48 protein-coding genes and 2 pseudogenes (1 of these 50 running past the window's edge) are annotated in these 57,671 nt (G+C 67.3%); 22 read left to right on the forward strand and 28 right to left on the reverse strand.

Annotated features, from left to right (window positions below; all coding sequences use genetic code 11):
- The 5 genes and pseudogenes from ACFV2O_RS10315 to ACFV2O_RS10335 all read left to right on the forward strand — a co-directional run.
- Positions 1-897: pseudogene (locus ACFV2O_RS10315) on the forward strand (hypothetical protein); the annotation flags it as partial.
- A 15-nt stretch (positions 898-912) separates the two neighbouring features.
- Positions 913-1,992, forward strand: a complete 1,080-nt coding sequence (locus ACFV2O_RS10320) for a glycosyltransferase (RefSeq protein WP_379251579.1) — start codon at positions 913-915, stop codon at positions 1,990-1,992.
- Positions 1,993-2,039: 47 nt separating this feature from the next.
- Positions 2,040-3,650, forward strand: coding sequence for a hypothetical protein (locus ACFV2O_RS10325; protein ID WP_379251580.1), 1,611 nt, complete (start codon positions 2,040-2,042; stop codon positions 3,648-3,650).
- Positions 3,651-4,044: 394 nt separating this feature from the next.
- The gene (locus ACFV2O_RS10330) at positions 4,045-4,689 is read left to right on the forward strand and encodes a hypothetical protein (RefSeq protein ID WP_379251581.1); all 645 of its coding nucleotides are present in this window, start codon (positions 4,045-4,047) and stop codon (positions 4,687-4,689) included.
- Positions 4,690-4,898: 209 nt separating this feature from the next.
- A complete protein-coding gene (locus tag ACFV2O_RS10335; RefSeq protein WP_379251582.1) occupies positions 4,899-5,399 on the forward strand; it encodes a hypothetical protein in 501 nt (166 codons plus the stop codon).
- Between the two features lie 590 nt (positions 5,400-5,989).
- Here the strand turns inward: ACFV2O_RS10335 and ACFV2O_RS10340 are convergent.
- Positions 5,990-6,477: pseudogene (locus ACFV2O_RS10340) on the reverse strand (hypothetical protein).
- A gap of 532 nt (positions 6,478-7,009) precedes the next feature.
- A complete protein-coding gene (locus ACFV2O_RS10345; RefSeq protein ID WP_379251583.1) occupies positions 7,010-7,942 on the reverse strand; it encodes a TIGR03620 family F420-dependent LLM class oxidoreductase in 933 nt (310 codons plus the stop codon).
- An 89-nt stretch (positions 7,943-8,031) separates the two neighbouring features.
- Between ACFV2O_RS10345 and ACFV2O_RS10350 the strand changes: the two genes are divergently transcribed.
- The 3 genes from ACFV2O_RS10350 (at position 8,032) to ACFV2O_RS10360 (ending at position 9,859) form a co-directional block, all read left to right on the forward strand.
- Positions 8,032-8,568, forward strand: a complete 537-nt coding sequence (locus ACFV2O_RS10350) for a TetR/AcrR family transcriptional regulator (RefSeq protein ID WP_379251584.1) — start codon at positions 8,032-8,034, stop codon at positions 8,566-8,568.
- Positions 8,569-8,731: 163 nt separating this feature from the next.
- A complete protein-coding gene (locus ACFV2O_RS10355; protein ID WP_379251585.1) occupies positions 8,732-8,983 on the forward strand; it encodes an FCD domain-containing protein in 252 nt (83 codons plus the stop codon).
- Positions 8,984-9,238: 255 nt separating this feature from the next.
- Positions 9,239-9,859, forward strand: coding sequence for a zinc-binding dehydrogenase (locus ACFV2O_RS10360; RefSeq protein ID WP_379251586.1), 621 nt, complete (start codon positions 9,239-9,241; stop codon positions 9,857-9,859).
- Between the two features lie 382 nt (positions 9,860-10,241).
- Here ACFV2O_RS10360 and ACFV2O_RS10365 read toward each other — a convergent pair whose 3' ends face one another.
- Both ACFV2O_RS10365 and ACFV2O_RS10370 read right to left on the reverse strand, forming a co-directional pair.
- Positions 10,242-10,901: a transcriptional regulator gene (locus ACFV2O_RS10365; protein WP_379251587.1), complete on the reverse strand. Its 660-nt coding sequence runs from the start codon at positions 10,899-10,901 to the stop codon at positions 10,242-10,244.
- Positions 10,902-11,364: 463 nt separating this feature from the next.
- On the reverse strand, positions 11,365-11,769 hold the full coding sequence (locus ACFV2O_RS10370) for a Zn-ribbon domain-containing OB-fold protein (protein ID WP_379251588.1): 405 nt from the start codon (positions 11,767-11,769) through the stop codon (positions 11,365-11,367).
- 381 nt (positions 11,770-12,150) lie between these two features.
- Here ACFV2O_RS10370 and ACFV2O_RS10375 point away from each other — a divergent pair, with 381 nt between their 5' ends.
- The 4 genes from ACFV2O_RS10375 to ACFV2O_RS10390 all read left to right on the forward strand — a co-directional run bounded on the left by ACFV2O_RS10375 (position 12,151) and on the right by ACFV2O_RS10390 (position 18,877).
- Positions 12,151-12,972 carry an acyl-CoA thioesterase domain-containing protein gene (locus tag ACFV2O_RS10375; RefSeq protein WP_379251589.1) on the forward strand — a complete coding sequence of 274 codons (822 nt, stop codon included), beginning with the start codon at positions 12,151-12,153 and terminating at the stop codon, positions 12,970-12,972.
- A 98-nt stretch (positions 12,973-13,070) separates the two neighbouring features.
- Complete coding sequence (locus ACFV2O_RS10380; RefSeq protein ID WP_379251590.1) at positions 13,071-16,400, forward strand: protein kinase; 3,330 nt, start codon at positions 13,071-13,073, stop codon at positions 16,398-16,400.
- Between the two features lie 180 nt (positions 16,401-16,580).
- Positions 16,581-17,804 (forward strand): PucR family transcriptional regulator, encoded by a 1,224-nt coding sequence (locus ACFV2O_RS10385; RefSeq protein WP_379251591.1) that lies wholly within the window; start codon positions 16,581-16,583, stop codon positions 17,802-17,804.
- Positions 17,805-18,007: 203 nt separating this feature from the next.
- Positions 18,008-18,877 carry an alpha/beta hydrolase family protein gene (locus ACFV2O_RS10390; RefSeq protein ID WP_379251908.1) on the forward strand — a complete coding sequence of 290 codons (870 nt, stop codon included), beginning with the start codon at positions 18,008-18,010 and terminating at the stop codon, positions 18,875-18,877.
- A gap of 46 nt (positions 18,878-18,923) precedes the next feature.
- Here the strand turns inward: ACFV2O_RS10390 and ACFV2O_RS10395 are convergent, their stop codons facing one another.
- Positions 18,924-21,254, reverse strand: coding sequence for an ATP-binding protein (locus tag ACFV2O_RS10395; RefSeq protein ID WP_379251592.1), 2,331 nt, complete (start codon positions 21,252-21,254; stop codon positions 18,924-18,926).
- Positions 21,255-21,508: 254 nt separating this feature from the next.
- Positions 21,509-22,444: an alpha/beta hydrolase gene (locus ACFV2O_RS10400; RefSeq protein WP_379251593.1), complete on the reverse strand. Its 936-nt coding sequence runs from the start codon at positions 22,442-22,444 to the stop codon at positions 21,509-21,511.
- Between the two features lie 341 nt (positions 22,445-22,785).
- Here ACFV2O_RS10400 and ACFV2O_RS10405 point away from each other — a divergent pair, with 341 nt between their 5' ends.
- The gene (locus ACFV2O_RS10405) at positions 22,786-23,478 is read left to right on the forward strand and encodes a hypothetical protein (RefSeq protein WP_379251594.1); all 693 of its coding nucleotides are present in this window, start codon (positions 22,786-22,788) and stop codon (positions 23,476-23,478) included.
- A gap of 668 nt (positions 23,479-24,146) precedes the next feature.
- The gene (locus ACFV2O_RS10410; RefSeq protein ID WP_379251595.1) at positions 24,147-25,268 is read left to right on the forward strand and encodes an NDMA-dependent alcohol dehydrogenase; all 1,122 of its coding nucleotides are present in this window, start codon (positions 24,147-24,149) and stop codon (positions 25,266-25,268) included.
- A gap of 191 nt (positions 25,269-25,459) precedes the next feature.
- On the opposite strand, the gene ACFV2O_RS10415 is transcribed toward ACFV2O_RS10410, so the two are convergent.
- The 10 genes from ACFV2O_RS10415 to ACFV2O_RS10460 form a co-directional block, all read right to left on the reverse strand.
- Positions 25,460-26,374: a mycofactocin-coupled SDR family oxidoreductase gene (locus ACFV2O_RS10415; protein ID WP_379251596.1), complete on the reverse strand. Its 915-nt coding sequence runs from the start codon at positions 26,372-26,374 to the stop codon at positions 25,460-25,462.
- Between the two features lie 317 nt (positions 26,375-26,691).
- A complete protein-coding gene (locus tag ACFV2O_RS10420; RefSeq protein WP_379251597.1) occupies positions 26,692-26,856 on the reverse strand; it encodes a hypothetical protein in 165 nt (54 codons plus the stop codon).
- Positions 26,853-27,491, reverse strand: coding sequence for a helix-turn-helix domain-containing protein (locus tag ACFV2O_RS10425; protein WP_379251598.1), 639 nt, complete (start codon positions 27,489-27,491; stop codon positions 26,853-26,855). Before ACFV2O_RS10425 ends, ACFV2O_RS10420 begins: the two co-directional genes overlap by 4 nt.
- A gap of 986 nt (positions 27,492-28,477) precedes the next feature.
- Positions 28,478-28,933 carry a nuclear transport factor 2 family protein gene (locus ACFV2O_RS10430; protein WP_379251599.1) on the reverse strand — a complete coding sequence of 152 codons (456 nt, stop codon included), beginning with the start codon at positions 28,931-28,933 and terminating at the stop codon, positions 28,478-28,480.
- A 30-nt stretch (positions 28,934-28,963) separates the two neighbouring features.
- Entirely contained in the window at positions 28,964-29,311 is a 348-nt protein-coding gene (locus ACFV2O_RS10435) for a nuclear transport factor 2 family protein (RefSeq protein WP_379251600.1), read from the reverse strand.
- A 31-nt stretch (positions 29,312-29,342) separates the two neighbouring features.
- A complete protein-coding gene (locus ACFV2O_RS10440; RefSeq protein WP_379251601.1) occupies positions 29,343-30,812 on the reverse strand; it encodes an aldehyde dehydrogenase family protein in 1,470 nt (489 codons plus the stop codon).
- Entirely contained in the window at positions 30,809-31,258 is a 450-nt protein-coding gene (locus ACFV2O_RS10445; RefSeq protein WP_379251602.1) for a VOC family protein, read from the reverse strand. The genes ACFV2O_RS10440 and ACFV2O_RS10445 overlap by 4 nt, the downstream gene beginning before the upstream one ends.
- 48 nt (positions 31,259-31,306) lie before the next feature.
- Positions 31,307-32,860, reverse strand: a complete 1,554-nt coding sequence (locus ACFV2O_RS10450) for an aldehyde dehydrogenase family protein (RefSeq protein WP_379251603.1) — start codon at positions 32,858-32,860, stop codon at positions 31,307-31,309.
- Positions 32,861-32,995: 135 nt separating this feature from the next.
- Positions 32,996-33,286, reverse strand: a complete 291-nt coding sequence (locus tag ACFV2O_RS10455; protein WP_379251604.1) for a hypothetical protein — start codon at positions 33,284-33,286, stop codon at positions 32,996-32,998.
- The gene (locus tag ACFV2O_RS10460) at positions 33,283-33,636 is read right to left on the reverse strand and encodes a hypothetical protein (protein ID WP_379251605.1); all 354 of its coding nucleotides are present in this window, start codon (positions 33,634-33,636) and stop codon (positions 33,283-33,285) included. The genes ACFV2O_RS10455 and ACFV2O_RS10460 overlap by 4 nt, the downstream gene beginning before the upstream one ends.
- A gap of 158 nt (positions 33,637-33,794) precedes the next feature.
- Here ACFV2O_RS10460 and ACFV2O_RS10465 point away from each other — a divergent pair, with 158 nt between their 5' ends.
- A complete protein-coding gene (locus ACFV2O_RS10465; RefSeq protein ID WP_379251606.1) occupies positions 33,795-35,009 on the forward strand; it encodes a CaiB/BaiF CoA transferase family protein in 1,215 nt (404 codons plus the stop codon).
- A 335-nt stretch (positions 35,010-35,344) separates the two neighbouring features.
- Here the strand turns inward: ACFV2O_RS10465 and ACFV2O_RS10470 are convergent, their stop codons facing one another.
- The 6 genes from ACFV2O_RS10470 to ACFV2O_RS10495 are packed head-to-tail and all read right to left on the reverse strand — an operon-like array spanning position 35,345 to position 40,947.
- The gene (locus ACFV2O_RS10470) at positions 35,345-36,427 is read right to left on the reverse strand and encodes a CaiB/BaiF CoA transferase family protein (protein WP_379251607.1); all 1,083 of its coding nucleotides are present in this window, start codon (positions 36,425-36,427) and stop codon (positions 35,345-35,347) included.
- Positions 36,424-37,554 carry a CaiB/BaiF CoA transferase family protein gene (locus ACFV2O_RS10475; RefSeq protein ID WP_379251608.1) on the reverse strand — a complete coding sequence of 377 codons (1,131 nt, stop codon included), beginning with the start codon at positions 37,552-37,554 and terminating at the stop codon, positions 36,424-36,426. Before ACFV2O_RS10475 ends, ACFV2O_RS10470 begins: the two co-directional genes overlap by 4 nt.
- Before the next feature lie 40 nt (positions 37,555-37,594).
- Positions 37,595-38,017, reverse strand: a complete 423-nt coding sequence (locus ACFV2O_RS10480) for a Zn-ribbon domain-containing OB-fold protein (protein WP_379251609.1) — start codon at positions 38,015-38,017, stop codon at positions 37,595-37,597.
- A gap of 16 nt (positions 38,018-38,033) precedes the next feature.
- Positions 38,034-39,245, reverse strand: coding sequence for a thiolase family protein (locus tag ACFV2O_RS10485; RefSeq protein ID WP_195042991.1), 1,212 nt, complete (start codon positions 39,243-39,245; stop codon positions 38,034-38,036).
- Positions 39,246-39,249: 4 nt separating this feature from the next.
- Complete coding sequence (locus ACFV2O_RS10490; RefSeq protein WP_067809730.1) at positions 39,250-39,753, reverse strand: MaoC/PaaZ C-terminal domain-containing protein; 504 nt, start codon at positions 39,751-39,753, stop codon at positions 39,250-39,252.
- 36 nt (positions 39,754-39,789) lie between these two features.
- The gene (locus ACFV2O_RS10495; RefSeq protein ID WP_067809732.1) at positions 39,790-40,947 is read right to left on the reverse strand and encodes an acyl-CoA dehydrogenase family protein; all 1,158 of its coding nucleotides are present in this window, start codon (positions 40,945-40,947) and stop codon (positions 39,790-39,792) included.
- A gap of 339 nt (positions 40,948-41,286) precedes the next feature.
- On the opposite strand from ACFV2O_RS10495, the gene ACFV2O_RS10500 reads away from it, so the two are divergent.
- Positions 41,287-42,633 (forward strand): phenylacetate--CoA ligase family protein, encoded by a 1,347-nt coding sequence (locus ACFV2O_RS10500; RefSeq protein ID WP_379251610.1) that lies wholly within the window; start codon positions 41,287-41,289, stop codon positions 42,631-42,633.
- Positions 42,634-42,723: 90 nt separating this feature from the next.
- A complete protein-coding gene (locus ACFV2O_RS10505; RefSeq protein WP_379251611.1) occupies positions 42,724-43,677 on the forward strand; it encodes a LysR family transcriptional regulator in 954 nt (317 codons plus the stop codon).
- Positions 43,678-43,774: 97 nt separating this feature from the next.
- Here the strand turns inward: ACFV2O_RS10505 and ACFV2O_RS10510 are convergent, their stop codons facing one another.
- A complete protein-coding gene (locus ACFV2O_RS10510; RefSeq protein ID WP_379251612.1) occupies positions 43,775-43,909 on the reverse strand; it encodes a hypothetical protein in 135 nt (44 codons plus the stop codon).
- 294 nt (positions 43,910-44,203) lie between these two features.
- Between ACFV2O_RS10510 and ACFV2O_RS10515 the strand changes: the two genes are divergently transcribed.
- Positions 44,204-45,364, forward strand: a complete 1,161-nt coding sequence (locus ACFV2O_RS10515; protein WP_379251613.1) for a lactonase family protein — start codon at positions 44,204-44,206, stop codon at positions 45,362-45,364.
- A gap of 12 nt (positions 45,365-45,376) precedes the next feature.
- Here ACFV2O_RS10515 and ACFV2O_RS10520 read toward each other — a convergent pair whose 3' ends face one another.
- From ACFV2O_RS10520 to ACFV2O_RS10540, 5 genes are read right to left on the reverse strand one after another with little or no spacing between them, the layout of a single operon-like run.
- The gene (locus ACFV2O_RS10520) at positions 45,377-46,858 is read right to left on the reverse strand and encodes an aldehyde dehydrogenase family protein (protein WP_358214375.1); all 1,482 of its coding nucleotides are present in this window, start codon (positions 46,856-46,858) and stop codon (positions 45,377-45,379) included.
- A 31-nt stretch (positions 46,859-46,889) separates the two neighbouring features.
- Positions 46,890-47,906, reverse strand: a complete 1,017-nt coding sequence (locus ACFV2O_RS10525; RefSeq protein ID WP_379251614.1) for an alcohol dehydrogenase catalytic domain-containing protein — start codon at positions 47,904-47,906, stop codon at positions 46,890-46,892.
- Entirely contained in the window at positions 47,906-49,882 is a 1,977-nt protein-coding gene (locus ACFV2O_RS10530) for a hydantoinase B/oxoprolinase family protein (protein WP_379251615.1), read from the reverse strand. The genes ACFV2O_RS10525 and ACFV2O_RS10530 overlap by 1 nt, the downstream gene beginning before the upstream one ends.
- Position 49,883: 1 nt before the next feature.
- Positions 49,884-51,926: a hydantoinase/oxoprolinase family protein gene (locus ACFV2O_RS10535; RefSeq protein ID WP_379251616.1), complete on the reverse strand. Its 2,043-nt coding sequence runs from the start codon at positions 51,924-51,926 to the stop codon at positions 49,884-49,886.
- Positions 51,927-51,951: 25 nt separating this feature from the next.
- Positions 51,952-52,161 (reverse strand): hypothetical protein, encoded by a 210-nt coding sequence (locus ACFV2O_RS10540; protein ID WP_067809743.1) that lies wholly within the window; start codon positions 52,159-52,161, stop codon positions 51,952-51,954.
- A gap of 188 nt (positions 52,162-52,349) precedes the next feature.
- On the opposite strand from ACFV2O_RS10540, the gene ACFV2O_RS10545 reads away from it, so the two are divergent.
- From ACFV2O_RS10545 to ACFV2O_RS10560, 4 genes are all read left to right on the forward strand, one after another.
- Positions 52,350-53,345 (forward strand): AraC family transcriptional regulator, encoded by a 996-nt coding sequence (locus ACFV2O_RS10545; RefSeq protein WP_379251617.1) that lies wholly within the window; start codon positions 52,350-52,352, stop codon positions 53,343-53,345.
- Between the two features lie 116 nt (positions 53,346-53,461).
- The gene (locus ACFV2O_RS10550) at positions 53,462-54,553 is read left to right on the forward strand and encodes a LuxR C-terminal-related transcriptional regulator (protein WP_379251618.1); all 1,092 of its coding nucleotides are present in this window, start codon (positions 53,462-53,464) and stop codon (positions 54,551-54,553) included.
- Between the two features lie 131 nt (positions 54,554-54,684).
- Positions 54,685-56,751, forward strand: coding sequence for a hydantoinase/oxoprolinase family protein (locus ACFV2O_RS10555; protein WP_379251619.1), 2,067 nt, complete (start codon positions 54,685-54,687; stop codon positions 56,749-56,751).
- A 9-nt stretch (positions 56,752-56,760) separates the two neighbouring features.
- A protein-coding gene (locus ACFV2O_RS10560) for a hydantoinase B/oxoprolinase family protein (protein WP_379251620.1) crosses the window boundary here: on the forward strand, positions 56,761-57,671 show its start. It continues 1,009 nt past the right edge of the window; the window shows 911 of its 1,920 coding nt (coding positions 1-911); its start codon is at positions 56,761-56,763; the stop codon falls past the right edge of the window.

Here is a 57,671-nt window from a genome sequence, read left to right on the forward strand (position 1 = left end):
CGGACCGGTGATCAGGCCCAAACCTATGCTCAGCAGTGGTGGGACAAGGGCGATGACACCAGTAACAACAAAGGTTTCGTCGCCGAGATGCGTGCACTCGCCGGCCAGGTCCCCGAATTCGTCGACCCGAATACCGCGGCACCCGCCACCACTGGTGGAACAGGCGGTAGCGGGGGAACCGGAGACAACAACAACGGCAACAACAACGGCAGCGGCAACAACAGCGGCGCAGGCAACAACAGCGGCAAATCCAACGCAAACGGAAGCTCTCCCCAGCCCAGCAGCGACGGCGCCAACCCTCCCACCAGCGGCCTTCCCCCTTCACCCGCCAAAAGCGGCTTGGACTCCACGGGCAACCAACCGACGCCGACCGGGTCGACCGGTCCGACCAACTCGACCAGCCCGCTCGGCAGTTCGGGGCCGTTGTCCAAGCTCGCGGACATGCTGGCTCAGCTGAATTCAGGTCCCATGTTCAGTGGTTCCCCCAGCCCGTTCGGCCCGTCCGGCCCGTGGGGCGCGTCCGGCCCATGGGGCGCGGCGGGTCCGTCCGGGTCGATCACTCCGGCGGGCCTCGGCGGCGGATCGGCCGGCGGCGGAGCCGGGATCGCCAGTCCGGTGGACGACAAACTGTTCCCTCGCGCCGGCGCCCCCGGGACCGGTACCCCCACCGACACCGGCCGCGCTGGACTCCCGGCCACCGCAACCCAAACCAACGCCGCCTATCCGATGGGGATGGGCGGCTACCCACTGGGCGGAGGTATGGGCGGCGGCATGGGCGGACAAGGTCAGCAACAACAGCAGGAGCGCAAACGTGCCGCCTACCTGGACGGTCCCGAGCACCTCGAGGAAGCCGTCGGCGACGATCCACTGTCGGTCCGGCCCATCATCGATCGTTGAGACAGGTGCCCGGCCATGCGCTTTCATATCGTGAACTTTCCCAATACCGAGACCACCCGGCACTATCAGCCGTGCGCGTACACGCAGAAGAATCGGCGCTTCGCCTCGATGATGACCGAGCTCGGTCACGAGGTATTCCTGTACGGCGGCGAGGAGAACGACGCGGCGTGCGCGGAATTCGTCCCGATCGTCACCAGAGCCGAGCAATCCGAGTGGTTCGGCGGTGCCGATCTCTATAAGGACCCCATCAATCTCACATGGAGTCCCCATGATGTGCATTGGCAGATCTCCAACGAGCGCGCGGTCGCCGAGATCGCCCGGCGGAAGGGCAAGCGCGACTTCATCGGAATTCTCGGTGGCACTTGTCAAAAGCCCATCGCGGATACCTTCCCCGAGCTGATGACCGTCGAATTCGGCATCGGCTACAGCGGGGTGTTCGCTAACTACCGGGTGTTCGAGAGCTACGCCTGGATGCATGCTGTCTACGGCTCGTATGCGAGTGTTCCCGGCGTCATGAGCGCCCGCGGCCAGTTCTACGACGCCGTGATCCCGAACTACTATGACGTGGCGGATTTCCCGTTCTCCGAGGACAAGGACGGCTACTTCCTGTTCATCGGCAGGATGGTCGAGGCCAAAGGCATTCAGATCGCGATCGACACCTGCACGCGGCTCGGCGTGAATCTGATCGTCGCCGGCGCGGGGGAAGTCCCCGAGGCCGACTGCGTCGAATACGTCGGTGTAGTCGACTCGACGCGCCGCGGCGAGTTGATGAGCCGGGCTCGTGCGGTTTTCGTGCCGACGCTCTATCTCGAACCTTTCGGTGGCGTCCACGCCGAGGCGATGCTGTGCGGGACTCCGGTGATCACCACCGATTGGGGTGTGTTCACCGAAACCGTGCAGCACGGCGTACAGGGTTTTCGCTGCCGGACGCTGCGCGAGTTCTGCGATGCCGCTGACGCCGTCCACAAACTCGACTATCGCGGAATCCGTGATTACGCGATCTCGAAATTTTCCACCGACGTCGTCGCCCCACAGTACGAGGCGTACTTCGAACGCCTACTCACGCTGTGGGGCGATGGCTGGTACGCGACATAGGAGGTCAGTGTGACGGGACGCTGGCGCGGGCGCACACGAGGCCTACCGTGCTGACGGAATCGGGGCGCCGGAACCTGGTCGTACTGAGGGCGGGCGACGAATCACTGCATGAGCAGTGGCTGGCCGGGTCGCATCCACGTACCTGGGATCTGGTGGTGAGCTATTTCGGTGACGACCCGGACCGCTACCGGGTGGCGGACGTGGCCAGGATCGACCGTAAAGGCCCGAAATGGCCTGCCCTGCATCAAGTCCTGACGACCGATTTGGCTGCGGTGCTCGATCGATACGATTACGTCTGGCTCCCCGACGACGACCTGGCCGCCGACACCTCCAGCATCAACGAGCTGTTCCGCTACGCCGCGCAGCACCGGCTCGCACTGACCCAACCCGCGCTCACCGAGGACAGCTACTACTCCCACGAGATCACGCTCGTCGATCGACGATTCAACCTCCGGCACACGAACTTCGTCGAAATCATGGCACCCTGTTTCAGCCGGGAATTCCTGCGCCGTTGCCTGCCGACCTTCGACGCCACCCAGACCGGCTGGGGTCTGGACTTCCACTGGCCGCGATTCATCACCGACTCCACATCGATCGCCATCGTCGACGCCGTAACGGTCCGGCACACCCGACCGGTCGGCGGGCCGAATTACGCCGCGGCCCGGGCGAGTGGGATCGACACGTGGGCGGAGTATTGCGAATACCTGGTCACGCACGAAATCAGCGACTTGACGCCACGCGTGCACCGCGGCGTCGGAGCACCCAACCGGCCCGCGGAAACCCTCGAACCCACCGCGATCTGCGTGACCATCGACCGGTGGCGCCCCGAGCTGGCCGACTGGTTCGACTTCCACTCCGCGCAAGCGGAATTGACCATCATCTATACGGATGACCCCGATGTCCGGGCCGCGCTGTGCGCAGTGCGCGGTGAGCGGCCCGTCATCCTTCGCGACCACGCGACACCCAACGATGACACGGTTGCTCACGAGGTAGCCAACATCGCCGACGCCGCCGCAACGGCCGAGGCGGCGGGTATGCAATGGCTGCTACCACTCGGCCCAGACGAGGTCTTCTATGACGACGGTCGCCGCCGCTGGCAGATTCCCGGCGTCGGGCAGGTGACATTCATCGGACACGAAGCCGTCCCTTCCCTCGTGCCGGTGACCGATCCCATCCACGAGTGCACCGTGTTCCGGATCAGCGGTCGATCACCCTTTCTCGACACCCCGGCCAACCGCAGCGCGGTCCGTCTCGGCCCCGCTGTCGCGCCGGTGGACGAGTACGGTTTCACCGGATTCGACGGCGTGCACGGCACCGTGACTGCACCGATGATCCTGCACTACCCGTATCCGAGTTTCGAGAGCTGGCTGGCCCGAGCCGAAGAAGTCGCCGAGGTCGGAGGCAGCAAGGCGCGGCACTTCGCCCATCACTCCAGAGACCTGCTCCAGGTGGCCCTCGCCCACGGCGAGCTCTCAGGCGCACGTGCCTGCTTCCAAGCCGGAATCCCGTCCGCCGGCATGGTCGACCGGATGCTCCTGAACGGCGAACTCATGCGCGCCGAGCCGCTACGATTGATGCGCGACCCCCCGGCGCGAGAGCGGCTGCCGTCGGTCGGTGAGGTCGAGGGCAGCGCGCACGAGGTGTCGATGCCGTTGTAGCGGTAGACGTCGTCGAGCGATCCGAATCGGCCGAATATTGCTGACCCTCGATGCGATACCGCGCACCGGGTCGCTCATGGGCAGGAAGGCCAGGGGCGAGGCGGCAACCCGCGGCGCGGTCGCGGCGACAGGCGGCCCGCTCGTCGAGGGCTGGCGCGAGCGGTCCGCCGCCGAACGTGGCGCTGCCGGAACTTGCCGTCCTGAGCGCGGCTGGCCACGGCAATTCTCCGAGATGGAAAGGGATCGGGTCGGCCGGCAAAGTAGTCCGCGCGGCCGCCGTTGACCTTGGAATTCGCCGATCACCGCAGGCAGCGGACCCGCACGCGTTTGCGTGCGTATGTCGGTGCGCAAAGGGTAGGCCGCATATGCACCTACTTCGACGAATGGAGGCGTCATGAGAGACGTCGATGACACTGTTCACGCAGGCCACGGCCGTCGCCTTCGAATTCCCCGTAGCCGAGGAGCCCTCGGCGGGCTCGCGGTGCTACTGCTGGGCTTGTGGGGTGCGCTGATCCCGTTCATCGGACCCTATTTCGGCTTCGCGTTCACTCCGGACGACCCGTGGGTGTGGACGGCGGCGCGCGGGTGGCTCCAGGTATTGCCCGGCGTCGCCGCGATCATCGGTGGATTGCTCATGCTGGCCAGCCGCAACCGGCTCGTGGCGAGCTTCGGCGCGTGGCTGGCAGCGGCGGCGGGCTTGTGGTTCGTCATCGGGCCGATACTGGCGGACACACTGAAAATCGGGGATGTCGGCGAACCCGTCGCCACGTCCGACCTGAAACGGGCCCTGCTGCAACTGGCCTACTTCTATGGTCTCGGAGCGCTGATCCTGTTCTTCGCCGCGACCTCGCTCGGCCGATTGTCCGTACGCAGCGCCCGCGATATCGCCTTCGCGCGACGCGAGGTCGACACCAGAGCCGCCGCCGAGGCCGACAGTCGGCGCCGCGTAGCCGACGCGCCGGGCCCTGCGGAACCCGCCTCCCGTGCCGATGCCACACCGGGGCCGCGACCGAACAAACCCGGGTTGTATCGCAGCTGACCTCACCTCCAACGTTGCCGAGAACGGTGGCCGCCGACGTTCCATCCGGCACGCCGCTACGCAACACTCCTGTCGGCACAATATGGTCGGGTCGCGCGTGTCGCAGGTCCTCCGGTCGAGGAGGTTCCACCTCGACGGTGCAGCGAGCCCTGCGGCGGCGCGGACTGCTGTAGCCACAGGGATTTCGTGCGGATCGTAAGTCGTGGGCGATGCTGCCGCGCAAGGTGTTTTACGATCCACCGACCAGGCGCGACCGGGTCCGGCAGACCGACTTCAGCGAATTCGAAACCACTGGTGGTGGCATCTGGCGGATCTGCGCGGTCATCGACTATGCCACCAAATACTGCCTGGCCATCACCATCACCCCGACCGCCCGCAGCGCGACACCCCTGGCCTGCCTGCAGCTCGCGGTCACCGAGGCCGAGAGTACCCTCGGGCTGCAGGATCTGCGGGCCGATCGTGGACTGGCCGAGGTTATCGGTCCGGCCGGGGAGTTGCTCGGCATGGCACCGATACCGATCGCGGTGGTATCGGACAACGGTCCCTGCTTCCGCGGGGGAGGTGTTCAAGTCCGCGTTCGCCGGGCCGGACCCGCTGCTGCGGCACGTTCGCACCCGGGTCCGATCACCACAGACCAACGGTGTGATCGAGCGGGTCTTCAGCACCTTGAAATACGAGCACCTGTTCCGCGGCGTCATCGCCGACGGTGATGCCTGGAAATGGAGGTCCACCGATTCCGGATCATCTACAACAGGGTCAGGCCGCACCAGGCGCTCGGCGACCGAGTGTCCAGCGCGGCCTTCACCTGCTGCGACCAGTGGAAAAACTCGATAAGCGGCATGTGCGGATGTCTGTGATGCTGCTTTCCTGGACGGAGTGAACGACTTCTCGAAGACTAGAGTCCGATCCATGAAAGACCGACCGGTCCTCGTCGTGGCCCTGATCGGGGGCTTCATCGGCGCAATGCTGTCGAGTCCGTTCGCCGTGTACTTCGGCTTCGGCACTCCTGTACTCGCTACCGTCATTGTCGGCGTGGGAATCTTGCTGGCTGGAGGCATAATGTTCGGCGGCCTCTGCGCTGCACTGGCATGGGCCGTCAGGGCTGATCGGCGTAACGGTGGTTACCGCTGTCGCGGTGAGAGCCGGGCATAGCTTTTAGAAGCTACGGTCTGCCGGCGGTACGCAACAGCCGTAGAGGACGCGGTGATCGGCAATACCGGACGCAGCAGGTGACCTCGACAGCCATGGCATCAACCATGTGACCGGCCAGATCCTGCCAAGACGCCTGGACGGGCCGATCTCACTCGAGGTGCCGGGAGAAGAACCGGTTCCCTTCATCCGCCTCGGACGCCGGGGTGCCGTTGTGCCCGCCCGTATTGGCGTGCAGCGCCTTCTCCTTGGAACCAAAGGCGTCGAACAGGTCCAAAGCCCTCTGCCGGTCGCTTCCTTCGTCGTCCCATTGCAGTAGGACCTGCAACGGGATGGTGATCTGACGGGCCTCGGCGACCATGGTGCGGGGCACGGAAGTCCCGGCGAACAGACGGGCGGCCGCGATGCGCGGCTCGACCGCCGCCAGGCGGATGCCGAAGGCGAACGCCCCTCCCGACAACCCGACCGGTCCGCCGATTTCGGACAGCGCGAGGATGGCGTCCAGGACCGCCCGCCATAGTGGGACCGCCAAGAGGCGGAAGCGGAGGCGGGCGTCCACAGGATGCCTGGGATCTCATCGAGGGCGAATTCGCGCTCGATGACGCCGTCGTCGAGGCGATGTTCGGAAATGAATTGCACGGTAGTGCCTTTCGGGAGCGCTTGAACGGCGCTCCCGGACGACCTATCGCCCGACCGTGACCCCAGAGAGGAGCACCCATGTCGATACTGCGTTCACGGGTACCACCTCCTCGTTCGCTGGCACGGCCTCCGGCAAGTTTGCAATGGTCGCAGAACATCGTCAACGGCTTTTCGTCGTGGCTGCGTGACCGCACACCGAGCTCTATCCGCCGAATCTGGACGCTGGGGGCCTGTCGTGCCTGCGGATCTGCCAGGCCGCCTTGGTCTATGTGAACGTGCTGATGTCCGGGACATCATCGCCGACCCCGACTATCCCGTCGAACTGACCGCAGAGGACGAAACGTGGGCTGGCCCCGCTGTTCTGGTCCCGTGTGCTCGCCTACGGTGAGGTCAAGCTGAACATGAACAGCCGCCTGGCACTTGCCAATCGAGTACTCGTGCGCGCCGGCGCGCGACCTCCATCTCCACGGCGACGTGTGCGTTCGGGCGAAGGCGGAGATCTGGCTGCACTGGGATTCTTCCGGCGAAACCATCACAGTCGGACAGCGGTCCGACGTGCCGATTGGGTCGGCACTATTGCTGAAAGCTCGCGCCATGCCGCCAACGGCAGCGTGGTCGGATCGGTGCCCACAACCTGCAAGCACACGTGGTCAGCCCCTGCCGCCAGGTGCTGACCTATCCGTTCCTCGATCGCGGAAAGATCGCCGTAGGCCATGATCGCATCGACCAGCCGACCGCTGGGTTCGCTGATGTCATCGTCGCCGAAGCCGAGCCTGTGCAGGTTGGCGGCCTGGTGCGGCGCGCCCGACGCATATGCCGCGACATAGGCGCGTGCTACTTCCCGAGCACGGCTGACATCAGTGTCCAGAACCACCGGTTGCTCCACGCCGAGAAATGGCCTGTGCCCCAACACCTCTCTGGCTTTCGCCGTATGCGCTACCGGAACGAAGTACGGGTGCGCACCCCACGTCCGTCGCGCCGCCAGTTCCAGCATCCTCGGCCCGAGGGCACCGATCACCCGCCGTGGCGCCGGATCGGGCACAGGGCCGTGCGCCGGTACCGCGTCCATTGCGTCGAGGTACCCTCCCATCAGCGCCAGGGGTTTACCGCCCGCTGGAATCGTATAGCCGTCAGCCTCGACCGGACGGCCGGCAACACGGTGACCCCCAAGCCCCAGCAGGTAACGGCCCGGGAAGGCCTCGCCGAGCGCACGCTCCGCAGTCGCCATAGCGAGAGGATCTCGCAGCGCGATATTGGCAATACCCGCCGCCACAACGATTCGCTCAGTAGCCGACAGCAGCAGCCACGCCTGTCCGACAGTGTCCCGGCCGAATCCCTCGCCGAACCAGATCGCACCGAAACCCAGTTCTTCGATCTCCGCGGCCGCATCCCGGACCAGCGTTGCCGGCTGCCTGTCGAAGGCCCACGTCCAGAGACCCACAGCGCCCAATTCTCGTTGCGTCATCGCAGCTTCCCATTCGCCCAAAACCGGAGAGCCTCTCCGGTTCGCTCTCAGTAGAATATGGAGAGGCTCTCCGATTCGCAAGGGGTGTGATGAGGTCACACGCACAACGCAACTACAACCGCATACTGGCAGCGGCAGCCGCTGTCTTCGCGGAGTCAGGGCCCGATGCATCGCTCAATGAGGTCGCCCGCCGTGCGGATGTCGGGCCGGGCACTCTGTATCGCCATTTCCCGGATCGGCAATCGTTGCAGCTCGCGGTGTTGCAGGACCGCATCGAAGCTCTCTGCAGATGCGGCGAGGAATTGCTGTCCGCACCGGACGCGCACGCGGCGCTCGGAGAATGGTTGCGGGCACTGCTATTCCACGCTCGCAACGACCGGGGACTCGGTGCGGCCGCACTCACCGGGCCCATCGGTTCGAACTTCGAGTGCCGGGAAGCCATCAGGCGAACAGCGGAGAAGCTGTTGACGCGCGCACAAGGAGCAGGCACCGTGCGAACCGATACCTCCGCGGACGATCTCATCCAACTGGTGGCCGGGATCGGCCTCGCCGCCACGGACAGCCGCGATGCCGGCCAGCCCGATCGGCTACTCGGAATCGCCGTCGACGGACTCATCACCCATTGAACCCGCCTAGTGGATGTGCCCGTCGGCGTGGACTGTACGGGATCGTCAACTGCTCCGCGGCGGAGATGTCGAACAGGGTCAGTTCGCGGAGTTGCCGCGCCGCTGCGGCGCGCTGTTCGGCCCGCTCACGAACCGCGCAGGTCGGCCCGATGCCCTGGGCCACGTGGCGGCGAGCGACGCCGGCGACACCGCGCGCATCGTCGCGCTCGGCCACGAATTCCACCGCGCCGTGAACCTCGTCGCCGACTCGGACCGCTTGGCACGCCTGCTGGCGGGGATCGTGCACCAGCTGCCCAACAGCTTCTACGCCTCGCTGGAATCCGATGCCGCGACCACAGCATCCGGACACGCCGAGCTGGTCGCCGCGCTGGAGCGACGTGATGATCGCAGGGCGCGCGCTCGCCGAAACCCATAGCGCGGATGGCGCCGACTTCGTCGTGGACGCGCTCGATCAACGGGGAATCTGAGCTGAATGACCGTTCTGGTCAATATCATGTTCGGCCACAACGGGATTACAACACAAGGCGAGCCGAATCCGCCTGGACCGAACGCCACTGCTCCGCTCCGCAGGCTGTCCCGAGAGCCACAAGCGATATTCGACCCTTACTGATTCAGTGGTCTGAACCATGCGGCTCGCGAAATCGCGCATTCCGCACTTATCACAACCGAGTTGGGCTACGGTGTGCCGCGCCGAAGGCACGAAGTCACCGGATTCGGTGCCGCGGTGAAGACCGGCGGCGTCCGGGAGGGCGACGCGGTCGCGGTCATCGGCTGCGGCGGCGTCGGACTCAACGCCGTCCAAGGCGCCCGGATCGCCGGCGCCACCACCATCATCGCCATCGACGTCCACAGCGACCGGCTCGCACTGGCCACCGAACTCGGCGCCACCCACACCCTCACCGCAGGACCCGACGTGGTCAAGAAGGTCAAGCAGCTCACCGGACGCCGGGGCGCCGACGTCGTCATCGCAGTAGCGCGCCGACAGGAAACCGTCGATCAAGCCGTCGCCATGGCCCGCCGCGGCGGCACCACAGTCCTCGTCGGCGCGGGACCAGGAGTCGGGGTGGGCGAAGTCTTCAACGACGTCGTCATGTCCGGCAAGACCGTCAAGGGCTGCCTGTGCGGCTCGGCCCACGTCAAACGCGACATCCCCCAGCTCGTCGAGCTCTACCAGCGGGGCGCGCTACTGCTGGACCAGTTGGTCACCGAGACCTTCGATTTCGGCCACATCGGCAAAGCGGTCGAATACTGCGCAGACGAGAACGGCGCCCGAGCGGTCGTCCTATCCTGAGCGCCGACCTGGCTCGGAGCTCCGCGGGCCGAGCTTCGAGTCCAAGGAAAGAATGCCGGGTTCTAGCAGCGGATCCCGGATCACCAAGATTCTTCGTATACGCACTACGCAGATACCCCACCATCCGGCGCAAATCATCGCAATCATGCCGATAGGCATTACAGCTCACACCGACGAGCCAGAAACCTGAAGTCTCAGGCGACCGGGTTACAACCCCGCCGCACTTCTCGAGGCGTCACATTTCCTCTAACCAAGCATGGCGAAAACAAGTCCGAACCCCGTGGGACCGCTCAGTCCCGCCATCTTCAGTCGCGAGCCAGAAACAATCCGGTGCGCCCAACCGCAGCAATCATCGCTCGCCGCACCCAACCAATCATAGCCCTCACCCCGCTGCCGCGTGATACATCTCCCGATGCTCCGCCCACGGACGCGCCCGCTCCTCCGCACTCATCGCCAACAACGCCCGCAACTTCCCCCACGCCACCTCATCGGTCGGCGTATACACCTGCATCCACGCATTCGGCACCGACGGCAACGACATACTCGTCAAAAACATCTCCAACTCCCCCACCGCCAAATTCCGCACCGCCTTCGTCCGACTCACCGGCACCGCCACATCATTCAACGCCCACAACGACGCGAAACTCTCACTCTCCCCACACAACTCCGCAATAAACCCCTCCCACCCCGGATCACCCAGATTCTTCGCATACGCCCCACGCAAATACCCCACCATCCGCCGCAGATCATCCCAATTATGCCGATACGCATTGCAGCACTCCGGAGTCAAAAACACCCGACGCGCCACATTACGCTCCCCCGCCAGAAACCCCGGGCACGACGCCTCATACGAAGAGTTGTGCGCCAACACGTCATACCTGGCACTCAACACCACCCCCGGCAACGGCTCCAAATGATCCGAAATCACCTGCAACTCCTCCGGCAACGCCGACCCCGAATCTACCGAAGGCACCGTCGGCACATCCGCCAACCGATACAAATGCGCCTTCTCCGCCGCATCCAACGACAACGTCCGCGCCATCGCATTTAGAACTTGAACACTGACATTTATTTCGCGACCTTGTTCAAGCCAGGACAACCACGGAAAGAGGTATCAATGAGTTGAGCGGCCGAGACCAACTCGAGCCGATCGAATGTGCAGGTCAGAGCCGATCTCGTTCGATGTCACCCACTCCATCGGGCGTATAGCCCCCTTGGCAGCCTCCTGACCAAGGCGGAGCATATGCGGACACGGACGGTGGCGCCGCACGGGCGCGGCGAGCAATCCGCGTAAAATTCACATTGCTCACAGCCAACCACCGACCCACTCACAAGCGTCCACCCGATTTTCGACAACGGCTAGCTTCTTACCCGACCGACGTGATTCCCTCCAATCGAGAGCCTGTGGCGGCGCTCCACATCGCAGGCTGTTACTCCCTTCGGCCATCTCCGCCCTCACCCTGGGCGATGTAGCCGCTGCCTCCTGCCGCCGCCCCGGCTGTGTTTCACTGATCGGCGCTGACCGCGAAGACCGGAAACCTGTCGTGCCAGGGACGCGGCTGGAACTGCACGCGTACCGGTCGGCGCGGAAGCGAGGGGACTATCCCTTCGATGGATGTGTAGACCCATGGACCTTCATCGAGTTCGACGATGGCGATCGTCAGCGGGACCAGCCCACCCCGTCTATCCGTCGGAGCGCGATCTATCGAGCGCCAAGACACGATCGAACCCACGCCCGACGACGGCATCCACTCGAGATCATCGGATCCGCAGGCTGAACATCCAGCGGTCATCGGCGCGAGCAGCATGTCACAGTCCGCGCAACGGCAAATCATCAACGCGTCACCTACACGACGCGCATCGCGGGCGCTGATGCCGTTCGATGTGTGCCTCGGATTGTGCGCGTGCATACAGGCCTCCGCGGGATGGTGCCGGCTGGTTCCGCTCCAGCGTCTCCGGATCAGGGCGTTGCGGCGACGGTCGATCGACCGGGGGCATACCTATTTCCCGCCCGCGCCGCGAGCTGTCGGGCCGCGATGCGGTGTCCGACAGCGTCGGCGATCCATCTCCTCCACCTGCGCCGTACGATGCACAGCGGCCCTCATATATAATACATAATGCTTCAGGTGCGATACCGAAGAGTCGACTGGGGCTCGCGTCGTGTGCGATCGCCGGGTAGCTCGCTCCCAAGGCTCGGCCTGCCATGCGACGTGCGCTTCCGGTGTTCGACGACCCCTCCCGCGCCGACACGTTGCCCACCTGGCGAAATAGTGTTCCCTGAAAGGAATTCGATGCGACGCTCCGCGTTCTTCGACACCGACTCCGACGACCGGATCCTGTCCCCTCTGCCCACGGCCGGCAGTGGCTGGAACGGCGGTCAGATGCGGGGGGTGGCGGTCAGCGCCGTACTTGCTCGCGGGGTCGAGCGCCGCCTGGCCGACCTCGGTCCAGACCGGCTTCGGCCCGCCCGCTGGACTGTGGACCTCTTCCACCCCGTCGCCATGCGCCCCTGTTCGGTCGAGACCGAGATCGTGCGGGCGGGCAAGCGGCTGCGTCTGGTGGACGCGCACCTCCTCCAGGATGGGCAGCCCGTAGCCGCGGCCAGGGCGCTGTTCCTCGCAGCGGGCTCGAATCCAGCCGGTGACTGCTGGTCGGCGGGCAAGGCACTCCCGCCACCGCCCGCCTCATGGCGACGGAGCGAAGACCGTGCCCGCGTCTATTACAGCGACGACGCCGGCTGGGATGCCGATCCCGCCCAGCACCACAACAGGAGCCGCAACCGCTTGTGGCACGGGCCTATCGACATTGTCACCGGGGAGGAACCGTCACCGTTCCAGTTCGCCTGCGGCGTCGCCGATGTCTCCAACCTCGTCGCCAACCTCGGTACCCATGGGCTCGAGTACATCAACGCCGACGTCACCGTGGCGTTCAGCCGCCTCCCCATCGGCGGCGAAATGGGAATCTCCGCGACGGATCGACAGGAAGACGACGGCATCTCGGTGGGCACTGCCGTGCTCTACGACCGGCTCGGCGCCTTCGGCTCGTCGACCGTCACAGCCATCACCGCGCCCGCCCCCGCCGACCTACAGGTGGCGAGCACCGCGAGCCCCTAGGGCAGGCCACAGCTGCTGCTCGAGGCACGGAGTTATCCTCGGGAAGGACGACCCCACCGCCGGATCGTCCGCGAGTTCGTCCCGAATCGAGGCCGACGATGGGCGATATCCCGCCGACCCAGCGCAGCCCCTCCTCGGGCATCGTCGCGGAGTTGAGCGCCGAAGGCTTCGACGATGCCGAGGAGATCGGCCGCGGGGGCTTCGGCGTGGTGTATCGCTGCACGCAACCCGACCTGGATCGGGTCGTCGCGGTGAAGGTCCTCACCGCGGAACTCGACCCGGACGGACTCCAGCGTTTCGTCCGCGAGCAGCAAGCCATGGGCCGCTTGTCCGGGCACCCCCACATCGTGGCGGTGTTCCAGGTCGGCACCACGCGCGGCGGACACCCCTACCTGGTGATGCCTTACCACGCGCACGGCTCGCTCGAGCAGCGCATCCGGGACGACGGACCGCTCGGGTGGGCCACGGTCCTGCGGCTCGGGGTCAAGATCTCGGGCGCGCTGGAAACCGCGCATCGCGCCGGGATCCTCCATCGCGACGTGAAACCGGGCAACATCTTGCTGACCGAATACGGGGAGCCGGAATTGACGGATTTCGGCATCGCGCGAATACCGGGAGGCTTCCGCACGACCAGCGGAATCATCACCGCCTCCCCGGCGTTCACCGCGCCGGAGGTACTGCGCGGCTCGCCGCCGACGCCGGTCTCGGACGTGTACAGCCTGGGCGCCACTCTGTTCTGCTCCCTCACCGGGCACGTGGCCTACGAACGTCGTGTCGGCGAGCAGGTGATGACGCAGTTCTTCCGGGTCTCCGAGCAGCCCGTCCCGGATTTCGGGGAACGGGATGTGCCAGAAGAGGTGCGTGCGGCCATCGAACACGCGATGGCCACGGAGCCTGCGGACCGGCCCGCGGGCGCGGCGAGCCTCGGCCAGGAACTGCGCCGGGTCCAGGAGCGTACCGGCGGTCCGGTCGATTCCTTGGTTCTGCCGCCCACACACCGGTCGTCGGTCGCGCCCGCTGAGGTGTCGTCCAGTCGGCGGGAAAGAGACGCTGTCCCACCGACTCCCGCGACGAAGTACCGTCCGCCCGGCCTCCCACGGACGCCTCTCCCCAGGAAGTGGCTGCTGGATCAGCTTCGGTCGAACGAACACACCCGGCTCACCTGGATCCACGCGCCGAGCGGATTCGGCAAGACGACGCTGGCCGCGCAATGGCGCGACGAGCTGCTACGTAAGGGCGCGGCGGTAGCCTGGCTCACCGTCGACGAGGACGACAACAATGTCGCCTGGTTCCTCGCACACGTGGTGGAAGCGCTCCGCTCGGCCTATCCTCGGCTCGCCGATGAACTCGCCGATGTTCTCGACGCGCATCCCGACCCCGCCCGCGCGATGCTGACCGCACTCGTTGACGCACTGCACACCCGGCAGGATCGGCTCACCCTGGTGCTCGACGACTGGCAACGGGTGAACGCCCCGGCATCGGTCGCCGCGGTCCGATTCCTCCTCGAACACGGCTGCCATCATCTGCCGATCATGGTGACGAGCACGTCCAGATCCGGATTGCCGTTGAGCAGACTGCGCATGCACGGCGAGCTGGTGGAGATCGACGCGACGGCGTTGCGATTCGATAGCGACGAAGTGCGCGAGTTTCTCACGGAAGCGGGTGGATTGCGGCTGACCCGGGCCGATATCGACACCCTCGCGCGCGTCACCGACGGCTGGATCGCCGCGCTTCAGCTGGCCGTACTGTCGCTGCGCGCAGGCGAGGATCCCGCGCGTCTGCTCGAACGGCTCGCCGAGCACCCCGACATCGGCGAGTTCCTGGCCGAGAACGTGCTCCGCGCGCTCGACCCCGGCACCCTCGAATTCCTCATGCTCACCTCGCTCTGTGAGCGCGTCTGCGGCGACCTCGCCGCCGCGCTCACCGGAAACGATCACGCCCAGGAACTGCTCGAGGACATCGAAGACCGAGGCATGTTCCTGCAGCGGGCCGACCCAGAGAGGCGATGGTTCCGCTATCACCAGCTGTTCGCCGGGTACTTGCGGCGACGGTTGGTCTCCCAGCGTCCGGACGAGATCCCGGCCCTGCGGCTTCGAGCGTCGGCTTGGTTCGCAGAGCACCACCTGCTCAATGAAGCGGTCGATCAGGCGCTCGCGGCCGGGGACGAGGACCGAGCCGCCGACCTCGTCGAGCGAGATGGCCAATACCTGCTGGAGCGATCGCGGATATCGCTGCTGCAGGGCATTCTCGCCAAGCTTCCCGTGCGTGCCAGCCGCGCGCGACCCCGGCTCCAGCTGCTCGCGGCCTGGGTGAACCTCGTCCTGCGCCGACCAGGACCAACCACGGCGGCCCTGGCCCGATTCGATGCCGCCCTCGACGAGGCGGCCCCGCCCCAGAGTGAACGCGCGCAGATGCGGACCGAGGCCGACGTCCTGACGAGCGTCGGCGAGATGTTCGCCGACCGGGTTGCCGACCTGGACCGGCTGATCGGCGACGCGCTGGCGCGGCCGGAGACCTTCTCGCCGTTCGTGGCGGGAGCGGCGGGCAATATCGCCACCTACGCCGCGATCCAGCGCTTCGATTTCGACGCCGCCCGCCGCTGGCAGCAGTGGGCCACCCCGTATCACGAGGCGACCGGTCCGTTTCCCAGGGTCTACGGCTGCTGCTTCGGCGGAATGGCAGCCAGGGAACAGCTCGACCTCCCGGCCGCCGAGGAGATGTTCCGAACAGCGCTCGACACCGCCCGCGCCACCATGGGGAACACCTCGCACGCGGCCCGTCTCGCAAGCGCCCTGCTCGGCGACTTACGTTACGAGACAGGTGATCTCGAGGAAGCCGCCGAGCTGCTCGAAGAGAGCAGGGGGCTGGCGACCGAAGGCGGAGGCGGTGTCGACTTCATGATGGCCACCTACGCGACGGGCGCGCGAGTCCGGGCGCTGCTGGGTGACCAAGACACCGCGCGGGGACTGTTGGACGAGGGCATGGCGCACGCCGAACGCCTGGCACTGCCGCGCCTGGCCGCACGGGTGCGCAATGAGCGGGTCCGACTGGGGTTCGAGCTCGAGCACGGCGAACCGGAGGCGATCCTGCGCCGACGCGCGCCCCAGCGCAGGGACGGGATAGCGACTTTCATCGATGAATGCGACGAAGACTCCGCCATCCGGCTGCTGCTCGCCGACCCGAACGCCGAACGCCGTAGCGAGGCGGTCGAGCGAGCGCGCACCCTCACCTCCGGCATCGACGCGGTGAGCAGACCGCTCGCCGCACTGCGCGCCGGTTTCCTGCTCGGCGTAGCGCTGCGGCTCACCGGCCGGTCCGAGGAAGCGGAGCAGACGCTCGCACCGCTGGCACGGCATTCCGCCCGACTGGGCCTGTCCCGCCTACCCGTCGATTCGGCGGCCGGAACAGCGCCCCGGCCCACCGGCTGAACAGGGCGCCGGCGGTCGTAGTGGCCGGCTATCGCCTCCGCGAGCCGCCACGACCGAGTTCAGAGGGGCGATGTCGACCCACACCGTGTCCAAGTTCTTGCACACTCCCGCCTCGGGACTCCCTTTAGTGTCGAGAGCACTCGTTATTCGGCGAAGCGCCACGAGGACAGGGAGCGAGAGTTGCCGAAGGGCTATCCGGCACAGGCCGGTCTCACCATCGATTATCCGGTGTCCGCGGTGGAGGACACCGCGCAGGCCAGCGGATACTTGCTGGCCGCCGTGCGGGATTGTCTCGAAGTATCGATCTGCCTGCTCGACGGGCCCGCACAGCCCGAGCAGCTCCGCAGGCTCGAAGAGGAGGCTGCGCGGTGGGCATGCGCGGACATCCCGATCGTCACCATCCTGCGCGTCGTCCACGATGGCGTCCGGCTCGGCATCGAACTGGCCGGCGACCGGGCGTCGACCGAGGCCGGCCAGCTCGGCGCCGTCGATACGGACCGGGTGCTGGGGTTGCTCGGCACCGTCACCGCCGCCGTCGCCCGCGGCTACACACGGCAGTTGCACACCGCGGCCCATCAGCACCACACCGCCACGCGCGCCCTTGCCTCCGCACTGCTCGAGGGACAGCCGACCTCGACATTGGCGCGCCACAACGGCATCGAGATCGCCGACGAGTACTGGATCCTGGCCGTCGCCGTCCCCCGTCCCGCCAGCGCCGCAGCCAAGTCACGTGTCCGCACCGAACGTCCACTCCGGCGCATCCGAGCCGAACTCGCCCACCGTTCCCAGGGGGCCGCGCTGTCGATCCTCTCGCCCACCGGCGGCACCATCCTGCTGCCCACCGCACTCGCCGACGACAGCACACTGGACGAGTGGATCGCCGCCATCGCACGCATCGCCGGAGTTCCGGTCACCGCGACGCTCATCCGCGCGGCGACGCCGGATATTCCCTCCTGCGCCGCCCAAGCCCATGAACTGCTCGACTTGGTCCACCGGCTCGGATTGCGAGACGGGCTGCACCGCTTCGCCGATCTGGCACTGGAATACCAGCTCACGCGTCCTGGTCCTGGACTCGAATGGCTCAGCGCCCTGCTCGACCCCCTCGACGAGGAGCCCGAACTGCTCGAGACCCTGCGGTGTCACGTCGCCAACGGTATGAATCGAAGACGAACCGCCCAGATACTGTACCTGCATCCGAACACCGTCGACAACCGGCTCAAACGAATAGCCCAGATCATCGGCTTGGACGCAACCCAGTCATCCGGGCTGTGGTATCTGCGATCGGCTTTGATCGCCCGTAGGCACCGTGCTGCCGCTCCGAAGCGGGTCCGCCGCGAAACGCCCACCGGACCCGAGCTACCGCGACAACTCCGCGAAGTGGCCCTCCGCAAACATTATGCATAATACTTGATACGTAACCTTTCCAATTTTGTGCGCTGAATCCGCTTCAGATGCCCGTCGCCGGGTAGGTCTCATGGGGAGACAGATCCGACTGACAAAGGAGGCGTACCGGCATGACGGACACGACGGCCAAGGCGAAGGACGCACTGACCGATGTCGCCACGAAGGCCATAGGGGCCGTGGCGCCGAAGAAGATCATCGAACCGATGGTCGAACTCTGGGCGCACGGCAAACGGACTCCCGTATATCGGCGTCCTGACGAGGTGGGGTTGGCATACGAGGACGTGTTCTTCCCCGCCATGGACGGCCTGACGTTGGAGGGCTGGTTCATCCCCGCCGACTCCGACCGGTTGATCATCCACAATCACTTCCTGCCGGGCAACCGCTATGGCTACGCGGGCCACCTCGACGGTTTACAGGACTTCGGCGGGTTCGAGGTGAGTTTCTTGCCCGAGTACAAGGCTCTGCACGATGCCGGTTACAACATCCTGTGCTACGACCTCCGTAATCACGGCCTCAGCCCCGACGGCCACGGCCGCACCGTCGGTATCGGCCTGCTCGAATACCGTGATGTGATCGGCTCGATCCGCTACGCGAAGTCCCGGCCCGACACCGCGAACATGACCACCGGATTGCTGAGCGTGTGTCTGGGGGCGGATTCGACCTTCGTGGCGATCGACAAGCATCCCGGCGAATTCACCCACATCAAGGCGATGATCGCGTTGCAACCCATCTCGGCTCGCGCGTTCGTCGAGCGCACTATCGTCGAAGGCGCAGGCATCGACAACGGCGTCGAGCTGTTCGACCAGGCGTTGCACGCCCGTACCGGCTTCCACGTCGACGAGCAATCGCCGATTCCACGCGCCGCGTCGGTGCGTATGCCGACGCTGGTGGCGCAGGTACGGGACGACACGTTGACTTATCCGTCCGATGTGCAGGCGATCTACGACAACATCGCCGCCCGCGACAAGAAACTGCACTGGATCGAAGGGACCGACCAGCGCTTCCGCGGATACAACTATTTCGGCGAGCGCCCCGAAGTGATGCTGGATTGGTTCGACTCGCACATGAAGTAGAAGCACGCCCCCGCAGCACCGGCCGGGTGGTGGCGAACGCTCGCGATCAAGAGCTCTCTTCCTTGGCGTCCTCCACCACCCAGGCAGCGATCTGGGCGCGGGAGGTGAACCCGAGTTTGGTCAGGATGTGCTCGACGTGGCCTTGCGCGGTCCGCTGGGAGATGACCAGTGCGGTGGCGATCTGCCTGTTGGTGAGGCCTCGGGAGACGAGATCGGCGACCTGACGCTCGCGTTTGGTCAATTCCGCGGCTCCCGAGGCGGAGGTCGTGACAGCGGGCTGTTCACCCAGTGCATAAGCCGCTGCGGCGTCCATCTCCATCGCCAACCCCCGCCGACGGGCCGCGTCGAATCGGCGTTCCCCGAGCGCTCGCCGCGTTCGCTGCTCGCATTCGCGGTGGAAGCGCAACATATTCGGGAAGACACTCGTGGCACTGCTTCCGGTCGGCCACACGCTTTCGGCGGCTCCCAGCAGAACGGCCGCGCGCTCCGCGTCGCCCGAATCGACAGTCCACGCCAGTGTCTCGAGGGCGAACGCGGCCACGAAAGGGTTGCCCAGGCGCTGGTTGACGCGCAGCGAGTCCTCCAGCAATGCCCGTGCGCGGTGATGGTCGCCTTCTTGCCAGGCGACGACTGCGAGACCGCGCAATGCGGCCGAGCGATGGAGTAGTTCGCCGGAGGACTCCGTCACGGCGAGGATCTGCCGGTAACAATCTGTTGCCTTGGCGAAGTCGCCGCCCAGCTCGTATGCCCAGCCGAGCAACGCCAGGGCGTGGAGCCGCAGGTTCTCGGTGCTGCCCGGCCCGAGCGACCGCAACGACCGCTCGAAGGCGGACGTCGCGTCGGCGGCGTCGCCCCGGGCGAGTGCGAGTGCCCCCTCGGAATAAGCGATGCGCGCCAGGGTCAACGGGCTCGGCGATCGCTCGGCGAGCACCCGCCCCTCCTCCAACAGAACGGTCGCCGCCTGGAAATCACCTTGTGCAGCGGCCAACTGGCTGTCGGCACGCAGTGCGTTGACGCGATCGGGTACTGATGAGGCGCGTGGGTGGGCCAGGGCTCGGTCCAGCCAGGACCGGCCTTCCCCGTACATGCCGCGGAAGTTCCAGAAATCGAACATCGCCGCGGCCATAGTCATCCCGCCGTCTCCGGCCGCGCCGGTCTCATCGGAGAGAAACGATTCGAGCGCTTCACGCATGTTCGGTTGTTCGCGGTCGAGCCGGGCGACCCAGTCCGGCGCGCGTGCGCCGACCCACTCCGCGTCCCAGTCCAGCGCCAACTGCCGATACCACTGGCGGTGCCTGCGGCGCAGGTTCTCCTCCTCGCCGGACACCTGCAGTTTCTCCCGGCCGTAGTCGCGCAAGGTCTCGAGCATCCGGAAGCGCACGACGGTGTCGAACTCCTCGCGGATCAGGATCGACTTGTCTACCAGGGACGACAGCACGTCCAAGACGGTGTGCGGCGCGAAGTCGAAGCCGCATATCCCCTCGGCGGCGTCGAGTTCACAGGTGCCCGCGAACACCGACAGCCGCGCCCAGAAACGCCGCTCCGCCGCGGTGCACAGCCCGTAGCTCCAGTCGACACACCAGCGCAGCGTCTGCTGCCGGGCCGGTGCGGTGCGGCTGCCCCGGGTGAGAAACGCGTAGCGGTCGTCGAGCCGTTGCAAGATCTGCTGCGGCGACATCGTGCGTATCCGGGCCGCAGCCAACTCGATCGCCAGCGGCAATCCCTCGAGCCGGGCACAGATTGTGGCCACCGCGGTTTTGTTGTCCTCATCGAGTTCGAAGCCGGGCAGCGCCGCGGCGGCGCGATCGGCGAACAACGTCACCGCGTCGAAGCGCGGCAACCCCCGCAGCGACGGTTCCCGGTCCGGATCGGGAACCGTCAGCGGAGACACCCGTAGCACAGCCTCGCCCTCGGCATTCAGCGGCTCGCGGCTGGTCACCAGGATCCGCAGGTCCGGACAGGCGCGCAAGAACGTCTCGGTCAGCTGGGCGACCGCATCCACCAGCTGCTCGCAGTTGTCCAATATCAGGAGCAGCTCCCGCGAACGCAGAGACCCGACAAGCGTCTCGAGCAGCGCCTCCGCCGAATCGTCCCGCACATTCAGGCTCGCCGCCACCACTTCGACCAGCAATCCGGGATCGGAAACGTCGGCTAGTTCGACCGACCACACCCCGTCACGGAAGTCGCGCCGCGCACTCGAGGCGGCGCGCAGGGCCAGCCTCGTCTTTCCGACGCCCCCGCTTCCGGTCAACGTCACCAGCCGCGACGTCGTCAGCAGATTTCGCACCTCGGACACCTCGGTGCGCCGACCGACGAAACTGGTCAACTCCAGCGGCAAGCTGCCTTCGCAGCTTCGCACGCCGGATGTGCTTGCCATGGCGGGTGTACTCACCTCCCGGCGTGTCCGCAGCGGCTTATCGGCCGGAAAACACGACCGCGCGGTCGAACCGATACGTGGAGCGGATACCACCCGCGACCGCGGAACAAACCGTTCGTTCGGTCTACCGGGCCGGCACAAGCACCGCCGCTTCGGCCAGGAAGCACACCGCGCCGCCCGCCCGCTCGCATGGCAGCGATACTCGCGGCGGTGATGAGCGGGCCCGCGGCGCCTCGCTCCGTGTTCCGAGCCGATCAGCTCAGGTGCTTGCGGAAGAACGGCACCAGGTTCTCCAGCGCGACACCGGTCGGGCCCGGCTTGTCGTACAGGTCGTAGTGCGACGCGCCCTCGACCACGACGAGTTGCTTGTCCTTCGACGCGGCGCGACCGTACAGCTCCATGCTGAGCCGCTGCGAACCGAAGGCGCCGACCTTGTCGCCGATCACGACGCACAGCGGCTGGGTCAGGAAGACCTCGACGCGGTCGTACGCATCCCAGTCGGCCAAGGCAGCCTGACGACCGAAGTTGAAGCTGGTCTTACCACCAGGGGCTTGACCGCGATCGGTTTTGTAGTACTCCGTGGCCTCGACGACGTCGACATCCGTGATACCCGCCTGCTTCGCCGCGTCGACCGACGGAGGCAGCAGATCGTTGATCACCTGGGCCTGTCCGCGAGCCTCCGCGGTGCGCTGCGCGGCGATGGCCTCGAGCATGCCCATCGGGTTGTACTCCGAGAAGCCCTCTCGCATCAGCCGGCCGACGTTGCTGCCGACGACGGTGCCCAGTGCCTTGATCCGGCGGTCGATCTTGGTGGCTGCCACGGCGTAACCCGCTCCGCCGCAGATCGCGAGCACACCGATGTTGTCCGCGTCGACGTAGGGCAGGGCGACGAGGTAGTCGATCACAAAGCTGAAGTCGCTGGTCCGGAAACCGGGATCCTCGACCGACCGCGGATCGCCACCGCTTTCACCCTGGAAGCTCGCATCGAAGGCGGCCACCACGAAGCCCGCCTCGGCCAGCGCCTTGCCGTAGACGTTGCCCGAAGTCTGCGCCTTGCAGCTGCCGGTCGGGTGGGCGGAGACGATTGTGGGATACACCTTCGACTCGTCGAAACCCGGTGGGAAGTAGATATCGGTCGCGATGTCCCAGGCCCAGCCCTTGACCGGCACGGTGTTGATGTTTTCTGCCATGATTCCTCTCCTGCTCTCGACGCTACAAAGACGAATCTATGAGCGTTTCCGCAGCTCGGGCAGGGTGGAACGGCGCATAGGAAGAATCCTTCCCAGGTATCGAATGCGCTGATCGCGCCGATCGCCGTGGTGGCGCGGAAACCGCGCCGATGCCCTCACCCGAGCAGCGCCTGCGGGCTGTGACCCAGCCCACCGACTCTGGTTGACAACATAATATATAAAACATAGTGTTCTCGATCACATCGTAGCCAGAAAGGCAGGTCGAACTCGAACAGCAGCAGCGGACCGACATCAGGGGTCCGTTCGCTGAAACATCCACCCGAAAGAACAAGGAAGTTCAGATGAGGATCAGCACCGTCGTCGCCACCACCGTGGCCGCCGCATTCACCGCCGTCGCCGGAAGCGCCGGCGCCACTCCGGACAGCCCGGACGCCGTCGGTTTCACAGCGACCGTCGTGGGCGACCGAAGCGTCATCGAGACCGACGCGGGCTCGCTTGCGGTGGACAACGACATGTTCGAAGTCAAGGCCGCCGACGGAACCGTCCTCGCCGCGACGTCGTTGCGATTCCGGGTCGACGAGTTCGAATTTCCCATCAGCGCGGAGGTCGCCGGTCGCACCGCCACCTTGACACCCCGGTTCGATCTCGAGCACGCGGTGTACGCACCGGTCGCCCTGCCGTACGAGGACAAAGCGCCGTGGAAGAACGAGTACGACCGTGAACAGGCCGCTTGGAGCCGCATGACCAGCACCATCACCATGGGCGCCACGCTCGGCACCCTCATCGGCGGCCTCGGCGGCGGCGCTGTGGGCTGTGTGCTCGGCGGAATCGCCGGCGCGACGATCGCCGCGGCCACGATCGCCGGCCTCTTCGGCCCGTTCATTCCCGCCGCCGCGGTCGGCTGCCTCGGCGGGATCGTCGCCGTCGGCGCGCTGGGCACCATCGCCGGACAATTGTTCGTCACGGCGCCCATCGCCGCCGTCGCCGTCATTCAATATCTGTCTACCGTGAATTCACCGCTGCCGGGGAAGTGATCGGCCCTGCCGAAGCCGGGGGTCGATGCTCCGATCTGGCGGGTGGAGCATCGACCGTCGTGCATTCCTGCCGCCGAACTGCGACAGAGCGTCGAGCACCGACTGCGACGCCGTGCAACGCCCTGCTTCGGCCTGGTGTAGTAGTCGGCGCTGATCACGGAGCGTCGCCATCTTTTCTTCCCGCCACAGTCGGCGCCCAGAAAGCCGCCCGTCTTGAACAGGCATGGGAACGTGGCACCGGCATCAGCTGCTTCGTCAGCGTCGGCAATCAGGCCGCGCTCGGCGGGCCCACCCGAGCACTGCCCACCGAAATCGGTTGCAGGCGAGACCCGATGGATGGCCCGACCCACACTGGCGTCGTCACCGAAGGCCGATCTCGCGACCGGGCCGCTGCGTGTTGTGACGGCGATTCGAGTGCTCGTCCCGGCATGCCGGGCCGGGAACTTCGCCTTCCGGGCCCGCTAACCCGCAGTCGTCAATGAATGTGACACCTTTCACGGCGAATCGGAGACTATCGGCGCGCGCAACCGGGACCAAGTGAATATTTCCGAATTCCGGGTTCGAAAATCGTGAATTGACCGCTGCGGCAGCCGGTGCGAGCATGCGTTTATCAGGTATCACAAGGGGTCACCCGGTTGGCCCGGGCGAATTCTCCGAGGGAGTCATCGATGTTGACACGGGGCGCGGTGCTGCGCGAATCACCGGGAATCTACGAAATCGTCGAAATGGAACTCGACGATCCGCGACGCGGGGAAATCCGGGTCAGGATGGTGGCCAGCGGCCTGTGTCATTCCGACGATCATTTCGCCACCGGCGACCAGACTCCCGGCATACTGCCTATCGCGGGCGGGCACGAGGGCGCCGGCATCGTGGAGGCGGTCGGGCCAGGGACGACCGGCTTCGCCGAGGGCGATCACGTGGTGTTCTCCTTCCTGCCGGTATGCGGCCGCTGCCGGTGGTGCGCGAAAGGGTTACAGAACCTGTGCGACCTCGGCGCGTTCCTGGCCACCGGCGCCCGCTTCGACGACCCGACCTCGTTCCGGCTGTCGCTGGGCGGTGCGCCGGTCGGGCAACTCGCCGGGCTGGGCACGTTCTGCGAGTACGTCACCGTGTCGGTGTCCTCGGCCATCCGCATCGATCCCTCGATCCCCCTGGATGTCGCGGTGCTCGCCGGCTGCGGTGTCGGCACCGGGTGGGGCGCGGCCGTCAACTCCGCGCAGGTGCGCCCGGGAGACGTCACCATCGTGATGGGTGTCGGCGGCATCGGGATCAACGCGGTCCAGGGCGCCGCCCAGGCGGGCGCGAGCGCGGTGATCGCGGTCGACCCCGTCGCTTTCAAGCGCGAGTCGGCGCGGAAACTCGGTGCCACCCATGCTGTCTCCTCCATCGAGGAGGCCGAGGAACTCGCCCGCTCCATGACCAACGGCCAAGGCGCGGACTCGGCGATCGTCAGCGTCGGCGTGACCACCGGCAAGCACATCGGCCAGGCGCTGCAGGCGGTGCGCAAGGCGGGCACCTGCGTCGCCGTCGGCCTTGGCGACACCTTCGTCAAGGACGGCGACATCGACCTGCACCAGCTCATCCTGTTCCAGAAGCGGTTGCAGGGCTCGCTTTTCGGCGCCTGCGCGCCGACCGCCGACATCCCCGCCCAACTGGCGATGTACCAGCAGGGCACCCTGAAACTCGAAGAACTCGTCACCACCCGCTACGCGCTCGAGGACGTCAATCAGGGCTTCGAGGACATGAAGGCGGGCCGTAATCTGCGCGGCATCATCATTCACGAGGGCTGACCGTTACGCACCCTGCGCTCCTCCGGATCGGCCGCCGCATTCGGCTTCGACGCGTTTCATCCGGCCGAGCGACTGCTGACCCAGCGGCTGCTCGTCGTGTGCGGGATCGAGCCGTTCTTCTCCGCACACCCGTGCCCTTGAACGCGATGGCCGGTCCGTTTCGCCGGGTCGGCCATCGCGGCCGCGTGTGGTTACAGATCGTCGGGCGACACAGCCGGTGGGCGGTGGCGCTCGGCCTCGGGGCCGGACGTGATCGGCGCGAAGTTGGCACCCGGCAGGAGCAGGTGGCCCGCGTCGACGGGCAGCGCGACACCGGTGATCTGCTCGGCCAGGTCCGAGAGCAGGAAGACCACCGCGTTGCTCACGGCCTGTGACGGCAGCGCGGTGCGGCCGGCAAGAGGGGCATAGCCGTAGATGGCGTCGAGGGCGATCTTGCGGTCGACCGGTTCACCCGGGGCGACGAACAGCTTGTGGCCCATGGAGTTGTCCCAGATCTTGGTGTCGATCGCGCCCGGGCACACCGTGTTGGCGCGTACGTTGTGCGGGCCGAGCTCCAGGGCGGTGTTCTTGAGCAGGCCGATCACGCCGTGCTTGGCGGCGATGTAGGAGGTGTAGCCGGCCGTCGCCTCGAGGCCACCCACCGACGCGATCGCCACGATGGCTCCGGCCCTGCGCTCGACGAAGTGCGGCGCGACCGCTTTGATCGTGCGGAACACGCCGCCGAGGACGGTGTCGACGACAACCTGGAACTCTTGCTCACCGGTCTGCCAGCCCGCGGGGCCGAGGTCCCAGACACCGGCGTTGGCGACCACACCGTCGATACCGCCGAGGGTGTCCACGGCCTGGGCCACCGCCGAGTCCAGGTCGTCCTGGCTGCGCACGTCCCCGACCACGGTGAGCGCCCGGCGGCCCTGCTCCTCGACGAGTTTCCTGGTCTTGTCCAGATCGTCTTCGGTCGCCAGCGGGTACTTGACACCGGGGACCGGTGCGGCGATGTCGAACAGGACGACGTCGGCGCCCTCACGCGCGGCGGTCACCGCGTGCGAACGGCCCTGTCCGCGTGCGGCTCCGGTGATGAAGACGACTTTGCCGTCGAGTGTTCCCATGACGATTCCTTCGGTTCGATTTCGAGAATTCGCCGCAGGCACGGCGAAAAGATCGGGCAGGCGGTTCCGGACATCGGCGGATTCACGTGAGGCGCGTGCCTGGATTCGACAGTAGAGAGACGTGGGGCACAGCAGTGTCCAACATCTTGGACACTAACGTCGGAGACGGCCGCCACCACTTCATTCGCACCGAAGCGCGTCTTTCCCGATCGCCCATTGGCTTTCGGCGTCGCCGAGGTTACGTTCGTTCTGCCGGGCCACACGATATACCGCAATATGCAGGCGGATCGGGGGCGCGTCGACGACCTCGAGCGTATTCAGGCGATCGCGCCGTCTGCGCGCAGCTCGGCCATGGCCTCGGCACTGAATCCCCAGTCGCCGAGCACCTCGTCGGTCTGCTCGCCCGGCGGCGCGGGTGGGCGCTGGATCGCGCCGGGTGTGCGACTGAATCGGGGGCCCGCGCGGGACGCTCCTGGGTTCACTCGATCCGCAGTGCCCGCATCCGGTTGTAGAGGGTCGACCGGCTGACGCCGATCGCGCGGGCGGCCTGCATCCGGTTCCCGCCCGCCGCCTCGAGCGCGCGGACGATGATCTCGCGCTCGGCGCTGCGCAGCGGGGTCTCCCGCCTGCGGGGAGCCCGGTGTGAGGCGGGCAGGTCGGCGGGGGTGATGTCTCCGGCCGAGCGCCGCTGGGCGACCGCCCGGACGATGCGGTCGAGTTCGGTGAGGTTGCCCGGCCACGGCTGATCCGCCAGCACACGCAAGGTGTCGGGGGCGAGCCGGACCCGGCCCGCTACGGCGGTGGTGTCGAGGATGCGGCGGGCCAGCACCGGGATGTCCTCGCGCCTGCGCCGCAGGGGCAGCAGCTCGCGCCGGCTCGCGCACAGGGCGTCGAGCAGGGTGGGTACCCGCGCGGGCTCCGTGCCGGGCACGCAGGTGAGGACTACCGAGCGTGGTGTCCGGCGCAGCCAGCGTGACAGCAGCGTCGTCACCGGCTCGGACACCAGGTGCGCGTGTTCGACGATGACCGGCGGACCCGCCGATTCGAAAATGCTCGCGGCCTCCGCCGTCCAGGTCCGGGTGCCCTGCACCAGGACATCGGCAGCGTCGAGGATCACAGCGTCCTTCCCGCGCTTCGGTGGTGCGTCCGGACCCGGGCTCACCGATAACGAGGTACGGGAAGGCGACCGTGTCCGTAGCGTTCGCGTGGCCGGAGCGGTCGGCGGGAACGAGGTCGACCAGGACGCCGTCGGCGCCGTCGATGGGCGAACATCGAACCTCGACCGTGCGGCCGGAACTCAGGGTCAACCGGCCGGGTTCGGGGTCGGCGCGGTGCAGTTCGGCGTAGGTGCGCAGGACCGTGTGGTCGGTGGAGTCCAGCAGGCTCAGCGCGGCGGGTGTCGCGAGCACGACCTCTCCGGCCAGGGCGATCACTGCCCGCCCGCGGCGGCGAGACGCGCGCTGGAACGCCTCGAACAACGCCGCCTGCCCGGGCCGGGAGTCGCCGTTCAGCCGCTGTTCGATCTCGCGGACCAGGCGGCGCCCGAGCTGGGGGTAGAGCCGATGGTCGGAATCGGCCGCACCACCCACGTCCAGCACACCTATCACCCGTCCGGTGACCGGGTGCAGAATCGGCTGCCCGTAGCAGGTGAATCCCTGCAGCGCCCGGTTGTAGTGCTCGTCGCCGCGGACGAGCACCGGCACGCGCGCCTCCAGCGGTGTTCCGACCGCGTTGACGCCGACGAGTTCCTCGCTCAGTCGCGCGCCGGGAACGACACCGAGGTCGGTGAGTGGACCCCACAGTCCGGGCTCGGCGCTGCGGACGTCGATCAGCTGGGCCGTGCGGTCCGCAAGCGCCATCACCACGGGCGCCCCGTCCAGATCCGCGATGGCCCGGTCCAGGACCAGGAATGCGGCTCTGGCCAGACTCACCTCCGGATCAGGCGGTGTCCCGACGATGACTGGCACGTCGTCGCGCACGCCGTACAGGCGCGATCGCCGCCACGCAGTCGCGATCGTGTCCGAGAACCGGGAATACTCCGATACACGTGTTGCCACTCGCATACCTCACCGCCTTGTTTCGCGGACCCTGACGGGTGCCGGGTCAGATCGTGGCGTTCTCCGCGAAAACCGGACTGGCCGAGACGAATCCGGTGAATTCCAGTTTCCGGATCTTCCAGGCCCCGTCCTCGACCACGAATTCGAAGTCGTAACCGCCCGAGAGCAATTGGTGACTGCCGTCGGCGGTCAGCCGGAAATAGAAGACATCGGTTTTCGCGGTGGCGCTCCGACCCTGCACCTCGATCACCGGGTTGGTGATGTGATGGTGGCACTGCGGGACCTGCCGCCAGACCTTCTCCACCAGTTCGCGGACACCGTCGATGCCGTGACCTTCGCCCCGGGGCAGCAGATAGTCGGCGTCGGCCGCCCAGATGCTCAGGAAGGTGTCGGGATCCTTCTTGTCGATGCCGTGGCAGTACTTCGCCATCAGCGTCTTGATCTCCTCGATGTCGACCAGCCACTGGGTCCGCGTGGCGAGATCGGGCGCTACGTTCGTCATGCGCTGTCCCTTTCTGGAATCGCCCGTCGCCTAGAAGGTGGCGGTCTCGAAGACCACGAGGCCGTCGCGCACGTGGTCGGTCTCGGTGCCGGAGCGTCCGTTGCCGAGGTCGAAGGCCAAGTAGACGTATTCGCCGACCGCTTCCTTCCGGGTGAAGGTCGGCGTCGCGGCGGTGTCGATGCCCTCCGGGGTGGCCGCCAGGATCGTGGCCAGGAATTCCTTCATCGCGGGCTTGCCGACCAGCGGTGCCGGGGCGAGAGTCGTGATGATCACGGTGTCCTCGGAGTAGTCGGCGGCGATGGTGTCGATGTCCTGGCTGGCCATCGCGGCGATGTGCCGGTCCACGACCGCCATCGATGCTGCGGACACTGCGTCCATGTTTTCGTCCTGTTCTGTTCGATTGTGTGGGTCAGCGGTCGAGCACGGTGACGACCGATTTGGTCTCGAGGTATTCCTCGATGGCGTCGGGCCCGTTCTCCCGACCCCAGCCCGACTGCTTGTAGCCGCCGACGGGCATCTGCACACCGCCCGCGCGGTGGATGTTCACGCCGATCCGGCCGGCCCGCAGCCGCCGGGCCACACGGTGTGCCAGGGCGACGTCGCGAGTCCACACGCTGCCCGCGAGCCCGTATTCGGTGTCGTTGGCGGCGGCGATCGCCGCGTGGAGGTCGGTGAAGGACATCACGGCCAAGACCGGTCCGAAGATCTCCTCACGGACGATCTCCATGTCCGGGGTGACGTCGGCGACGACGGTGGGCGCGTAGTAGAAACCACGCTCGCCCAGCCGTTCTCCGCCGGACACCACCCGAGCCCCGGCGGCGCGCCCCCGCTCGACGAATCCGGCGACGCGTTCGAGCTGCCGGGCCGAGACGAGCGGTCCGAGCACGGCGTCGGGATCGGTGCCGTAACCGACCTTCATGGCCCTGCCCTGTTCGGCGATCGCGGCCACCAGTTCGTCGTGGATCGACTCGTGCGCGAAGAGCCGCGTGCCCGACGTGCAGATCTGTCCGGAGTTCCAGAAGATACCGAGCGCGATACCGGCTGCCGCGGCGGCGATGTCGGCGTCGGGCAGCACGATCACCGGGGACTTGCCCCCGAGTTCGAGCGATACCCGCTTCAGGTTTCCGGTCGCGGCGGCGACGATCTTGCGACCCACCGCGGTCGAACCGGTGAAGCTGATCTTGTCGACCGCGGGGTGCTCGGCCAGCGCCGCCCCCGTGGGACCGAACCCGGTGACGACGTTGACCACTCCGGCGGGCACCCCGGCCTCCAGCAGCAGCGCGGCCAGCGCGAGGGCACTGAGCGGCGCTTCCTCCGACGGCTTGAGCACACAGGTGCAACCCGCCGCCAGCGCGGGCGCGATCTTCATGGACATGGCGATGAGCGGCGCGTTCCACGGCACGATCATCGCCACCACGCCGACCGGTTCCTTGTAGGTGGCGCCGAGCATCCGCCGTTCGGCCGGACCGAGATCGGTGGTGCTGCCGTGGATCTTGTCGGCCCAGCCGGCGTAGTACCGGAACTGGTTGACCGCCTCGGCCACCATGAGCGCCGCCTGCGAGACCGGCATGCCGACATCGCGGCTCTCCAGCCGGGCGAACTCCTCCGCACGGGCGGCCAGCAGATCGGCCGCCCGCCAGAGCACCACGCCCCGCTGGGCGCCCGACAGTCCCAGCCAGCGCTCGTCGTCGAATGCCTGCCGCGCGGCCAGGACCGCGCTGTCGACGTCGGCGGACGAGGCGTCGGCGATCTGTCCGATCACCTCTTCGGTACCCGGATCGAGCACCTTGAACACGCCACCCCCGGCGGCGGGGACCCACTCACCATCGATGAGCAGCCGCCCCACCACCGCCTCCACGGAGGTCACCGCGACACTCACGCGTGCTCGTGGATGTAGGGAACCGGATGCGGGATCTTGGTGCCCGCGGGCGGGCTCTGCACCGCGTCCGGATCACCGGCGACCAGTTCGACCAGGTAGCCGTCCGGGTCGGCGACCATGGCCAGGCTGACCGGCCCGAAGTCGGTCGGTTCCACCTTCATCCGATAGCCCGCGGCCTTGATCTCCGCCGCAGCGGTGTGCACGTCCTCGACGACCAGTACCAGCGGCGCGTAGCCGGGAACCGGTGCGGGAGCGGGCATGATGTCACCGTTGAGCAGCACCAGGGTGCGCACGCCCGCAGAGTCCTCCAGCATCACCTCGGTGATCTCGGGGTCAACGAATTCGAGGACGGCACCGGGCTTCTGATCGAACAGTGCGTAGAACGCCAGGGACCGTTCCAGGTCGCGGACGATCAGCTTGAAGTTGGTGAACTCACCTTTGATCATCGATCTTCTCCGAGTACTTCGTTATGCGAGAGAGGGTGTGCGAGGGCACTATTCGGCCGAGCGCGGGGTGCCGAGGACCAGGCCGTAGGCGCGGCGGCTCACATCACCGGACAGGTCGATGGTGACGCCCTTGTCCTGAGTGAACTCGTCGAGCGCGTCCGGGCCGAGCTCACGACCGGTGCCGGACTGCTTGAAGCCGCCGAACGGCAGGTACTGGGAGATGTTGTGGAAGTCGTTGATCCACACCGAACCCGCCTCGAGCTGCCGGGCGACCTCGAGCGCGCGCTGGTTGTCGCGGCTCCACACGGCCGCGGACAGGCCGTATTCGGTGTCGTTGGCGATCTTGATCGCCTCGTCCTCGGACTCGTATTTCAGCACCGCCAGCACCGGGCCGAAGATCTCCTCGCGCGCGATGGTCATGTCGTTGGTGACGTTGGTGAACACGGTCGGCTCGACCCAGTAGCCACGCTCGAACTCCGGACCGGTCGGCACGCCGCCGCCGATGACGACGGTCGCGCCCTCGGCCTTGCCCTTCTCGATGTAGCCGAGAATGCGCTCCTGCTGGGTCTTGTTCATGACCGCGCCGATGTCGGTGGCCGGGTCGAGCGGATTGCCCTGCTTGAGGGTCTGCAGCCGCTTCACCAGCCGGGCAACGAACTCGTCGTGGATGGACGACGGCAGCAGCAGCCGGGTGCCGGACTCGCAGGCCTGGCCGGCGTGCAGCAGGAAGGCGTAGATCGAACCGTCCACGGCCGCATCCAGATCGGCGTCGTCCAGGACGATGTTCGGGCCCTTGCCGCCGAGCTCGAGCAGTACCTTCTTGACCGTGCCCGCCGCGTCGGCCATCACCTGACGGCCGGTCGCGGTGGAACCGGTGAACGACACCAGCCGCACATCCGGGTGCTTCACCAGGCGGCCGCCGATGTTCGGGCCGTCGCCGACAACGACGTTGAAGGCGCCGTCGGGCAGCCCGGCGTCACGGAGCAGCGCGCCGAGTTCCAGGGCGAAGATGGGGGTCTTCTCGTCGGTCTTGAGGACGACGGTGTTGCCCGCGGCCAGCGCCGGGATCGACTTCCACACCGCGATGACGGCCGGGAAGTTCCACGGGACGATGCCCGCGCACACACCGACCGGCTCCTTGCGGATGAAACTCGCCGAGAGCACCTGGCCGGTCACCGGGCCGGAACGCTCCCATTCGTAGGTGCGGGTCAGTTCGGCGTAGTGGCCCAGGTGCATCAGCGGGAAGCCGACCCCGATCGCGCCGGCCAGCCGCACCGGCATACCGGTCTCCCGGGCGCTCAGGGCAGCGAGCTCCTCCATGCGCACGCTCAGCGCCGCGATCACCCGGTCGATGACCGCCGCGCGCTCGGCGGGCGGGGTGTTGCGCCACACGCCGGACTCGTGCGTCCGCTTGGCGGCCGCGACCGCCGCGTCGACCTGTTCGGGAGCGGCGACAGCCACCGTCACCACGGTCTCCCCGGTCGCCGGATTCACCACCGGAATGCTGGTGTCGGTATCGACCCACGCACCGTCGATGAACAACCGGTAATGCGGCACACCGTCACGGTCGACAGCGGGAGTTTCGGGCAGAACGGCAGTCATTTTTTCACCTCGATATTTCTCGGGAATTCGCCGTGACAACGGCGAGGGCGGGGGAATGGAATGTGGCCAGTCTTCGACAGTAGAGAGACCCAGACCACAGGAGTGTCCAAATTTCGGACACTTCCATCGGACACGTCAGCGGCCCGAGACAAGCAATGACGCGGCCGAGAACAGCAGTCCGGTTCCGAGCGGCGTCGACCCGTCCGGAGTCAGGACACCGTCGGGCGCGATGCGGCAGCTGCGCAGGGTCACCGCCGGGATCGGCTCGGCGCCGAACAGGTCGACGGCGTAGAGCCTGCGCCCGTCGCCGGAGACGAGCACCTGACCGGGCATCGTCCCGGCCGCACCGCCGACATACGGCGAACCGGGCAGGGTTCGCAGCGCGCCGCCGGGCAGGACCTCGAAGCCACTGACATCGTTGGTCATGGCATTGGGTGTGTAGAGGTAGTGGCCGTCGGGGCTGAGTCCGATCCCCCGCCGGACAGCGTGCCTGCCGGCCCGATACCGACGGCCTCACCGCCCGGCGACGGTGCACCGTCGGGTCCGATCGAGTAGGCCCGCAAGTGCGCGCCACCGTCGGTGCTCGGACCCGTCGTCAGCACCAGATGCTTGCCATCGGGTGAGAGGTTCATGCCCAACGGCGCCTCCGGCACCGGTACGGGCGATCCGGGCACCGGGGTCAGGGCACCGTCGCCACCGATCGCGTAGGCGCGGATCGCGGCGACCGGGGTCACCGTGATCACGTACAGGAACCGGTGATCGGCGGAACTCTTCACCGACAGCGTCTGGAACGCCTCCGACCGGGAACAATCACAACTCGCCGGTGACCGCGGTCACTTCAACTCCGGCGAATCGGCGCTTGACGACTCGTCACTGGGTTCCGTTCCGGAAAGGAATTACGCTCGATACAGCATGATTCGAAAAGGATGTATTCATGACCGGACCGCTCGACGGCGTGCGTATTCTCGACCTGACCTCCAATTTCATGGGCCCGTTCGCGACATTATTGCTCGCCGACATGGGTGCCGATGTGGTGAAGGTCGAATCCACCGCGGGCGACACCACCCGGGGAGTGGGTCCGCGGCGCAACCCCGGCATGGGCGCGATCTTCCTGCACCTCAACCGTAACAAGCGCAGTCTGGTGCTCGACCTGAAATCGGAGCAGGGCAATGCGGCACTCCAGCGGATGCTCGGCTCGGCCGATGTCCTGCTCTACAGCCTGCGTCCCAAGAGCATGGCGCGCCTCGGCCTGGCCTACGAGCGGGTCCATGAGCGCAATCCGCGGCTGATCTACTGCGGCGCTTTCGGTTTCGGCCAGAACGGCCCGTATGCCGACCGCCCCGCCTACGACGACCTGATCCAGGCGGCGGTCGGCATGCCCGTCCTGCAGAGCCGCAAATCGGGGCCGCCCACCTATATCGCCACCGCCATCGCCGACCGGGTGGTGGGCATGGCGGCCGCCAACGCCATCACCACCGCGCTGTATCGCCGGGAGCGCACCGGTCACGGGCAGGAGGTGCAGGTGCCGATGTTCGAGACCTTCGCCCAGTTCGCTCTGGGTGACCATCTCTACGGCCACACCTTCATCCCCTCGATCGGCACCTCCGGCTACGCCCGGATGATGAACTCCGATCGCCGCCCCTACCGCACCCGCGACGGCTACCTGGGCGTGAACGTCTACACCGACAAGCACTGGCACCGCTTCTTCGCCCTCGCCGGCCGGCCCGAGATGTCGGAAGATCCCCGCTTCGCCGACATCGGCGGCCGCACCGAGAACATCGGCCTGCTCTACGGTTTCCTCGCCGAGGTGCTCGAGACCAGGACGACGGCGGAATGGGTGCAGCTCCTCAACGAAGCCGACATCCCCGCCATCGAGATGAACACCCCCGAAACGCTGCTCGACGATCCGCACATGAAGGATGTCGGGTTCTTCATCGAGGAAGAGCACCCGACCGAGGGACTGCTGCGATCACTGGGCATACCCCAGCGGTGGAGTGAGGACACGCCCGAATTCCGTTGTCCCGCACCGCGGCTCGGGGAGAACTCGGTGCAGGTGCTGCGCGAGTACGGGTTCGCCGGCGACGAGATCGACCGGCTGGTCGCCGACAGCGCCGCCTACACTCCGGAAACACTCGCCCGGCGGTCGTGACGACAACAGGAGGTCAGCCCGCCGATCGGGCGGCGGCGCGGCGGGCGAGGGACTTCGAGCGATTCGGTCGACGGGGACATGATGTTGAGCAGGTAGTTGCACGAGCAGCTGTCACCGTCGGCGGCTTTCGACGCACCCCACGGACCGTTCTCACGATCAGAAGCAGTACGTGGACCAAGCGTTCGAGAAGATCGAACCGTTCTTCGCCGAGCACCTCTGATCACCGCAGACGGCGGTGGGGCCGGTCCGGTGCGCAGCGCACCGGGCCGGTCGTCATCCGATGGCGCCCGCTTCACGCAGCGCCGACAGATCACTGTCGGTGAAGCCCCAGTCCGTCAGCACTTCGTCGGTGTGCCTGCCGGGTTCGGTCGGCGGTCGCTGAATCGCGCCGGGGTGCGGCTGAACCGCGGCGCGGGGGCGGGCTGGACCACGCCCTCGATCTCGACGAAAGTGCCGCGGTCCCGCAAGTGCGGGTGCGTGGGCGCCTCGGTCAGCGACAGGACCGGGGACAGGCAGGCCTCCCGGCCGTCGGCCATGGCGCACCATTCGTCGCGGGTCCTGGTGCGGAAGACCTCGGCCAGCCGCTCGCGCATCCGCGGCCAGCCGCTCCGGTCGTGCTGATCCGGAAGTTCGGACTCGTCGAGGCCGAGCACATCCAGCAGATTCCGCCAGAACCGGGATTCGTTGGCGCCCACACTGATCCAACCGCCATCGGCGGTCTGGTAGACGTTGTACCAGGGCGCGCCCGAGTCCAGGCGGTTCACGCCGCGTTCGTCGTGCCAGTAGCCGGCGGCGAGCAGCCCGTAGAACAGGGTCATGAGCGAGGCCGAACCGTCGACCATCGCCGCGTCGACAACCTGGCCGCGGCCCGAGGTGCGGCTCTCCAGCAGGGCCGAGACGACGCCGAACGCCAGATACAGCGAACCACCGCCGAAATCGCCCGCTAGATTCAGCGGGATGACCGGCGGTTCTCCGGCCCGGCCGACCGAGTGCAGGACGCCGGTGAGTGAGATGTAGTTGATGTCGTGGCCGGGGGCCGACGCCAGTGGGCCGTGCTGGCCCCAGCCGGTCATCCGGCCGTAGACCAGTGCCGGGTTGACCGCCAGACAGTCGTCGGGTCCCACGCCCAGCTTCTCCGCGACACCGGGCCGGAACCCCTCGATGAGGATGTCGGCGCTGCGCGCCAGGGCCAAGACCGCGGCGACCGCCGAGGGCTTCTTCAGGTCGAACACCGCGCTGCGCCTGCCCCGGTTGAGCAGATCGAAGCGAGCGTCGACCGGGGCGCCGCCGTCGTAGCCGGGTGGCCGGTCCAGGCGCAGGACGTCGGCGCCGAGGTCGGCCAGCAGCATGGCGGCGAAGGGGGTCGGCCCGACCCCGCCCAGCTCCAGCACCCGCACCCCCGACAGCGGGCCGCTCATCGGGCCAGCAATCCGTTACTCGCGCCGATGTCCTCGGCGGCGGCCAACGGCGGCGGCCGCTTGCCGTCGAAGGACAGCGGCAGCCCGACGACCCCGATCTCGTCGGCACTGGGTGCGCCGATGATACCCAGTGCGCTGGTCTGCTCGTGGGCGATCATCTCGGCGGTGGTCTGCACCGGCGCGAACGGAACCCCGAAGTCCCGCAAGCGGTTCTGCCAGAACTCGCGCGTGTCGCCTGCCAGCCGCTCGCCGATCAGGCGATCGATCTCGGCACGGTTCACCAGCCGCGCCTGGTTGGTCGCGAAGCGTTCGTCGGTGGCCCATTCCGGCCGGTCCAGTGCCGCACTCAAGCGCGCGAACAACCCGTCGTTGCCGCAGCTCACGATGAGATCGTCGTCGGCGGCAGAGAATGCCCGGTGCGGGACGATGAACGCCACGCCCGATCCGCGCCGTTCGCCGGGCGCGCCGTCGGTGTTGTAGCCGGCCACGCCGATCGACATCCAGGCGATGGCGGTCTCGAGCAGCGACGCGTCCACCGCTGCGCCGTCCAGCTTGGACTGCCGCCGGTACAGCGCGGCGAGGATTCCGATGGCGGCCCACATGCCGGTGCCGAAGTCGATGATCGAGACACCGGCGCGCACCGGCGGTCGGTCGGGTTCGCCGGTGATACTCATGATCCCGGAGAAGGCCTGCATGAGCGGGTCGTAACCGGGCAGGGCGTTCATCGGCCCGGTGTGCCCGAACGCGCCGACCGCGCAGTGCACGAGCTCGGGTTTGGTCACCCGCAGGCTCTCGGCGTCGAGCCCGTACTTCGCGGCCGAGCCGGGACGCAGATTGTGCAGGAAGACATCGGCGCGCTCGGCGATGAGCCGGTGCAGTTCGGCGAGCTGGTCGCGGTCCTTGATGTCGATGCTGACGCACCGTTTGCCCCGGTTGAGCGCATGGAAGGCGGCGCCGCTGCCCTTCCACATGCTCGGTCCCCAGCCGCGCGCGGAGTCACCGGTCGGCCGTTCGACCTTCCAGACCTCGGCGCCGAGTTCTGCCAGGATCTTGCCGGCGAACGGCGCCGAGGCGCTGTCGCCCAGCTCCACCACCACGATCCCCGCCAGGGGGAGTTCATTCTGCATCGCCCGCTCCTGACCGATAGTGTTCTGTCATCGTGCACCTCTACTTGGTGGTCGCGGTGGTGAAGACGGGAACCGTCTGCGCGCCGCGTTCGACGAACCGGACGGTGACGGGTGCGTCGATGGCGAGGGATTCCGGATCGCCCTCGATCTGGCCGAAGATCATGTAGCCCTCGGCCATCTCGACGAATCCCACGGTGTAGGGAGTGATCGAGGCCCACACGGGCGTGGGGCCGCGCATGACCGTACTGAACGAGTAGAGGGTGCCGTTGCCGCTGGACTGCTCCCAGGCCAGCCGGTCCGAGCTGCAGTACGGGCAGTACGAGTGCGCAGGCCACACTGGCTCGGTGCAGTCGGCGCAACGCTGGAAGGTCAGGCGCTGATCGTCGAGTGCCGCCCAGTACGGGCCGGCGTCGAGCAGCCGGTAGGGCTGGGGCCAGCCGCCGGATGCGGTGGTCTCGCTCATGATGTCTCCGATCCGCTCAGGCCGCCGAGGCCAGTACGAGGACGCTGCCCGCCGCGAGCATGCCGCCCGCCCCCTGGACCAGCGCCGTTTCCGGCCGCACGGCAGGCGCCAGTCCGTGTGCCGTGCCCCGCAGCTGGCGCACGGCCTCGACGAGGGTGTCCATGTTGCAGGAGATGCCGGGCTGGCCGAAGGACAGCCAGCCACCGTTGGTGTCGGTGGGCAGGTCACCGTCGATGCCGGTGCGGCCTTCGCGGTAGACGTCGATGCCGTGGCCCTTCTTCGCGAAGCCCAGGTCCTCCAGGAGGATCGGGCCCATGTGGGCGAAGTTGACCGACAGTTGCACCATGTCGATGTCGGACGGGCCGAGGTCGGCCATGGCGTAGGCCTGGCGTGCGGCCTCGATGGTCGCGGTGTGGGTCAGGTTGGGCAGGGTGCCGAAGCCGGGGAACTTGCACTGGCGCATGTTCATCCGGTCGGTCAGGTACTCGTGGGTGGTGGCCGATCCGTAGCCGTGCAGGTAGACCGGACTCTGGTGCGGGCGCACGTTGTCGGGCGCGGTGACGACGAGGGCGCCACCGGTGCCGCCGCCCCAGGTGGAACACATCCACCGGCGCAGCGGGGTGGCCACATACGGGGAGGCGAGCACCGTGGCGACATCGATCTCGCCGTGGCGGGCCTTGGCCGCGTGCGGGTGGTGCGCGCCCCAGCGCTGGTTGGCGACGGCGACTTCGGCGAGATCGGTTTCGGTGATGCCGAATTCATGGAAGTACCGGCGCGCGGCCTGGGCGTAGAGGGACGGGATCGTGGGTCCGTAGATCACTTCGTACTGCGGATCCGCGTCGGCCTCGGCGCCCATGGCCACGGCGTCGACGAACAACTCCGTCGCGTCGCTCTGCAGGCAGAGCACGTACTCGGCTTTGCCCGCGGCGATCATTTGCGAGGCCTGCGCGAGCGTGGCGGTGAGGCCGGCGCCGTGCAGGGTCAGCTCACTGGTGAACGTCAAGGGCATCTGCATGTGGGAGGCGAAGATGTTGCTCCACTGCGACCGCTTGTCGGCCCACGGCGAGCGACCGGTGAACAGGGCATCCACCTGGTGCTTGGTGATGCCCGCGTCGGCCAGCGCGGCGACGGTGGCCTCGGCCGCCAGTTGCAGCGGGTCCTTGCGGTCGGCGCGGGTGGCATAGGCATCGCCCATGCCCACGATCGCGGCGACAGGTTGGGCGGTCATGGACTCAGCCCCGCGCGTTTTCGGTCGGCAGCGATGCGCCGACGAGGGCGTCGAGATCGGAGCGCTTACGCAGCATGAGCAGGCTCCACTCGCTGCGCTGGACCACGTCACCGTGCTGGTTGAGCGCCTTCATCAGGAAGGTGACGACGCCGAACTTGTCGTCCTTGTCCTTCTTGCCGGTCACCTCGGCGGTGACGTAGATGGTGTCGTTGATGAGCACCGGCTTCAGATAGCGCAGGTTGTCGATGCCGTAGTTGGCCTGGATGGACGGGCCGAACTGGATCAGACCGGTCATCAGCGAGTAGGTCAGCGAGCCCTGCACCAAGCGCTCGCCGAAGCGGGTCCGCGCGGCGTAGTGGATGTTGGAGTGGATCTCGATCCAGTTGCCGGTCAGCGCGCAGTAGTTCACCACATCGGCTTCGGTGATGGTGCGCCCGCCGGAGCGGAACACGGTGCCGACCTCGATCTCGTCGAGCGGCATATCGATGCGATTGTTGATGGTGGCCATCGGTGTTCCTCCTGGAAGTTTCTGCGGGACTGCGGCTTACGCGCCGGACGGCAGGCGCATCGACTTGGCGATGATGGTGCGCTGGATCTGCGAGGTGCCGCCGCCGATGGTGGACTGCACGCTCTCGCGCAGGTAGCGCTCCATGTCGGCCTCGGGCAGGTTGGCGTAGCCACCGAGGATCTGCATGCCGTCGAGGGCACACTGCTTGAGGGTCTCCGAGCCGTACAGCTTGGCCATGGAGGTCTCCCGCGGAGCGGGCAGGCCGGCGGCCTTCATCTTCGCGGCGCGGTAGCAGAGCAGGCGGGCGGCGTCCACGCGCGTCTGGTTCTCGGCCAGCATGTGCTTGAGCACCTGGAACTCGTAGATCGGCTTGCCGAACTGGATGCGCTCGTGGGCGTACTTGTTGGCCGCGTGCACCGCCTGCTGGGCGTTGCCCACGTAGGCGGCGGCCACCGCGCAGCGCTCCAGCTCGAGGTGGTCGGTGATGATCTTCCAGCCCTGGCCGACCTCGCCGAGCAGCGCGTCGGCGGGGACCCGTACCTCGTCGAGGAAGATCTCGGTGGTGCCGGTGGCGTGCCGCGACAGGGTCGGCAGCTTGCGGATGTCCACGCCCGGAGTGTCGTTGGGGATCAGCAGGACCGACAGGCCACCGTGCTTGTCCTCGGTGTCGGTGCGCACGAGCATGGCGATGACGGTGTCCTTGGCGGCGGCGCCCGAGCACCACAGTTTCTGGCCGGAGACGACCCAGTCGCCGTTCTCGTCGCGGCGGGCACGGGTCTTGGTGTTGGACGCGTCCGAACCGGCGTCGGGCTCGGAGATCGACACCGAGAAGCGGAGGGAACCGTCGATGAACGGCTTGACGTAGCGCGCCTTCTGCTCGGCGGTGCCGTACTTCAGGATGTTCATCGCGGTGAAGGTGGGCACCAGCACTGAGCAGGCGAAGTCGAAGCCGAACTTGCCCAGGCCCTCGGCCATCAGCGAGTAGTCGAAGATGTCGCCACCCGAGCCGCCGTCCGCTTCGTCGATGAGGATGCCCAGCCAGCCCTGCGCGGCGATCTTCTCGTACGCCTCGTAGGGGTACTCCCGGTTCACATCGCAGTGCCGGACGTATTCGACGGTGATCTCCTCGTCCATGAATTTGTTCACGACGTCGAGCCAGGCCGCCTGCGACTCGTCCAGAAAATTGGAATTCATTCTCTTACTCCGTTGTGCGATGCGATTGTTTTCGCGCGATTCGGCGGATAGCAGGTACCGAGCCTGGGGCGGTCGGCCCGACGACCGCATGCCGATGTCGGGCGCGGTGCGCAAGGAACACTGCGGTGACGTCGCACGATTCCGGATTCCCGAGACGGGATTACCGGCGATATTCCGAGGCTGCACCACGGCGCGGCCGATAGCAAGTGATGAATCGTGAAGTGCCGTTTCACCGATTGCGAATTGAACCGCCGGAATCACCGATCTATGGTCGGAACAGAATTCCGCCGGACCGTCAATTTATCCCGGCGACGGCGAATCGGCCATTCAGGAGTGATGATGAGGAATATTCCGTTCTCGGCGCGGCACTGGAGCGCGGTCGAGTCCCTGCCCACCGAGGACGCCCGTCGCGTGCAGGACGAACGACTGCGCGAGCAGCTCGCCTACCTGGCCGGGAACAGCGCGTTCTACCAGGCCAAGTTCGCCGAGCAGGGGGTCGACGTGAGCCGGGTCGCCACGACCGCCGACCTTGCGGGGCTGCCGTTCACCGAGAAGCAGGAACTGCGCGACAGTCTCGCCGCCCATCCGCCGCTGGGCGCACACGTCGCGGCCGACGGGGCCGACATCGTCCAGGTGCAGGCGTCCTCGGGAACGACCGGCTCGCCGTCATATGTCGGACTGACCGAGCCCGACATCCGCACCTGGTGCGAGCTGGGCGCACGCGCCCTCTATGCCAATGGTTTCCGGCCCGGCGATCGCGTGCTGCACGGCTTCGGCATGAGCAAGGGTTTCGTGGGCGGACTGCCGATCATCCAGATCCTGCAGTACATGGGTGTGGTCGACATCCCCATCGGCGCCGAGGCCGGCGCAGAGCGGCTGCTGCGGGTGCAGGCCGATCAGCGGCCCGAGGGGCTCATCGGCACGCCGTACTTCTTGACCCACCTGGCCGAGCAGGCACCGCGCATCGTCGGCCGCGCCGCCGACGAGCTGGGTGTGCGCTCGATTAGCGTCGGCGGCGAGCCCGGCGGCGGCCTGCCCGCCGTCCGCGGGAAGCTCGAAGCACTGTGGGGCGCTACGTCACGGGAGATGCTGGGCGGCACCGATATCGCCTGCACCTATTGGGGCGAGTGCGAGGCGGGTGAAGGCATGCACTTCCTCTCTCCCGACCTGATGATCGCCGAGCTGATCGACCCGGAGACCGGCGAGCAGGTCGATCCGGTCGCCGGCGCGCAGGGCGAACTCGTCTACACCGCGCTGCGCAGGCAGGCCTCCCCCCTGCTGCGTTTCCGCACCCGCGACCACGTGGTGGTCACCGGCACCGACTGCGCCTGCGGCCGAACCGGTTACAAGGTGCGCTGCGTGGGCCGCACCGACGACATGCTCATCGTGCGCGGGATCAACCTGTTCCCCTCGGCGGTCAAGGAACTCGTCCTGGAACTCGCGCCCGCGACGACCGGTGAGATGCGGATCCGGCCGGACTTCGAGGGTCACTCCACACAGAAGCCGCTGCCGCTCGTGGTCGAGTACGGACGGCAACTGAGCCAGCAGCAGCGCGACGAGCTGCGCACCACGATCGAACAGCGGGTGCGCTCGGCGCTCAACGTCAAAACGATCGTCGACCTGGTTCCCGACGGAACGCTGAAGCGTCCCGACCACGTGAAGGTGGCATTGATCGAACGCATCTGATCCGACCAGCGAAGACACGCGCCCTAGTTTTATAAAATATATACTACGGTATGATAGGGTCACTGACCGCTGCATGATCACGAAGGTGAGATGACCACTTTCAACCGCCTGCACCTGATCCGCCAGATCGACCTGTTCACGCTGCGCCTGTTCCTCTCGGCCATCGAAGAGCGGCAGATCGGGCTGGCCGCGATCCGCGAGAACATCGCCGCGTCCACCGCCACCAAACGAATCCAAGTGCTGGAGAATATCGCCGGGGTCGAACTGCTCGTCCGGACCCCGAAGGGCGTGGTACCCAGCGCCGCCGGCACGATCCTGGCCCGCCACGCCCGCAGGATCTTCGACAGCCTTGAGGACATGCGATCGGAGTTCGCCTCGCTCACAGAGGGCGTGCGGGGCGAGCTACGGGTCGTGTCGGCCCGCTCGGTGATCGTGCCGTTCCTCGCCCACGAGCTCGGCGAGTTCAGCCGGGAGTTCCCGCTGGTGGACCTGATCGTGCACGAGGTGGAGAACTCCGACATCGTGAAGGAGATCGCCCGCGGCGAAGCCGATCTCGGCGTCTTCGCCTCCGCCTACGGCCTCGACCTCGACGGTGTCGATGTCACCCCGTACCGCCGTGACCGGCTGGTCGTGGTCACCCCGCGCGGCCACCACCTCGCCGAGCGTGGCGCGGTCACCATCCTGGACCTGCTGCCGGAGAACCTCATCGCGCCGCAGGCGCTCGTCGCCGCGCTGCGTGCCGCCGCCCAGCGGGCCGGCGAGGAGTACAAGCCCACGCACGTCCTGCGCAGCGGCGGCACGGCGATCAGTCTCGTGCACGCCGGCCTCGGCGTCACCGTGCAGCCCGAATGCCTGGTCGGGCACGAGTGGTCCGGCCGGGTGGCCGTCCTCGATCTCGATGAGCCGTGGGCCGAGCGCCGGATCCACCTGGCCACGCCGCGAGGCCGCGAACTCGGTCCATCCACCGAGCTTCTCGTCGAACACCTGCTCGCAACGTCCGCTGCGGAGACCACCGACGCCCTCGGTCTTCCCACCGATTCCTGAGGACACCTTCATGCTCGGTTCCGCCGTATCCGCCGATCTCGCGGCGGCCTTTCTGTCAGCCTGATCTTTCCGAATCCACGTGTCCCGCGCGCGTAAATCAGCGGCGAGGTAGATGGTCGTCGAGGTCGGGCACTCCGTCGGAGCCGATCGCGAATCGGCGCAGGACCTCCTCGCCACCTCGGCTGGGGTCGGTGCCCAACGCCCCACCTGTCGTCTTCGAATCAGAGGCCATGAAGGGGATCGTAGGGCGCGGTCCGCGGCACGACTGCCCGTGATTCGGACACTTTCCGGATCGGTCGCAGAAGCGGTGCGGTGGCGCCGACAAGCTGCGTGTCGAATCGGTTGGCACCATTGCCCTTTCACACCGGACACCCGTGATCGTGTCCGAATATCTGGACAGTTCCGGAACCGGAGATTGCCTACCGTCTAGCTCACTTCGCCCGCATCGCAGCGGCCGCCGAAATACGGAGCGGCCAGGGGCGGACGAACAAGGAGCGCCGATGCTCTGTTTGCGAAAGGTACGTCGATGACGACATCTCCCTCCCGCCGATCCGGTTTCAGCCGCCGTGGATTCCACAAGGCGGCCGTCGCGGTCGCCACGGTCCTGCTCAGCTCGGCGAGCTGGACACTCTCCTCCGCACCGCAGGCCGCCGCCACGCCGTCGCCGCAGTTCATGCTGGTCGGCGGCACCGCGAGTGGCAGTATCGCGGTACTGCGGATGAACGCCGACGGTTCGCTGACCAAGGTCGCCGACACTCCGTTCGATGTGGATCTCGGCCTGTTCTCGGTGGCGCTCGCGCCCGAGGGCCGGACCGTCTATGCCACGCAGGCGGCCTCCCAGAAGGTCACCGGCTATCACGTCGACGACCAAGGCGCGCTACGGCCGGTGGCGGGCGGCGAGGCGGTGATCGACGGCGGACTGCCCATCACCTCGGCGATCACCCCGGACGGCAAGTGGTTGTTCGTCGGGGTCGGAGGGTTCCCCGGTCGCATCGACGCGTTCGCGGTATCGGCCGCCGGTGCGTTGACACCGGCCGGCTCGATCCCCGTGCCCGGCGCGGGCGCGGGCGTGCTGCCCATGGTGACCATCGACCCCGACGGGCGCTTCCTGCGATTCGCGAGCGCGATCGACGGCAACGTCGCCGGTTTCGCCATTCACGCCGACGGGTCCCTGGCCGCACTCGGCGATTCGACACAGGTCGGCCTGCTGCCGGTCAATCCCGGGTACACACCGGACGGACGATTCGTCTACATCAGCCACGAACAGGGCGGCGCGGTCTCGGGATACGCGATCGGCGCAGACGGCCGGCTCACACCCACTCCTGGCTCGCCCTACGCGGTCCCGGCGATGCCGCACAATGCCGAGGTCAGCGCCGACGGGCGCCGCGTCTACATCCCGTCGGTCGCCGCGGGCAAGGTCAACGGTTTCGCCATCGGTGCCGACGGTGCGTTGTCGCCCCTACCCGGCTCCCCGTACAGCACTCCGCTCGGTTCGGGCCCCGGCTGGGTCGTGCTCAGCGACGATCAGAAGCATCTCTATGCCGCCGATGTCCTCACCACCGGAATCACCACCAAGGTGCACATCTATGACGTCCGTGACGACGGCAGCCTGGTCCCCTCCTCGCTGCCCACGGTCGACACCGGAACCATCGTTTCCGACGGCCCGGTCATGGTGAAGACAAGATAGCCGCTCTGCGCTTCAGCCCAGATTCATATAGACCGCCTTCGGGTAGAGGTAGCTCTCCACGTGCTCGCGGCCGCCCTTCCAGCCGTATCCGCTCATCTTCGTTCCGCCGAAGCCCACCGACGGGTCGAGTACGCCGTAGCAGTTGACCCAGACGGTGCCCGCGGTGAGGCCCCGCGACACCCGGTGCGCGGTGCCGAGATCTCTGGTCCAGACACCGCCCGCCAAGCCGTAGGGGGTCGCGTTGGCCAGGCGCAGTGCCTCGTCCGCGTCGTCGAACGGGATCACCGTCGCCACGGGGCCGAAGATCTCCTCCTGCGCGATGGTCATCTCGTTCGTCGCGGAGGCGAACACCGTGGGTTCGACGAAGAATCCCGAAGCCCGGTCGCCGTCCAGCCTCCTGCCGCCACTGACCAGTTCGGCCTCCTTGTTCCCGATGTCGATGTAGTTCAGCACCCGTTCGAGTTGACGTCGCGAGATCAGCGGGCCGAGCTGGCTGTCCGGGTCGAGACCGTCGCCCACCCGAATCGTCTTGGTGAATTCCGCCATGCGCGAGACGAATTCGTCGTGGATCGAGCGCTGGACGAAGATCCGCGTGCCGGCCACACAGACCTGACCGCTGTTGGTGTACACGCCCATCGCCGCGCCGGGGACTGCCTTGTCCAAGTCGGCGTCGGCGAAGACGATGTCGGGTGATTTGCCGCCGAGTTCGAGCTGGAGCCGTTTGATGTTTCCGGCCGAGGCGCGCACGATCGTCCGCGCGGTACCGACCGAGCCGGTGAACGCGATCCGGTCGACGCCGGGGTGCTCGGCGAGCGCGGCGCCGGCATCTCTGCCGAACCCGGTGACCACGTTGACGACGCCGTCGGGCACCCCGGCTTCGGTGAGCAACTCGGCCACTCGCAGCACCGACAGCGATGCGTCTTCCGCTGGTTTGAGGACGGCGGTGCAACCGGTCGCCAGCGCCGGGCCGAAGATCCACCACAGGCCGATGAGCGGGCCGTTCCAGGGAATGATCCCGCCGACCACGCCGACCGGCTCGCGATAGCGCAAAGTCACGAAGTCGCCGGGCAGCGAGTTCGGCGGCGTGGTGGCCGTGCCCGCGTCGACCTGCGAGGCGAAGAATTGCAGCACCTGCGAGGTCCACTCCCGCAGGCCCCGGGTCCGGGCCAGCGGGGCGCCCATATCGAGGGTCTCGATGGTGGCGAGTTCCTCGAAATTGTCGAGGACCAGGTCGTGGACGCGCAGGATCAGCGAGCGACGCTGGTGGGGCGTCCAGCGGCGCCAAGGGCCTTCGAAGGCCGCGCGCGCGGCCGCGACGGCGGCGTCCACGTCGGCGGCGCCGCTCGCGGCGATGGTGCCGAGGGTGCCGCCCGTGGCCGGATTCACGACGTCGATGGTCTCGCCCGACGCGGCGGGCACCCAGCGCCCGCCGATCAGGTTGCGCTGCGCGTTGCCGACGAACGCGGGCACGGGATGGGTAGCGGTAATGGTCATAGTTGTCTCCGAATCAACAAAGGCGCGGCGGTCAGCCGAACAGGAAGACGCCCTTGCCCGCGTCCTGCTTGTCGAACCATCGGTAGGCCTCGTCGGCCTGCTCGATGGTCCAGGTGTGCGAGTACAAGTCATCGACCGGAAGGTTGTGCGCGACAACGTAATCTGCGCATCGCGCCTGCTCGATCGAAGACATGGTCCAGGACGTCATCAGCGTCCATTGCTTCTTGTAGACCGCCTGGGTCGTGAACTGGACGTGACCGGGCAGGCCGATGAACACGGCCCGGCCGAAGGTGCCGAGTACAGCGAGCGCGTCGTCACCGGCGCGCCCCGAGGTCTCCATGACGACATCGGCCATCCGCCCACCGGTGTACTCGGCGACCGCCGCCGCGATGTCCCGCTCGCGAGAGTTCACCACCAGATCGGCACCGAACCGGCGACTCTCGGCCAGCCTGCGGTCATCGACATCGACCGCGATCACCCGCGCGCCCATCGATGCCGCGAACATCGTCGCCGAAAGCCCCACGGGGCCCTGTCCGATCACCACCGTGGTCGTATCCGAGACACCGCCGAGCCGCTTGATCGCGCCCCACGCCGTCCCGGTGCCGCACCCGATGGCTGCACCTGCCTCGAACGACAGTCCCTCCGGCATCGGCAGCAGCGCCGCTGCCGGCACCAGGGCGAACGGCGCGTGGCCACCGTCGACATGAACCGCCATGGTCTTACCCGGCGCGGTCTCACACATCTGCGGCCAGCCCGCGCGACAGCGGCGGCAGGTGCCGCAGCCGAAGTAGTGGTGGATCATCACGCGGTCGCCGACGGCGAACCGGGCCGGGTCGACGCCGTCGCCGAGCGCGTACACCTCGCCACACGGTTCGTGACCCTGGATCACCGAGTGGTCGAAATCGAAAGCGCCGTGGTAGAAGTGCAGATCCGAGCCACACATCCCCGAGGCGCGGACCTTCACCACGACCTCTCCGGATCCCGGTTCGGGCTCGGGGAAGTCCTTCAACACCGTCGTCCCGTCTCCCGGGAACACGATCCCCTTCATCAGTTATCTCCTGTCTCTTGCGGGCGATCGGACCGACGGGCGTCGCGCAGACGCGCCGTCGCCTCGCGATCGATGCGCAGTCCCTCGGGAGCCAGACGCGGGTCGCCATGAACGACCACGCCGTAGTCGCGCTCTGCGCCCGCGATGCTCACGTACTCGTTGCGAACGTCGGCGAGCACCCGCTCGGGATCACGACGCAACGGATCGCCCCAGCCCCCACCGCCATTGGTGAGGCAACGCAGGATGGTGTTCGGCTCGGTGGCCCACACCTGTTCGGCGGCGAAGTAGTGGTACCGGCCGTCGATCGGGTCCAGCGCCTTGGTCTCGGGATCGAGCACGCCGGCGACGGGAACGCTGTCGGCGTAGACCTGCGTGCCGGTGCCCAGAATTCCCGGGGTCGCGCTGTCGTCACGTGGCGGGAACAGCCACATCGCTCCGGTTGGCCCGGCCTGTCCGCCGTTCGCGCCCACACCGGACGGCTGTTTGGTGCGGAACGGCGACAGGTAGTGCGCTCCGGCGGTGAGCCACAGCGCGTCCTTGAGATTGGCCGCGCCGCCGCGGAACGTTCCCGCACCGCCGGTGTCGATGGCGTGTTCCTTGCGCAACAGCACCACGGGCGAATCGCGTTCGATCGTCTCGGTCGCGGGATCGAGGTTGTTGAGCGTGAACAGAACCGTGTAGCTGTCGCCGTCGCCGACGTGAGTGGCGCCCCAGGGGCCGTGCTCGCCGCCGCATTGGGTGGCCGAGGTCCACGCGGTGCCGTCGGCCCGCAGTCCCGACGCGTTGTGCGTATTGGTCGAGCCGTAGTCGCCACCCACGCCGTACCGGCCCAGTACGGGATTGAGCGCGTCGAAGATCGCCGACGCGACGGCGCCGGAAGCCTCCCAGAACATCATGATCCCGCCGTCCGGCGGCAGAGAGGAGACGATGGTGCCCGGCGGCACCGCGATGTCGACGTTGCGCCAGGTGCCCGAGGTGAACGGCACCTTCGGATCCAGCAGCATCGTGAGGGCCACTCCCACAGCGGTTTTGGCGTCGAGCACACCACAGTTGATGCAGGTCCGCGCCTGGGGCGAGGTGCCGGACAGGTCGATCTCCATGTTCTCGCCGCGTTTGCGCACGAGCACCCGCACGGTGTAGTCGATCGTGTCGTCGAGACCGTCGGCGTCGATCAGCGCCGAACCCTCGTAGTCGCCGTCGGGTATCAGCGCGATCGCATCGCGCATCCGTTCGGCGGAGGTGTCACAGGCATAGTCGAGCGTGCCGAGGTACGCCGCGAGGCCGTACCGATCGATGTTCTCCAGTACCAGTCGCTCCCCCAGCTTCAACTGCTGGAAGATGCTCTTAAGGTCGGGCAGCAACATGCCGCCCCACCGGGTGTTGTCGAAGATCAGGCTGAAGGTGGAGCGCACCGGTTCGTCCTGCGACCACAGCAACATGGGCGGGATCACCAGCCCGTTCTCGAAGACGTTGCTCTTGGTTGCCGAGAAACCACCGGGCACTGTGCCGCCCATGTCGAGCTGATGCGCGCACATGGTGACGAAGGAAACGATCTCACCGTCGACGAACACCGGACGGGTGAACGCCACATCGTTGACATGCCTGCCACCGCGATAGGGGTCGTTGCAGATCAGCACGTCACCGGGACGCAGGTTCTCGGACCCGTACTCCTCCACGGCGTTTCGGACGGCGTCGCCCATGGTGCCGAGGAAGACGACCAGGCTGTTGCTGACCACGGCCATCGGATAGCCTTTGCCGGCGGGACCGCTGATAGTGCAGGCGAAGTCGTACCAGTCGCGGATGATGGGCGAGAACGCCTCGCGCATGAAACCGGTGGACATGTGCTCGACCGCGTAGCGCAGCCGGTTGGTGATCACGGTCGCGCTGAACCGGTCGCACCCGTATCGATCGTGGAACTGCGCCGCGGAGAGGTCTCGGAGCCGAGGGGCGGCGGCGGGGATGGGGGGACTGGACATGTCACTTCCTCTGGATCACGATTTCGCCGTACCGGCCGACGGTGGCCTGCTGCCCCGCGCCGACATGGGTGGTGGACAGTTCTTCCTCGACCACCGCCGGGCCGTCGAGCACGTCACCGGCTCGCAAGCTCACGCGGTCGTAGACGTGGGCCTGCTGGGCGCCGACGCCATCCGCGTCCAGGTCACCTAGATAGCGCAGCGTCACCGTGCGGATCGGAGTGAGCGGCCCGTCCGCGGCGGAACGGGCCGCGAGTTCGGCGTACTCGACCTTCGGGGTGTCGAGCACGGCGCGCACCCGGAACGTCACACCCTCGACAGGCATGGTCTCGAACCGGTTGCCCGAGCGTGCTTCGTAGGTGTCGTGGAAAGCGGACACCATGGTGGCCACCGCCGCTTCGTCGATCGTGCCGCTCGGCACGGGCACGAACGGGGTCTCCCAGCTCTGTCCGGCCAGGTGCGCGTCCATGCTGCGCAGCATCCGCACCGATCCGCCGCCGGTCCGCGCCCGCAGCCTTTCCTCCATATCGGCGAACAACGCATCGATCGCGGGAGCGGCCTCACTGGTGAGCATGAGATACGCACTGCGGTCGACCGTGAACACCTGGTCGGTGGACAGCAGGCCGACGGCGGAGAACAGGCCCGGGTTCGGTGGCACGATGACCTGCTTGCACTGCACCGTATCGAGGACCGCCGGCAGCAGCATCGGGCCCGCGGCGCCGAAGGCGACCAGGCTGTAGTCGCGGGGATCGACGCCGTTCTTGATGGCGACGTTGAACACGCCTTCGGCCATGTTGTTCACCGCCATCTCGTAGGCGTAGCGCACCCGATGGGCCAGGTCGAGTTCGGTGTCGAGAGACTCGAACGCCCGCCGTGCCGCGTCGGCGTCGAGTCGCAGTTCCCCACCGGCGAAGTCGCCGGTGCCCAGGATCCCGATCAGCAGGCAGGTGTCGGTCGTCGTCGGTTGGGTGCCACCGCGGCCGTAACACGCCGGGCCTGGCTGCGCCTTGGCGCTGTCGGGCCCGACCTGGATTTCTCCGGCGGCACCGAGGGACACGATGCTGCCGCCGCCCGCGCCGATGCTGGAGATGTCGTTGGCGAGGGCGTTGACCACGAGGTCGTGCTCGAGTTCGAAGGTGGTGTCGACGAAGGGTTCCCCGGCGCTGACCACGCTGATGTCACAGGACGTGCCGCCTACGTCGGCACACAGCAGGTCGTTCTCGTCGATCAGCGCGCCGAAGTGGGCGCAGGCGACGGTTCCGGCGGCGGGACCGGAGAACACGATCCGAAACGGCTGCTCCATCGCCTGCGCCGACGGCACCAGGGTCGCAGCGCAATCGGCGAAGTTGAGCTGACCGGCGAAACCCAGTTCGCTCAGCCCTTTCTCGAGGCTCGCCGTGTAGTCGGTGTAGATGATCTTCATCAGCGTGTCGATCACGGTGGTGGAGGCACGCGCGTATTCCTTCGCCAGCGGGGACACCTCGCTCGAGATGGAGCACGGCACGTCGCCGAGCACCTCGCCGACCAGCTCGCGCAGCCGCAGCTCGTGCGCGGGCTCGACATAGGCGTTGAGCAAGCAGATCGCGACACCGGCGACCTCGCACCGGCGCAGCACCTCGAGCTCGGTCCTGGCCTGATCCTCGTCGAGCCCGAAGAGCACCGCGCCGTCGGCGGTGATCCGTTCGCGGATGCCGCGCCGCAGGTAGCGCTGCACCAGCGGCCTGGACGCGTCACCGAAGCTGCGCCGCCAGTGCGGGTCGAGGATGGCCTCGGCCGGACGCCAGACACGGCCCATGTCGAGGATGTCGCGGTGCCCCTCGGTGGTCAGGAAGCCGATCTTGGGCAGCTGGCGGGTGATCACGGCGTTGAGACCGTGCGTGCTGGCGTGGTTGAACACCGCCGCGTCCGCTACGCCGAGGATCTCGGCGCCACGCAATACGGGCCCCGCGACCTCGGCGTAATCGGTGGAGATCTTGGCGGTGTGGATCCGCCCGTCGCGCCAGGCGACGACGTCGGTGAACGTGCCGCCCACATCGACTGCGATCATGGTGTCTCCTGTCGTGGTTCGGTGCTCAGACGAAGTCGGCGAGCAGCTGGATGGGACCGAGGCGGTGCCAGGGCTCCCGCGTCACGGAATGCAGGCAGTGCTGGCACTTGACCACCCGCACCCAGCCCCGCTCGGCGACCACGGGATACGCGCGCAGTTCGGCGGCGCCGCATCGTGGGCAGGTGCCGTCGCGGGGTTCGCGGGTCACCTCGAGCGGTGTCGGTGCGTCGGGCATGACGGGTCCTCCTACGGCAATGGTTTTGTTCGGCGAGCGCCGTGAGGACGACCGTAGGATCGAGAGATCTGGGTCACAATCCGCCTGACGAAGGCGCGTTGTCCTTCGAACGAACCGTCATGTCGTCGGTGGACGATATATTATATTGACTATGTGACACCCCTCACGCCTGGAAGGAGGGTCTGCCGTTGCCGTCAGCACCCGCGGCGTGCGTGAGCGCCTTTCGCACGGAAGATCCGGCCGCGGCCCACGACCACGTGGCCGCCACCTTCGCCCACCACGAACTCGCCCTCGACGAGCGTGGCGGCGTCGACTTCACCCTGGAGACGGTGCGGTCGGAGAGCCTGACCGTCGGCCGAATGGCCTACGGCACCGCCGCGCGCATCGACGGCCCGGCGATGCAGACGTGCTATCACGTGAATCTGGCCGTCGCGGGACAGAGCACGGTGGCGCAGCACGGCACGCGCCGCTCGTTCGGCGCGGGTGAGGCCGGAGTGGCGTTCGTCCACGACGCTCCGGTATCGATCCGCTGGAGCGCCGACGCGGCGCACTATCACATCAATCTGCGCCGAGGTGCCTTCGAACGTCACGCGGCCAGGCTGCTCGGCCACCGGGAGACCGAACCGGTCCTGTTCGACCTCACCTTCCCCATCGACTCCCCCACCGGCCGTGCCCTTTTGGCCTCGACCCGATTCGTCTACGACGAATTGGCCCGCGAAGGCGGGGTGTCGACGATGCCGCTGGCCTGCCGCGAACTCGAGTCGACACTGATGACACAGATCCTGCTCACCGCGCCGAGCCAGCTCACCCCGAGGCTGACCGGCTCGTCACCGGACATCGGCCACGCTCGGGTACGGGACGCCGTCGCCTATATCCACGCCAACCCCGACGCCGACGTCTCGACCGCCGAACTCGCCGCCCGCGCAGGAGTCACCGCCCGGGCGCTGCAGCTAGGCTTCCGCGACGCTGTGGGCATGTCACCGAGCGCCTACGTCCGCTCGGTGCGACTCGACCGGGTACGTGCCGAATTGGCCTCCGGCCGAGCCACTTCGGTGAGTGATACGGCGATGAAATGGGGCTTCTTCCACCTCGGCCGCTTCGCGCATCAGTACCGCGAACGGTTCGGCGAACTGCCCTCGGAGACCGCCGGTCGCGCTGGCGGCGATGTCACCTCCGCACCATGAGGCAGTGTCGACCGGCCCGCACGGCTCCCGGCGACAGTTGGGAATCCATCGGTGGTCCGGCCCTCGGCTCGTGGCCCACCAGATCGTGTCGAAGACAGCGGATACAGGAGTCGCGCATGTCCAGTTCATCGAGACAGCGCAGTGTCGCTGAGCTGAACGCCACCATCGCCGAGATCGCCGCGCAGGCACACGCCGTGGTCGATCGCGATCCGGCCGAACATCGAGCCGCCACCGACGAATGGAACCTGGGCGAACTCTGGGACATGGTCACCTCCCACGCCTTGCGCGAAGCGGACGCGGGCGCGCCCTCTCCCACCCGGCTGGCCGCATTGATCGGTGTGCTCGACCGGATCAGGGCGGCGGAATCCATGCAGGCGCAGATCCAGCTCGCGAACCGGACGCGGCGGCTGAGCAGGGTGCACGCGGCACTCGCCGAGGTGAGTGGCGAGACCGCCGTGGACTCGCTGCTGACCCGGGTCCCGGAAGCGGCGTGCAGTCTCGGTTTCGATCGGGCGTTGGTCTCCACCGTCGACGGGGCGTGGCGTCTGCACACGATGTTCGTCGTCCGCGATCCCCAGTGGGCGGCCGACATCGTCGCGGTCGGACGGGAGAACCCACCGATCCTCGACAACGGCTTGGTCGAAAATGACACGGTGGTCGACGCGCGCGCCGTGCTGGTGCACGAGGTGCAGGACAACCCCCGGGTCAACCGCCCGTTGGCGGCGATCACCAAATCCTCCTCCTATGGGATCGCACCCCTCGTGGTCGACGGCGCCGTGGTCGGCCTCGTGCACGGCGATTGCTACCACCAGCAGCGGGCGCTCGACGAGGTCGATCAGCTGCTTCTGTCCGCCTTCGCTCAGGGGTTGAGCCAGCAGCTGGCGAAAGTGTCCGTGCTCGAGGGCGTCTCGGCGATGCGCGCTCAGCTCGACGGGTTGGGCCGCTGGTCCGCACCGCGACCGACTGTCACCGCATCGATCGCGGCGAGCCGATACGACGACGCGATTCTCACCCGCCGTGAAGTGCAGATCGTCCGGCTGCTCGCCGCGGGCGACTCCAACGCGCGCATCGCCCGCAAGCTCACCATCTCCGAGGGCACCGTCAAAACCCACATCACCCGCGTGCTGCGCAAACTCGGCGCCGCCAATCGCGCCGAAGCCGTTTCGATCTGGTTGCGCAACGCGGACCCGACGACGATCCGCGCCTGATCCGATCGGACCGGCCGAAGGTCGTACGAATCTCTCACCCGCGGTGGATGTCCTCGCGCCCGCCGAGCGGAAAAGTGACCTGCGACATAGAGCGGCACCATCGCCGCTGCACACGGGCCCGGAGGCGCGGTATGACACAGAGTGAACGGAAGGCCGACTGGATCGTCGGCATCGACGTCGGTGGCACGTTCACCGACATCATCGGGCTGAACCAAGCCACCGGCGAGGTCCGCGACGGCAAGGTCCTGTCCACCACGGAACAGGAGATCGGCGTCCTCCGGTCGCTGGCGGCGATCGATGTCGCCGTGCCCGAGGTCGCCGAGATCGTGCACGGACACACCGTTGGGATCAACGCGCTGCTGAGCCGGACGGGCGCGCACACCGGGCTGATCGCCACCGGCGGCCATCGCGATCTGCTCGACATCGGGCGCATGCACCGGGAATTCGGTGACCGCTTCTACGATCCGACGTGGCTGCGGCCCCACCAGGAACGTCCGATCGTGCGGCGCGAGTCGCGCTTCGGCGTACCCGGCCGGCTGCGCTACGACGGCAGCGAAATACTCGCCCTCGACGAGGACGCCGTGCGCCGCGCTGCCAGAGAACTCGGTGCACAGGGCGCCCGCTCGGTGGCGGTCTGCCTGATGAATTCCTACATCGACCCCGCCCATGAGCAGCGTACCGCCGAGATCGTCGCCGAGGAACTGCCCGGCGCCTATATCCAGACCTCGGCGTTGTATCCGGTGACGCGCGAGCACGAGCGCACCACCACCGTGGCCCTGGACGCCTATGTGGGTCCGGCCGTCGTCGGTTATCTCCAGCGCTTGATGGCCCGGCTCGCCGAACAGGACTACCGGGGCACCTTGTGGATCATGATGATGAACGGCGGGGTGGCGACCTTCGCCGACGCCGGGCGGGCTCCGGTGTTCCAGCTCGTCTCCGGCCCGGTCGGCGGGGTGAGCGGCAGCGTCAAGCTCGCCGACGAGAGCGGCGTGCCGAACCTGCTCACCATCGATGTGGGCGGCACCAGCACCGACGTGGCCGCGATCCGCGGCGGCAGAACTCCACTCACCGACACCTGGACCCTCGAGACCGGGCTGACGCTGACCATGCCGCTGGTCGACGTCGAAAGCATCGGTTCCGGCGCGGGCAGCTTGATCCGCCCCAGCGCGCTCGGCACCGTCGCCGTCGGCCCGGCCTCGGCCGGATCGAATCCCGGCCCGGTCTGCTACCAGCGTGGCGGCGTGGCGCCCACACTGACCGACGCCTGTGCCGCGCTCGGCATCCTGGCGCCCGACCTCTTCGCCAACGGCGCCATCCGGCTCGACGTGGACGCCGCGGTCGAGGCGCTGCGCGCAACCGGCAAGCAGTGGGGCATGTCGGCACTCGAACTCGCCTCGGCCGCTTACGAAATCGCCTGCCAGGACATCGCGGCGAAGGTGCGCAGCATCTCGGTGTACCGCGGCCTCGATATCCGTGAGTTCGCTCTGCAACCGTCCGGGTCGGCGGGGCCGATGCTCGCCGACCGGGTCGGTCAGATCCTCGGCGTGGACAAGGTGATCGTGCCGCGCAGTCCCGGCCAGTTCTCCGCTCTCGGTCTGCTGCGCAGCGACCTCATGGTGACGCGCGCGCGATCCATCATGATTCCGCTGGCGCCCGACCACGCCGAGGCGGTGGAAGCCGCGTTCACGGCGTTGCAGGACAGCATCAGGACCGATCTGCGGGATCAGGGCATCGATGTGTCGCGCCTGCGCTTCGAACGCGCCGTGTTCGCGATGTACCGGGGCCAGACCTGGGACAACCGGCTGCCGATCGAGGCGGCCGCGCTCACACCCGAGCGGGTCGGCGAGCTGATCCCTCGATTCCACGAGTTCTACCAGGACTCCTACGGTTTCGCGGCCCCCGAGATCCCCGTGGTCGTGTCCACCGTCGAGGTGACCGCGGTGATCCCGCGCGAACTCCGCGCCGCCGACCGCACACCGGACGAGGGCGGGTCCTTCCTGCGTACCACCCGGCTGACCGTGCCGGGCACCACCGAACCCGTCGAGGCGCCGATCCACGTCCGTGAACGTCTCGCGCCGCATCGCCCGGTGCCGGGGCCCGCCCTGATCGCCGAGAAGTTCGCGACCACCCTGGTGCTGCCCGGCCGCGCCGCCCACGTGGACGACGACACCAATCTCATCATCGAGCCGCAGGCCTGAGGAGCAACCATGACCAGCACCACCGATACCCCTGGCCCCGCGGTCGACGTCGAGCTCGACATCCTGCGCTACGGCCTCATCGAAGTCGCCCGCGAGATGCTGGATTCCCTGATGCGCAGCGCCTTCTCGCCGGTCTGCCGCGACATCCTCGACTGCACCAGCGCCATCCACATGCGCACCGACGACGGCTGGGAGACGGTCGCGCTGTGGGAGGGTTGCATGCAGCACGCCTTCACCGCGCCGCACATCGCGAATTTCGTGATGGACGACTGGGACATCGACACGATGCAGCCCGGCGACGTCATCTTCGTCAACGACCCGTGGCGTGGCACCATCCACCAGTCCGACGTGAACCTGCTGCGTCCGGTGTTCGTGAACGGCCGGGTGGAGTTCCTGCTGCACTCGACCTCGCACCTGGTCGACCTCGGCGGCGCGATCCCCGGCGGCTTCTCCAACGGCACGCAGACGCACTTCGAGGAACAGCTCAAGCTGCCGCCGACATTGTTGTACGCCAACGACGTTCCGGTGCGTCCGACCTTCAACTTCCTCCTGGAGAACAACCGGGTGCCGCAGCTCGTGCTCGGCGATCTGCGCGCACTACACGGCTGCCTGGTCGTCGGCGAACGGCAGTTGCGGGAACTCGTCGCCCGTAGCGGTTTGGACAAGATCCGGGCCGCTGGGCGATATGCCATCGAGTCGACGGAGGCGAGCATGCGCCGCGGTATCGCGAGCATTCCGGACGGCGATTACACCGCCGAGGACTTCCTCGACGAGGACGGCGTGAGCGGCGAAACGATCCCCGTGCACGTCACGGTGAAGGTCCGCGGGGATTCGATGGAGATCGACTTCTCCGGTTCCGGCCGTCAGCCGCTGGGCAACTGCGGCACCGCCTGGTGCGAGGCCACCCGCTGCATCGAGGC

The organism is Nocardia sp. NPDC059691 (assembly GCF_042733915.1).
GTDB classification, from domain to species: Bacteria; Actinomycetota; Actinomycetes; order Mycobacteriales; family Mycobacteriaceae; genus Nocardia; species Nocardia sichangensis.

Excerpts from the sequence above, each read along its gene's own strand:
- ACFV2O_RS10320 (WP_379251579.1), top strand. The coding sequence starts at position 913 with ATGCGCTTTCATATCGTGAACTTTCCCAATACCGAGACCACCCGGCAC.
- ACFV2O_RS10330 (WP_379251581.1), top strand. The coding sequence starts at position 4,045 with ATGAGAGACGTCGATGACACTGTTCACGCAGGCCACGGCCGTCGCCTT.
- ACFV2O_RS10335 (WP_379251582.1), top strand. The coding sequence starts at position 4,899 with ATGCTGCCGCGCAAGGTGTTTTACGATCCACCGACCAGGCGCGACCGG.
- ACFV2O_RS10345 (WP_379251583.1), bottom strand. The coding sequence starts at position 7,942 with ATGACGCAACGAGAATTGGGCGCTGTGGGTCTCTGGACGTGGGCCTTC.
- ACFV2O_RS10350 (WP_379251584.1), top strand. The coding sequence starts at position 8,032 with ATGAGGTCACACGCACAACGCAACTACAACCGCATACTGGCAGCGGCA.
- ACFV2O_RS10365 (WP_379251587.1), bottom strand. The coding sequence starts at position 10,901 with ATGGCGCGGACGTTGTCGTTGGATGCGGCGGAGAAGGCGCATTTGTAT.
- ACFV2O_RS10370 (WP_379251588.1), bottom strand. The coding sequence starts at position 11,769 with ATGCACGCGCACAATCCGAGGCACACATCGAACGGCATCAGCGCCCGC.
- ACFV2O_RS10375 (WP_379251589.1), top strand. The coding sequence starts at position 12,151 with ATGCGACGCTCCGCGTTCTTCGACACCGACTCCGACGACCGGATCCTG.
- ACFV2O_RS10380 (WP_379251590.1), top strand. The coding sequence starts at position 13,071 with ATGGGCGATATCCCGCCGACCCAGCGCAGCCCCTCCTCGGGCATCGTC.
- ACFV2O_RS10390 (WP_379251908.1), top strand. The coding sequence starts at position 18,008 with ATGGTCGAACTCTGGGCGCACGGCAAACGGACTCCCGTATATCGGCGT.
- ACFV2O_RS10395 (WP_379251592.1), bottom strand. The coding sequence starts at position 21,254 with ATGGCAAGCACATCCGGCGTGCGAAGCTGCGAAGGCAGCTTGCCGCTG.
- ACFV2O_RS10400 (WP_379251593.1), bottom strand. The coding sequence starts at position 22,444 with ATGGCAGAAAACATCAACACCGTGCCGGTCAAGGGCTGGGCCTGGGAC.
- ACFV2O_RS10405 (WP_379251594.1), top strand. The coding sequence starts at position 22,786 with ATGAGGATCAGCACCGTCGTCGCCACCACCGTGGCCGCCGCATTCACC.
- ACFV2O_RS10410 (WP_379251595.1), top strand. The coding sequence starts at position 24,147 with ATGTTGACACGGGGCGCGGTGCTGCGCGAATCACCGGGAATCTACGAA.
- ACFV2O_RS10415 (WP_379251596.1), bottom strand. The coding sequence starts at position 26,374 with ATGGGAACACTCGACGGCAAAGTCGTCTTCATCACCGGAGCCGCACGC.
- ACFV2O_RS10430 (WP_379251599.1), bottom strand. The coding sequence starts at position 28,933 with ATGACGAACGTAGCGCCCGATCTCGCCACGCGGACCCAGTGGCTGGTC.
- ACFV2O_RS10435 (WP_379251600.1), bottom strand. The coding sequence starts at position 29,311 with ATGGACGCAGTGTCCGCAGCATCGATGGCGGTCGTGGACCGGCACATC.
- ACFV2O_RS10445 (WP_379251602.1), bottom strand. The coding sequence starts at position 31,258 with ATGATCAAAGGTGAGTTCACCAACTTCAAGCTGATCGTCCGCGACCTG.
- ACFV2O_RS10450 (WP_379251603.1), bottom strand. The coding sequence starts at position 32,860 with ATGACTGCCGTTCTGCCCGAAACTCCCGCTGTCGACCGTGACGGTGTG.
- ACFV2O_RS10455 (WP_379251604.1), bottom strand. The coding sequence starts at position 33,286 with ATGACCAACGATGTCAGTGGCTTCGAGGTCCTGCCCGGCGGCGCGCTG.
- ACFV2O_RS10465 (WP_379251606.1), top strand. The coding sequence starts at position 33,795 with ATGACCGGACCGCTCGACGGCGTGCGTATTCTCGACCTGACCTCCAAT.
- ACFV2O_RS10470 (WP_379251607.1), bottom strand. The coding sequence starts at position 36,427 with ATGAGCGGCCCGCTGTCGGGGGTGCGGGTGCTGGAGCTGGGCGGGGTC.
- ACFV2O_RS10475 (WP_379251608.1), bottom strand. The coding sequence starts at position 37,554 with ATGCAGAATGAACTCCCCCTGGCGGGGATCGTGGTGGTGGAGCTGGGC.
- ACFV2O_RS10480 (WP_379251609.1), bottom strand. The coding sequence starts at position 38,017 with ATGAGCGAGACCACCGCATCCGGCGGCTGGCCCCAGCCCTACCGGCTG.
- ACFV2O_RS10485 (WP_195042991.1), bottom strand. The coding sequence starts at position 39,245 with ATGACCGCCCAACCTGTCGCCGCGATCGTGGGCATGGGCGATGCCTAT.
- ACFV2O_RS10490 (WP_067809730.1), bottom strand. The coding sequence starts at position 39,753 with ATGGCCACCATCAACAATCGCATCGATATGCCGCTCGACGAGATCGAG.
- ACFV2O_RS10495 (WP_067809732.1), bottom strand. The coding sequence starts at position 40,947 with ATGAATTCCAATTTTCTGGACGAGTCGCAGGCGGCCTGGCTCGACGTC.
- ACFV2O_RS10500 (WP_379251610.1), top strand. The coding sequence starts at position 41,287 with ATGAGGAATATTCCGTTCTCGGCGCGGCACTGGAGCGCGGTCGAGTCC.
- ACFV2O_RS10505 (WP_379251611.1), top strand. The coding sequence starts at position 42,724 with ATGACCACTTTCAACCGCCTGCACCTGATCCGCCAGATCGACCTGTTC.
- ACFV2O_RS10510 (WP_379251612.1), bottom strand. The coding sequence starts at position 43,909 with ATGGCCTCTGATTCGAAGACGACAGGTGGGGCGTTGGGCACCGACCCC.
- ACFV2O_RS10515 (WP_379251613.1), top strand. The coding sequence starts at position 44,204 with ATGACGACATCTCCCTCCCGCCGATCCGGTTTCAGCCGCCGTGGATTC.
- ACFV2O_RS10520 (WP_358214375.1), bottom strand. The coding sequence starts at position 46,858 with ATGACCATTACCGCTACCCATCCCGTGCCCGCGTTCGTCGGCAACGCG.
- ACFV2O_RS10525 (WP_379251614.1), bottom strand. The coding sequence starts at position 47,906 with ATGAAGGGGATCGTGTTCCCGGGAGACGGGACGACGGTGTTGAAGGAC.
- ACFV2O_RS10530 (WP_379251615.1), bottom strand. The coding sequence starts at position 49,882 with ATGTCCAGTCCCCCCATCCCCGCCGCCGCCCCTCGGCTCCGAGACCTC.
- ACFV2O_RS10535 (WP_379251616.1), bottom strand. The coding sequence starts at position 51,926 with ATGATCGCAGTCGATGTGGGCGGCACGTTCACCGACGTCGTCGCCTGG.
- ACFV2O_RS10540 (WP_067809743.1), bottom strand. The coding sequence starts at position 52,161 with ATGCCCGACGCACCGACACCGCTCGAGGTGACCCGCGAACCCCGCGAC.
- ACFV2O_RS10550 (WP_379251618.1), top strand. The coding sequence starts at position 53,462 with ATGTCCAGTTCATCGAGACAGCGCAGTGTCGCTGAGCTGAACGCCACC.
- ACFV2O_RS10555 (WP_379251619.1), top strand. The coding sequence starts at position 54,685 with ATGACACAGAGTGAACGGAAGGCCGACTGGATCGTCGGCATCGACGTC.